The following is a 57671-nucleotide window of genomic DNA, read 5'->3' as shown; positions in this document are numbered from 1 at the left end:
TTTTTGATGACAAAATCAAAGCGATTACTGATAAGCACTCAAAAGTTTCGGTTGTAGATCCGAATAAGGTTTTCCAAATGGAGATGGATATTTACTCTCCATGCGCCATGGGAGCAACGCTCAACGATGATACCATTGCCGAATTAAAATGTGCGGTGGTGGCAGGAGCGGCAAACAACCAACTGGCGGATGAGCAAAAGCACAGTGCGATGCTGAGTGATCACGGCATAGTTTATTGTCCTGATTTTCTGATTAACTCAGGAGGTATCGCCAATGTGTATCACGAATACCTGGGCAACTATAATAAAGATCGAGTGATCGCTTCGACTGAACATATTTACAATGTTTGTCTAGAAGTGCTACATCACTCTGAAGACAACAATATAGGGTCTCACGAGGCTGCTTTAGAGCTTGCTTTAAAGCGAATCGATGCGATTGGAAAAGTAAAACTTGGAGAATAAGGAATAATCTCACATCTTCAGTAGCCGAAAGCGGACGACTGGTAACATTTGAAATAGGGATAAGTAGGGCGTAAATGCCGAATTAACATGCTAAACAGAAGAATACTTAGAGTAAAAGCCATGCAGGCATTATATGGATATTTCACGGCGGTGGAGTCCATGAAAGAGGTGAAAAGAAACGAGTTGGAGGAGATGCACGCACTGGATCCTGCAAAGCATGATTTTGCTGATAAAGCCCTTTTTGAGGCTCGAAAAAAGCAGGCTGTCAAGCTCTTTAATGCAAATTTACTGGCTGGTAGAATTGAAAATCCGGGTGATGCAGAAGCTGAGGTAGTGGCAAATGTGAATAACGCCCTGTCAGAATTTGAAAATCAAATACATAAAGAAGCCAGGGTACGAAAAAACGATATGATGAAAGAGGCCGAAAGGCTTCAGGACACTTATCTGAAATTACTACTCCTCCCGATCGAAATAGAGCAGAGAGAAAAGTTGGATAGTGAGAAGGAGGATAAAGCCTACATCGCCAAAGAGAAAAAACAATATCCCTTCATTGGTAATTCCATTGTAAAAACGCTGAAAGAATCCGAGCTGCTTCAGAAAGAGGTTGCAAGAGCTAGCATAAGTTGGGATAATGAGCAGGATGATATAAAAAGCTGGTATCGAGAACAAATCAGAACTGCTGAGCCACTACAGCATTTTTTTGGAGGTAAGAAGACGGAAGAATTGCCCGACAATGATATTGTTCTTGAGCTATTCAAACGTGTTGTTTTCAAAAATGAAGCGATCACTTCTTATTTAGAGATCAATCATTTGCATTGGGTAGAAAACCAGCCAATCGTCAAAAGTATGGTTGTAAAAACCATCAAAGGGTTGCAGGATGGGGAAGAACTGGAGCTTGCAGAGCTAACCAAAAACGGTGAAGAGGATTTTAAGTTTTTGGAGCGATTATTCATGGATGTGATTAACCAAAATGAATTTCTTGAAGAGATTATTCAAAGCAAGACCATGAATTGGGATGTAGACCGGATAGCGCTGACGGATAGAGTGATTTTGAAGCTTGCTTTAGTGGAAATGATGAATTCGCCAAGCATTCCTGTCAAGGTCACCATCAATGAAGCTATTGAGATCTCAAAAATGTACAGCACACCAAAAAGCAAACAATTTGTAAACGGCGTTTTGGATGTACTCTCAAACGAACTAACTTCGAGTGGTAAAATTCGTAAGAGCGGTAGAGGCCTTATCGATAACAAATAATGGAAAGTATTGTAATTCAGGCGGATTCTAAAGAGACTAAAGCCCTTTTTGAAAAGTTGGCTAGCAAAATGGGGTTGAATTTTAGAAATTTGGATGCGAAATTTCTTGAGGAAATAGAGGAGGTGGCGATGGGAGTAGCGATAAAGGAGGGAGAGACAACTGATTTTGTTTCTGAGGAAGAAGTGAGAAAAGCACTTGGTTAATGAAGGTCGATTTTCGCTCGAGTTTCCTTAAGGATATTAATAGGTTAAAAGATCGAAAAGTAAGACGTAAAATAGACCAGCTTTTAGATCAGGTTAAATCATGTAAAAGCATAGAGGAGGTTTCTAACCTGAAAAAGCTGAAAGGGTATCAGAATTTTTATAGAGTTAGAATTGGTAATTATAGAATTGGAATAGTGGTAAATAATGATACATTGGTTTTTACCAGGGTATTACATCGAAAGGAGATTTATCGTTATTTTCCATAAATAAACAAATACAACAATGAGTAGAGCAGGTGGTTCTTTTTTTGCATTTCTATTAGGAGTAGTTACAGGAGGTGTCCTAGGTATCCTATATGCACCGGATAAAGGCACCAACACACGTGATAAGCTCACTTTTCAGCTGGATAAGCTAAAAAATCAGCTGGAAGGTTTTGTCAAAGAAGTCTCTGACGGGAAGGAAGTATTTGGCAATGATGCCAAGAATCAGGGAGAGAAAATCGTAAAGGACGCAAAAGACAAAGCAGAGCGTTTATTGGATGATGTAAACGGACTCATAAGCCAAATCCAGAAGGATTAACATATCCTTTAACATTTCATTAAGAATTTTGAAACCATATCTTAAGTAGATTTGTATTTTGATATGAAAAGAAACCCTCTGTGCAGGAGGTTACTTTTCGACTCAATCAGGTATGAGATTTAAACAACTAGAAAAATGAAAATAGCAAAAATCGTTTTAGGAGTGATCGTAGCAGTTGGCTTGGCTAGCTGTGGCAACAGCGATATGGAATCCAGAATTACAAAGCTGGAAGGTAGAGTAGCAGCACTAGAAGGTAAAGGTGGAGTAGCACGCGCAAATCCAACAGCGCAACCAGTTGCAGTGAATAACACCACGCCTGCAGCAGCACCTGCAGAAAAGCCTGAAGGTCCACTTCCGGCTATCAAGTTTGAAAAAGAACTTCATGATTTCGGTACAATCAAAGATGGAGATGTAGTTGAGCACGTATTTTCTTTCGTAAATGAAGGAGAAGCTCCATTGATCATCTCAGATGCAAAAGCAACATGCGGATGTACAGTGCCTGAGTGGCCAAGAGAGCCAATCCCAGTAGGAGAGACAGGTGAAATCAAGGTTAGGTTCAATAGTAAGAACAAGCCTGGAGTTCAAAACAAAACAGTTACTCTTACTGCTAACACCTGGCCTACAACTCAGCGAGTAAGAATTAAAGCCAATGTGGTGAAGGAAGGAGAATAAGTCCTCGATACCACATCAAATTTTATTAACATTGCCCCCTGACGTTTACAGTCAGGGGTTTTTTATTTCAATAAACAGATAAGATGCATACAGTATTATTACAAGCAGGAGGTAGTGATTTCACTTCTTTTTTGCCGATCATTGGAATGATCGCGATATTCTATTTCTTTTTTATTCGTCCTCAGCAGCGTAAGCAAAAAGAGACCAAGAGATACCTTGAAGAAATCAAAAAAGGAGACATGGTAGTTACCGTTGGTGGTATACATGGCAAAATCATGGAAGTTTCCGATACTACCGTTCTAATTGACGTGGACAGAGGAACGAAATTGCTTGTAGAGAAAGCCTCTATTTCGCTGGAGGCGAGCAAGCGTTTAAATGATAAGCCTGAGAAAAAAGATAAAAAGTGATTTAGGTTATGATTCCTAAAATATTAAGTAACTGGAAGGTAGTGCTTCTCTCATTTTTGGGAGCCACTACCTTTTGGTTTTTTAGTGCTTTGGGTAAAGACTATAACTACCGTATCCAGCACCCGATAGAGTTTGTCTATAACTCAGACAGCCTTATTGCGGTTAAACCACTTCCTGAATTTATAGAGATTGATGTGTCAGGAGGAGGCTGGGACCTCTTTAGAGAGACATTTTGGTTTGGTGAGCCTATTATATTCGAGTTGGATAATCCGGCCGCCATTCGCTACTTAACCCGCCCTACAATTCTTCCCATTGTTTCTGATCAGCTGGATGAGTATCGGGTAAACTTTCTTTTCACTGACACACTCTATATCGACATTGATAGGAAAATATCAAAGAAGGTCGATTTAAAGATAGATTCAGCAGCTATTAGCATGGATGAAGACTATCGAATCATCTCGCCCATTGTATTAATCCCTGATACAGCAATCATACATGGGCCATCCAGCTTTATCGATACACTCGATCAGAAACTGGTAATCAAACTCGAAGCTGAAAGCATTGATAAGAATTTTGATCGCTTTGTCAAAATGGGACTTCCGGAGGAGTATGAGATACACTCCAATCCCCCTACGGTGAGTGTTCGTTTTGAGGTAGATCGGTTTGATCAATTGGAAATCGCTACCACGGTAGAACTGCAAAATTTCCCTCAAGATTCATCTGTTTATGTTGCAGACCCAAATGTTCAGGTTCGCTTTGTAGTTCAGCAGGAGCTAAGGGAGGACTATTTTACTGATGATTTCAAAGTGGTGGTTGATTATAACCTGATCAATAAATCTGACTCTACAGCACCTGCCATTGTAGTATACCATCCGGAGCATGTTATCGAGGTAGAAACAGTACCTGATTCATTAGCTATCACTTATGCCAAATAAGCAGCTTTTCATCGGAATTACCGGAGGAATAGGCTCGGGCAAAACCACAGTTTGTAGAGTTTTCGAAGTTCTAGGTGCTAAAACTTATTATGCCGATGATCGTGCCAAAATGCTCATGCATTCGGATGAGAAGTTAGTTTCACAAATCAAGGAACTCTTCGGAGAAGAAGCTTATGTAGATGGAAAGCTTGACAGGAAATATATTGCTGAAAAAGTGTTCAAAGATGATGCCCTGCTTGAGAAGCTAAACGGTCTTGTACACCCGGCTGTAGGTATGGATGTCGAGCAATGGCGTAATGAAAACCCTGATGCTGACTTATTGCTTAAAGAAGCAGCTCTGCTTTTTGAAACCGGCTCTTATAAAGCGCTTGATAAAAATATTCTGGTGACTGCACCGGAAGAAGTGAGAATAGAGCGAGTTGTTTCTAGAGATAAGCATAGAAATCGGAGTGATGTTAAGGCCATCATCGACAAGCAAATGAGCGATGAGGAAAAAAGACCATTAGCTGACTATGTGGTCAATAATGATGGCAGTGAGTCAATCATCAAGCAAGTGATGAAAATTTATCAGGAACTAGTCGTCACATAGGACTTTCTCAAACTCATCAATGGTATACGCTTTTGATAGGATCAAATTTCCCTTTTGGTCTATGTAGCTGACCACATGAAAGCCTGCCTTGCTCAAATGCTGATCCGCAAAGAGGACCGGATGATCTGCATTTCCAACATTGAATATATCTGTGAATTCTGGAGTCAACAATTCACCATAACGATTGCTGAGCAACCCGTACTTTCCATCCTTAATGAAGCGATATATGTTGTGTTCAGACGCTTCTACAAGTAATTTTACACTCTCGAATGGTTCGAAAACAGGATCTTCATTACCATCGATAATGGAATACGCTTGATTTTTTTTAACAAGGTAGGTAGAGTCATTCCACATATTTATTTCGTCATAATTAAACGATATCACTTCCTGACTGGCAAAGTCAATTACCCCATACTTACCTTCTTTTTTTGCTAAATAGTGCTCTTTTATCCGAGTAAGACGAGATTCATAACCAGTCTCTATTAGCTCGTTTATTATAGGGTCATAGCAGCCTATTTTACCATCGATAAGCGTTAAAATGAGACCGTTTTTTTCATCCAGATTATTAAATACCGGATTTAGAATCCAGTCTCCATTGGTGTGGATCAGGCCTTGCTTTCCTCTGATTTGAACCTTAAGCAGTGTGTCGTTTAAGAATGATATGCTTTCGAAATTATTCGACAAAACTTCATTTCCATCCTTGTCAAATAAGCGTATTGCATTATCACTTTTGATTCGTAGATATTCGGATCTTTCCGGAAAAGCCAGCACATTCTCATCCGAAAGCGTTAGCTCTTTGCCGGATGAAAAAAGAACTGTTCGTTCATCGCCCTCAAGAAGAATGACTGAATAATCAGTCACCAACTTGATGGAATCATACCCCCGTGATGGTAATACCTCTTTTATCCTGGGCAGTAACATCCAGTCTTGATCTGTTTTAATTGCTAGCCATCCATTATTGGACTCTAAATATTTATAATGCTGATCCATGATATCAGCCTCAGCAGGGTTATATAATCGATATCCCTGCTCAGATTTTAAATACCACCCAGACTCTTCCGGATATATTTCATACTCTCCCCAGGGTATAAGAAAGTTTAAAGTGGAATCAAGCAGGCATTCTCTTTCTCCTCTAAACCCAATCAACGCATTGTTATTAACCAATTCAATGTCATCGAATTTAAATTCCAAAGACAGGCCTTTGTCTTCAATTTCATCTAAAATATCAGCTTTCGTATATGCAGCAAGGCGCTGGTCTTTTTCAAAAACATAAAAAGTACCAAGTTTATAAATTTCATCGTATCGACTCTCGGCAATTTGAAAACCTAGAATGGTCACAAGACCCCATTTGCCATTCTGACGCACACTGATCCAGTCGTTATCCAGTGGCTTTGCATCTTCTATTGATTCATCAAGAATCTGGAATCCACTTTTATGATAGAGCCATTTATCCTTATTTCTCTGAATGATGCCAACCTCTTCGCGTATTGATTGATAATTCTCAATGTCGTCCAGCACTACCTGACCAATTTTTGTAATGACTTTACCGCTTTCATTCGCTTTTACATAGATCCAGTCATCTTCGATTAGCTCACATTTATATGGATCAGGGATCTCATCAAATACTGGCTCAATTCGCTTAACTCCCTCTGTATCATAAAATCCTAGTCTGCTGTTATTAACAATTGGGAAAAGCTGAATTTTAGCAAGGTCAGCGATCAAGTCTATCGAATCTTTCAGTGGGTGAAGCATCAAGGACTCACTCGGAGATTTGTAATACAATACATCAGCAGCTCGCTTGCTCAGATGGTCCACTTTGGACAAGGCAAGAAATTCTTTCAGGCTTTGTGTGCTTCCTGATGCCGTAGAAACTTTTAAGATATAAGCCTCAACATCGCTTCGAAATCGAGTTAGTGGATAGGTATCAAGAAAGGAGTAGTAATCGTTAAGTGTTCCGGATTTTCTCAGCCTATTCACCCGCAAGTGATCAAGGATCGAATCTGCCTTAGGTTTAAAAACGGATGTTGGGTTCTTTTCAATAAATGAGATAAATGCCTCCTGTGACCCAATTTGCCGGGCTCTTTTGAATTGCATACTATCCACTTTGAATGTAAGTATATCGTCGTATACAGATTCGGGATAAATGGCTTGAAAGCTTGTGGCTGTTTCAATTGAGAGATTCTGAAGGGTACGTTGAAATATTTTATCCCTTATTTGATCAAATAACTCCCTGATTTTTTCTTTAGTGATGCCGTCTTCTTTCAAGTCCTCAAGTTGAGAGGCATCAGCTTTATTTAGTTTTTCCCATGCAATATATATGATAAGTCGTGCTGAGTCTACGCTGTAATTCTTGTAGGCCGGATCGAAAAGCAATTTTGCTTGATAATAGCTTACCCCTGCGTTTTGGGGCTCTTTTTCAAGTCCTTTAATAATTAGTTCCTCGGCTTTTTCATACTCTTTTTTTTCCAATGCTTTCTGTATTCTGTCTACAGTACCAAACAGAATCAACTGCATCAACACGATAAATCCGAATGAATAATGAAGCATATTTCAAGGGCAAGATAACGCAACTATTGGTTTCAATGTTCTCAAAAGGTTTCAATCATTTAGTGATAAGAAAATCGAAATTCATAGGGAAAAAACTGAATTATCTGATTATATTTACTATCTACATTTACAGGCGAGTAAATTAGGCGGTGATTAGATTCGGATTTTCCGGATCGAAAGTTCGATCCAACCAGCATATTGGGATCGGCTATGGGAGTACGAAGGTGCTCCCTTTTTTTGTGCCTAATCCAGTTTGAACTCAAGCTTTAATTCTTCGGCCGAAGGTGTACGCTCTGTCCCTTCCAAGTCGAATGCATAATGCGGCGTATTGCCACACACGTCTTCCAGGCGTGGGTCGATGAGCATTTCTAATGTTTCAGAATCATCGAGTTGCCACAGAATTCGGAATTTTTCCGGACTATCAAACTCTACCCTGGAAGGTAAAATTTGACCACTTTCGCCCCGTACAAATAACATACGCTTCGCTAATGGCTGATCCAGTGGGTGATCAGTTACCACATGTAAAACACCAATGTTTTTGCGCTCTGCTCTCAAGGCCCAGCTATTGATATTCATGGCGCGTTCCAAGGGATTGGTAGCGTTGATGGTTTGTGTAAAGGCCGATTTCAGAGGCTCTCCGCTGGCTCCCTTCCATTCCTTATTGATTTTCAATGTGTAGCTATTTCCAGCCTTTAGCACATCTCCAAGTGTCATGTTTGGTCCAACGCCTTGTTTCACTCTACCCGGATGCAATAATAGTGTTAGACGGGTGTGATTGATATTCCAAAGTCCTTCCGGAATGATAACGAATGGATCTACCAACTCTTTACCGCTATTATCTACAATCGAAATAAATTCATAGGGGTTTTGTAAGCTCATTGGAGCGGAGAAATAGACATAGAATCGCAGCAAATTAGAAGGGACTTCTTCTAGTCTCGGGATAAATGAAATGACTTCCGGCTGTGTGGTTGCCGGTGGATCAAATGAGGCAATATCTGTATACTCGGCTTCCTCTGCTATGTTTTCGTCCAATAGTGCGTTTAGTTTAGGATACGAGAAGGTGATGTAATATTGAACCTTAGGATCAGGAAGAAATTTAGGTTTAAAAGAAAGGTGGTTTTCAGCAATGCTGTATGTTCCTAATACCGCAGGAGCTCCGGGAGAGGTTTGAACAAAGAAGAAGGAAGACCACTCACTGAAACTAAAGTTTTCTTTTTCAATGAGTCTTACAATCTCCTCCGGTACTAACCGAGTAGTTATCGTACCATAATCTTTTGTTTGAGGTAAGGTTTTGGCGGTGAAAAAGCTCTGACCAGTTGCAGTAGTTGCAATAAGGAAAAAATAAAGGAGGCACAAGTGGCCTCCCTTTTTGAATGTTGATTTCATATAATTACGGATATAGCCACGATTTTGGTAGTGAAGTTAATGCAAGCTTTCCGTTTGGCAGTCGCTGAGTGGATAGAATGTATTTTGAATTGAAGTCTGCGAGCTGCTGCACACCATTACCGGAGCGAGGAGTATACTTCACTCCAGCCAGATACCCTTCTACTTCTTCTGTAATCTCACCTTCATATGCTGCTACATCCTGCGGATCAAAAAGCAATAATGGGAGCGCACTATTGGACATTAGAATATAATCCTTGCCATTATTTTGATAAAGCACCATATCTATTGGATAATTACCGGCACCAAATTCCGCAACTGTTTTTCCTTTCACATGCTGTCCTTCCTTGAGTTTACTCGCATCAATTGTTACTAGTGGTGTGCATAGGTATGCCGCCAGGAGCTGTTTCTGATTATTAATTTCGTATGGAAGAAAAGCCCTAACCGGTGAGGCGGTTTCCCACTTCCCATGTGCACCATGGAAAATCTCCAGGGTATTGGCTTTCACATCTTTTGTGAAAGGGTATGAGGCGGTCCACATTGCAGACCTGAATTCTTCATTTGATAATCCTGCTACATAAATCTTTCCGTCATCAAAGGCTATATCTGTAATCGCATCACTTCGAAGTGTGGCTCCTTTTTTCCATCGGTGTTCAATATCCGGTGAAACCGGGTTGGGTATTTCTACTTTTGAGTAGTCTATGTCTTGCAAGCTGGCTTCAGACATATCACCTGAAGGTGTAATCTTTATCAAGATACTTGCGTCTTCCAGGTCATTGGGTGTTTCCCATCGGGAAGTCCACTTTGCACGACCTCTGGAAACACTCAAATACACATTTTGCGAAATGGGATTGACTGCCATATCATGCACCATGATGTTGTCTGCAGTTGTTCCAAGCAATCCGGCGAGTTTGTCTTCCAGATCCGGAATGTTCAATTGCTCCTCGTTCGTGCTTTTTTGATTGTCTTCTAAGTCTACGGCGTAGATAGCGCCTCCTTTGGAGTCACCGATAAATAAAATACCGTCTTCGTTAAACGATAGCACCGATAGTGAAACAATGTCAGGTGTCCCTTTTTTCATCCCGGGATCTTTAGCAAAGATTGAGAGGGTTAAAAAGGCAATAGCGAAGGTTAAGATTTGTCGTCGCATGGATTAATTGTTTTAGTGAGATGTTTTTCAACGAAATATCGCTTAAACAAGTTTTAAGCGAAAAAAGAAAACCCATCCGACTGGACAGGTTTTCCGGTTATGTTGGCGATGAATTAGTTGATGTCTTCTCCGTTTTTGAGTTTCTCTATGTTTTGATCGATGATTGGAGGATTTACTGTGTCACCAGCAGGGACATTTGCTTTGGCAAGCTCCATGTATTTCAAAGCTTGCTTGTAGTTGCCAACTGCAGAGTAGCCTCTGGCCAATCCATAGTTTGTTGGCCATGCTCCATCATTCTTTTTGTGATTGTATTTGAATACTTCTAGAGCCCTGTCCGGCTTTCCAGCACCGATAAGTTGTCTTCCATATCCGTGAATAGCAAAAGTGGTAGCTCCCGGGAGTTCAATAGCTTCATCCATTACTGCTTGTGCTTCTTCTGTTTTTCCGGCTGCTGTTAGAACGGCACCTTTGGTAGACATGGTGGCCCAGTTTTTTTGACCGAAGAATGGGGCATTGATTGCTTGATCTGCCCATGCAATGGCCTTTTCATGCTCGCCTGCACCAGAAGCATATCTTGCTGCTGCACTGTAGTTTGCTGCTGTAAAACCCGCTTGATTATTGAGCTCAGCAGCTAGAACTTCCATGTGCGCTTTTACGGGATCTTTTAGCTCTATTTTAAAGGAAGCTTTTTATCACCCCATATAAGTGCCACGGTAGTAGAAGTCGGTTGTCGATCAATGAAATCATACGTCAGCCATTCACGAGGTTCTGTGTCTTCTGCTTCAACTTCTACCCGGAGCGCATCATTTTCAGGCTTGTAAAAGAAGCTGCCCCAGTGATTGTTATCCTTAGAAAATATCACAGTCCAGGGGCCTTCTTCTGCTGGTGCTACGAAAAACCCATATTTACCAGCCTTTAGCTCCTTTCCTTCAATCAACACATCATGTGAAAAGTGGAAAGTGGTGTTTTGATCAGCACCTGCCCTCCAGGGTGAGGGATTGTCATTGGTGCTAAGACCGAATCCTAAATTGTTGAATCCGTAAGGGACCACTCCGCCAAAGATGGTTCTTCCCCTTGCGCCCGGACTACTGTATTCAATTGCGACTTTACCTACGCCTCCAATATGTTGTTTTACATAGGATCGTTGACTACCTCCTCCAGGAGGTGTGCTTAGCTGTGCCAGACCCATAAAACTGATTAATGATAAGGCCAGCATTCCAAAAAATTTTCTGTTGTAGTTCATAAGTAGTTGAGAGTTGGTTTCCAAGTAATTGAAAACGCTCAATGTTTGTATCGCCTTTTAATTTTCTATCAGGGGATTATTTTGTAGATGAATGGTTATCATTGGGCATTCAATTTGATGCCATATGAGGAATTTAAAGGATCAGTTGGTGGGTCTTGACCCTAATTTTCAATACCGAGGGTTAAACCAAACACGTATTGAAACCTTTAGCGACGCAGTTTTTGCAGTTGCATTTACGTTGGTGGTGCTGTCCACCACGGTCCCAGAAACATTTGCAGAGCTCAGAAAATCAATTCAAGACATCCTTCCTTCCTTTATTTGCATCGTGCTGATAGTGGTGATTTGGTATCAGCATTATGTGTTTTTCCTCAGATATGGACTTCAAAACACGAAAACAGTAACTGTAAATACACTGCTACTCTTTCTGTTGCTTATCTATGTTTATCCCTTAAAATTCCTTGCTCGGTTTTTAGTTGAACTTTACTCAGGGCTGATTTTTGGAAGGCCTGATAATTTCATGGATGATTTTGGTGGTCAGATGAACAGCGATAATATGACCCTTTTGATGACGGCATATGGTGCTGGTGCAACACTAATCTTCATGTCAATGACCTGGCTGTACAGAGAAGCATACAATAAGAGAGATGATTTAGACCTTAATGAATATGAGGTGTTTGCCACTAAGGTGAGTCTTTGGCAGAATTTATTAATGAGCTCAATTCCATTTTTTTCTACCATCATTGCATTCTTTCATCCGTTTGGTCATGGAGCATTAAACTTTGGAATAGCAGGGTTTATTTATATGCTATATCCACCAGTTATGATCACTTTCGGCTACCGGGTTAAGAAGAAATCTAAGCAACTTTTTGGGTAGGCAACTTACCTCCTTTTTGGTATTGAGATTGGGCAAGAATATGAAGACCTTTATCATTCATCATTCTGTACAGTTATGAAAAAGTATGCTGACCTGCACTGTCACCCTCATTCAAGGGCATTTCACTGGATGAGACACACAAAAAGAGAGGGTAAGCCTGTTACCTACAGCCCATGGAATATCATTCTAAGCAACTTTAAAAAGCAAGAAAAGGGGAAAAGAGCATTTAGCTATTCACAATGTGACCCTGTGAAACTATGGAATGGAGAAACGAAACTAGTCTTTGCCTCTTTGTATCCTTTTGAGAAAGGATTTTATAAAGGAGGTGAAATTGATCAAAATAAGCTGATTCGAATTCTTGATATTTTGTCTACAACATGGTTCGGATTTCTCAATCCGCTCAGATGGTTGCAAGTAGCATTTGCTATGGTGACAGGTGCCCCTACTGTATTGAAGGTCGCACGTGCATTTCTTCAATCGCTTTTGATGCGCATGCCTCTAAGACGTATTAAGTACTTCATCTCTTCAGAGTACGATTATTATGAAGAGCTTCTAAAAGAGAGGGATTTTCTGATAAGCAGAAGTGGGGTGGAGACAAAAAATCAAATACACATTCCGGGGATTCGAAGGTTGTATAAACGTGTTAAAAAACTGCGTAAGAAATATCCGGAATCCCTTGATGCTACGGGCACATATATAGTTTGCGAGAACTATCAGGAGGTAAGTAAGACGCTGGCTGATAACCAAATCGCAATGGTTCTTACAATCGAAGGATTGCATGCCTTAGGCACTGACAACAATCTTGAGTTGATTGAAGAACGCATCATGTCACTAAAAGCGTGGAGTAAACCGGTCTTCTTCATCACGATCGCACATCATTTCAATAATTATTTATGTGGGCATGCCCATAGCATTCCTAACGCTCTAAAAATCCTTTCTGATCAAACAGATGGAATGAATGAGTCTGTGAATACTAAAGGTGCCAAAGCGATAAGACTACTGCTCAGCCTCAATGATCAATTAGATAGAGATGTTTCATTGGGACGAAGGGTGTTAGTGGATCTTAAGCATACGGCCGCTAAATCGAGAAAGTGGTATTATGACCACATTGTCTCACCTTGCTTACAAAAAGGTGATCGCGTACCTGTTGTTTTAAGCCATGTAGGATACAGTGGCTGGCAAAGTCTTGACGAAACGATTAATTATTCAAGTCAGGAAAATGACCATGATCTCAAAGACGGATTTTATCCATGGAATATCAATGTCTGTTCAGAAGACATTATCTGGGTAGTAAAAACCGGTGGTTTGATTGGGGTGTGCTTTGATCAACGAATACTAGGTGATAAGAAAGACAAAGTGAACAGCATCGATTTGATCTGGAAGAATATGAAGGCTATGGTGGATGCAATACTGCAAAGCAATGAACTTAACGATGATCAAAAATCCACTTGTTGGGAATACTTCACGCTAGGTACAGATTTTGAAGGTTACATCGATCCGACTCAGGATTATAGCAACTCTTTATTGTTCGATGATTTTGAGAATGATTTGATAGACAAGCTAAAGTCAATTCAAGGGTCAGACTATTTTCTTCATTCAGATCAAAAAGTGCAGGATGCTGCACGAGGGATTTGTTTTGAAAATGCTCACCGTTTTTTAAAGGAACATTTTTAGTTTCGACAGACACCTGTATTGGATCGGTGAAATCGAGGGCAAATTGAAAGAATACCCCTTTTAGGGGATTGATTATCAGCTACATAACCTCCGATCTTTACATTGTATTTAAAAACACCACGGTTATGAAAAAGATCACACGGCTTCTATTTATTGCTATTGCATTGTTCCTCGCATTTCTTGGTTTCAAGAAAGTGAAGGTGGATCGAGGTTAAGATTTTGAAACCAACCTTTTAACTAAGGTTGTCACACTTTCTTCGACAATGGCTTGATCATGGAGAGATTTATATAAGAACCCTTCTTTTTCCATATGATCAAAAAAGTTAATGAAATGATCGTAATACCCAAGCGTATTAAGAAATGCACAGGGTTTGCTATGATAGCCAATCTGAGCCCAGGTCATTACTTCGGTCATTTCTTCCAACGTACCTACTCCACCGGGTAGCGCAATAAAACCATCAGAAAGATCTGCCATAAGCGCTTTGCGTTCATGCATGTCTTTTACACGGTAAAGCTTTGTGATACCTGTATGAGCAACCTCCATTTCGTACAGCTTATCCGGGATTACACCTGTAATTGTTCCTCCTAGACCCAGCGTAGTTTCAGCTACAATACCCATCAAACCCACATCACCTCCTCCATATACGATCTCAATATCTCGCTTTACCAGGGCCGTGATTAGCTCTTTGGTTTCCAATCCATAATCTGGCTTATTGCCGTGTTTAGATCCGCAAAAAATGGCGACTCGATTCATAACATAAAATTATGTAATGGGGAATGAACAATTACTTGGTTTTCTGATTAACTATTCTGTATCAGCCTGCGCTTTAATGGAACAATATTGGGTATTCGCCGAAAAAAACCGCTTGAGTATTATCAAATGATAATGTCTACTATCAATTTTCATTACATTTAAAATTCATTAACCACCAATTCATGAAAGGTTTACACGTTCTAAGACTATTCTTTGCCTTTACCCTTCTTTTAGTTGCAATAGCTTGCCAGGAAGACTCTTATTTAGAAGAAGAGATCCTGGATACAGACGAGGATATGATTGCAGCTATCCAACTGGCTGATGATTACCTTAATTCCATAAGAGGCAGGGATGCAAATGCGGAAAAGTCTATTACAGTTTTAAAATATCATAAAGGCAAATTATTTTTTGCTACAAATACAGACGAGATTAAGGGATATCAGGAATTGACGGAAACGTCAGTTACTGCAATTGTTGAGCCCGGAGAATACTTGTTTTGGTATTCCGGAGGAGGGGTGACTGATCTCGATGGAATTGAGTTTGATCCTAACTCTCAAGAGGACTTTGATGAGTTTCCTGAAGAAATAAATGAAGATAAGATGTGGAAGATTCAGGTTCCTGATGATGGAAATCTTTCCATGTACAAATACGACATTTTATATCAATATAAAGGCACAGAATCTCCCATCAGGTTAGACCCAAAAATCAGAGTAAAAAATGATGAGGAGTAACAGATCGTCCATAAACCTATATGTAGGCTAAAAACCGTGTAGAATTATCATTTGATAATTACTTTAAATATTAAACACCGACTAATTAACCACCAATGAAATACTCTTTACGGAATCTCTTGTTCCAGCTTATATCATTTTCAATGATATTCTTTGCATGTCAAAAAGATGATGAGATTATTGATCATGACAATCAGCTTGATGAAGATATGCTTCAAGCAATTGAGCTGGTAGATGAGTACTTGAAAACGACGAAAGGACGATCAGACAGTGAAAAGGTTTCAATAACCGTACTTCGGTACTACAAGAACAAACTGTGGTATCAAACCTATGTAGATGGTGTCACCAAATATGAGGAAGTGACTGAATCAACAATAACTGCAGTAGCTTCACCGGGCGAGTCTGTGTTTTGGTATGGCGGATGGGGATTAGAAGATCTTGATGAAATCGATTTTGATGAGACTTCCGAACAACATTTACAAAAGGAAGCTGATGAAATCTTTTACAATAGACTCTGGTCAATTCAGATACCTTCTGATCTTCATGAGAAAACCGAATATTTAAAGTACGACATTGTTTACCAGTACAACGGCAACTCAGGCCCTGTAATAAGACTGGATCCTAAAATAAGAGTAAAAGGAGGAGATGGTGATGAGGATGGTGAACCTTCAAATTAAACACCCATGTTCACGCTGAAAAAAATAGGGTTTCTTATTTCTTTTTTTGTTCTGGTTTTGACATCATACACACAAAACCAGTCTAAAGCAGATAGCCTTAAACTTTTAGTGGAATCAGGGGATTTAGAAGGGGAAAGTGAGATGTATGCTTATTACTGGTTATCATCTTACTCAAGTTCACCAGAAGACGTCATCGAATATGCCAATGAATTGTTGGAACTCGCTCAATCTGAAGGTCATCTGGCTTACGAACTAAAAGCTTACACGAATATTGGCATTGCCCATAGGCTAATGGGGGATCTTGATGAAGCACTTGAGTATCAATTTAGATGTGCGGATGCAGCTGAAGGTAAAGAGGAATTTATTCCATTCTTGGCAGAAGTTTATGCTGAGATATCTACTTGCTATACCCAAAATGGAGACTCGGAAAATGCCTTACGCTATGGGGCTAAAACCATTAAGCTATTAAGGGGAACCGGAAGGAAACAAGAGCTGGCACTTACCCTTTTGAATTTTGGGTATGACTATTACCTCATTGATAAATACGATTCTGCAATGGCTTATTACAATGAGGCGGAACCCCTTCTGGAGGAGATCGGTATGGACGTTGGTATTGCATACATTGTAGGTAATCGTGCGCTTGTTCACTGGAAAAAGGGCAATGTAGAAAAAGCAAAACAAGACCTGTTTACTGCGATTGAAATGCTGGAACCTATCGGAGATAACTATGGAATGTCAGATTACTACAATCAGCTTAGTAATATTTACCTAGAGCAGAATTCATATGAAAAGGCTATTGAGTACGCATTGCAAGGCTATTCGTTGGCTATAAATGAAGAATTGAAAGAGCAAGCCAGGGATGCAAGCAACAACTTGTATTTAAGTTATATGGCACTTGGTAACTATCAGGATGCCTTAGAGTATCAAACAAAATATCATGCTTTTAAAGACAGCATTCAAAACCTGGAGACTACTCAAAGGTTGGCGAATTTAAGAACTGAATTCGAAGTAGGAAGGAAACAAGCGGAAGTGGATCTTTTGCTTGAACAAAGAAGGAGTAACCGAATCATTATGATCATTGGAGGGATATTGATGGCAGTGTTCATATGCCTCCTGATTATCATCTATTCCTTTTTGAAAACGAAGAATAGGCTTAATAAGCAACTTGAAGAACAAAAGGACTCCTTGATTTTGCTTAACTCTACAAAAGACAAGTTCTTTTCCATCATTTCTCATGACCTGCGGGGACCGGTCAATACGCTTTCCGGATTGGTGACTGTTTCAAAAATTTACATGAAAGAGGGTACTAAGGAGCAAACGATGGACATGATTGATAAAATGGAGCATGCCACCGGGAGGCTTACCAAGCTCCTGGATAATCTTCTTACCTGGGCTCTTCAGCAGAGGGGGCATTTTCCGCATATGCCTGAGGCATTGAGTGTCAAATTCCTGTTGGACGATATGACAGATATGTTTGAGGAGATGGCCAATTCCAAAAGCATAAAGCTTGACTATGACCTTAAAGATGATTTTCAATTATATGTAGATCGAAATACTTCATCTACCATCTTGAGAAACCTGATTAACAATGCAATCAAGTTCACCCCGGGTGATGGTCATGTTCAAATTATTGCAGAGGAGGACAAGGCCAATAAAGTAGGGGTAATCAAAGTGATTGACAATGGGGTAGGGATGTCCAAAGAAAAGCTCGAGCACTTGTTTAAGCTAAATGAAAACGTTTCTACGAAAGGCACCTCCGGTGAGAAAGGACTCGGATTAGGTCTCCAGCTAGTGTATGATTTCGTAAAACTTAATGGAGGCAAAGTAGAGGTAGAGAGTGAGGAAGATAAGGGAACAAGCTTCAAAGTTTCACTTCCTCTTTACACCGCTTAGGAACAAACCATTACTGATATTGGTTGATTGAAAAACTTACAACCATGTCTCAGTTTCCCGTTAAAAATATCTATCCGCTTGGATTTCCCTGGCAAACGCAAGATCCATTTTTGTTTTGTGTCTACCATAGAGACCTTTTTCCAGCAGGAAATGATCAGTTAGGGCCTGATTCTGAAGAATTGAAAGGTCGAATGATTGGACAGGACTTTACCATTAAAGATGGCTGGCGCATGTACCATGGTCAGCGTGTACCTGGATTCCCCCAACATCCCCACAGAGGTTTCGAGACGATAACTGTAGTACCCGAAGGACTTGTCGACCACTCTGATTCAATGGGCGCCACGGGTAGGTTCGGACATGGTGATGTACAGTGGATGACAGCAGGAAAAGGAGTGCTCCATTCTGAAATGTTCCCCCTCGTAAATGCAGAAAAAGATAATCCGCTGTTACTGTTTCAAATCTGGCTGAATCTTCCTCGAAAGAGTAAGTTCGTGGAGCCTCACTATAAAATGCTTTGGGCAGAAGATATCCCTGTTCACAAGACAGAAGATGCTGAAATAACTCTAATAGCAGGAGATTTTTTTGAAACCAAATCATTAGATACCACACCTGATTCATGGGCTGCTGATCCGGAAAACGGAGTGGCTGTTTGGCTTATTAAAATCCAGGAAAACGGTGAATTGACACTACCTACAGCCGATAAGGAAGTCAACCGATCCATCTATTTCTACAAGGGAGGCACTATTCGAATAGGGAATGAGGAAATAAGTGACCAGCAAGGAGCTGACCTAGCTCCGGATCATTCGATTGTGTTGAAAAATGGAGGCAAGGAAGCCCATCTTCTACTGCTTCAGGGAAAGCCAATCGGAGAACCCGTGGTTCAGCAGGGTCCATTCGTAATGAATACTCAGGAAGAAATTCACGAAACCATCCGAGAATATCAGCGAACTCAATTTGGTGGCTGGCCATGGCCGAAGGATGAGTTTGTTCACCCAAGAGACAAGGGAAGGTTTGCATTACATGCAGACGGAAAAGAGGAGGTTAAAGGTTAGATTCAATTATTTTCCAATTAATGGAATATTACTAACTTCATTTCCAAACTCACCAACATGGCAAATGAAGATCCTAACATTACCGTTGCGAGGTTTAATTTTAAACAGGCGATCATTGTTGCAGCAATAACAGGAATTACAACGCTTGGCGGAACATTGTTAACACTCAAGTCAGGGAATAACAACACTGATTCAACTCCACCGGATCGTGAACAAGAATTAGTAAAATGCAAGGAAGAAAATGATCAGCTAAGGACTACACTGAGTCAATCAATTTCATTTACCTCTCTATCAGACATTTCCAACAATCATTTTAATCAATCCCTTGATAAAGAGGAGGTTAAGTCGGTTATTCGAAAGCTAGTAGCAGCTTCTGATCGATATGAAAATGACAGCAAACATTATATGCACAAGCTCTTTCGGCTGAAAAAGCTGATGCTTTCCAACGGAGGAAATATTAATGTACGTGTGAGCAGTGCAAATCAAGAAGCATGCAAATTGATACAGGACTTGCTAAAGGGAATTGAATATTACCGGGGAACAGTCGATGGAAACGTAGAAAGCACCCGTGAGGCAGTCGAGCGATTTCAAAACACGCTGAATAACTACACTCCCGGATATTTCGAAGAGAAAAACATTGGCATTGTTGGCAAGAAAACCTTCAATGCCATATTAGAACATTACGAGCGTAGTTAACTGATCGGATGAATTTCTGATTTTACGGAATGTCGATATTTCCTACATCATTCCATTCGATGTTCTCCCATGAGAATGCAACATTCTCGCCTTCTTCAATCAGCTTGTCCATGTCTATATTTAAAGTAAATACGTCTCCTACACTCATAGCCAGTTGAGGGTCAATACTTGAAGATACATTCATGTTGAAGCCGGACGAGTTGTCATAAAAGTACAATTGGATATTTTTCAAGTCCCTTGGAAGGAAATAGTAAGATGATTGATTCCAATAGGAATCTCTCCAGAAATACAAGTAGTCATAGTAATCATTGCCCCTACTCATCAAACTTTCATTTTCAAATGAATAATACATGCCGTTAGTTGTTTCGAGGTGTATCTCAAGGCTCCATTCAGAAGATAGTGTAGAGGTAATGTTAAGATCGATTCTTGCAGAAACATTCGCCATATCCATTACCACTAAAGCGTCGGTATCCTCCGTTACCTCTGCAGTGGCCTTACCGACGAAAATAGGACCATCTGAAACCTGATAGGATTCAATGTAAGGGTAGTTCCCGATACTGTCTCCATAATAATCATAGCTATATGCATAAGTCGTAGAAGCCAAAACGGTATATGTCCCATCTGCTAAAGGCGGAATATATAGGGTATCAGGAATCGTATTTTCAAACATATAATCATCTCCACCATGCGCAGCACTATCATAATAATAGTGGTTGTATGCATTGTTGTTATAGTGGTATTGTTCATAAACCACATCATCATTACTGTCAAGTACCAATATTTGGATCATGTTGACATCTTCAGGTACGCTGCTTTCTGACCGGCCACTATTGCTGGTATAGGTATAAGAAATAGACTCTCTGATACCCGTAATGATCATGCTATTTTCAGTGTTTTGAAGTAAATCGGGTATGCTTTCCTCGGATCCGCAGCTTGACAAAAGGATTACAGCACATGTAATTTGAAGTAATTTTTTCATGATGGTGAATAATTTAACCCGGTAAAAATACTTTATTTCTTCATTTAGACCATCATGTGAAAAGAATTTAACCGTTTAGTTTATGTTCTAAATAGCAATATCAAAATTTTGACCAGCTCAAAACACAATGATTATCTTTCCCTTATGAAACGTCGTAAGTTCTTAGCCAAATCAGCAATGGCTGCTGCAGGTGCTACTACATTAGCTTCCTGTGTAAAAACCGAAGAAAGGAATCAAGGACCCTATATCAATTTCAATAATACGTATCGGTGGAAGATGACCACCACCTGGCCTCCCAATTTTCCGGTAGTGGGAGAGGGCTGTAAGCTATTGGCCGACTGGGTTAGGCAAATGTCTGGTGGCAGGATGGAGATTACGGTTTATGGAGGAGGAGAATTGATACCCGCGCTGGAGGGATTTGATGCAGTGAGTAATGGAGCTGTTGAAATGAATCATGGAGCCGCCTACTATTGGGCAGGCAAAGTGCCAGCGGCTCAGTTTTTTGCTGCTGTTCCTTTTGGGATGAATGCGCAACAGATGGGAAGCTGGATCATCTCTGGGGGAGGTGCAGAGTTGTGGGAAGAACTGTACAAACCATTTAACATACAGCCGATACTTTGTGGGAATACAGGTGTGCAGATGGCAGGCTGGTTTAAAAAAGAAATTAAAACAATCGAGGATCTCAAGGGACTTAAAATGCGTATCCCGGGGCTAGGTGCCAAAGTATTGGAAAAGGCCGGGGGAACACCAGTTTTGGTTTCTGGAGGTGAAATTTACACGAATTTGGAGCGGGGAGTAATTGATGCCACAGAATGGATAGGTCCGTTTCATGATTACCTGATGGGCTTTTACAATGTAGCCAAGTATTACTATTATCCGGGATGGCACGAGCCGGGACCGGCTTTAGAAATGCTAATTAACAAGCCAAAGTTTGATGCCTTACCATCTGACTTGCAGGAGATCATTCGTACAGCCTGTTACCGGACCAATCGTTGGATGGGTGCTGAGTTCGACGCACGAAATGGTCAGTATCTACAGAAGATTATAAATGAAACGGATGTCACAGTTGCACCATTTCCGGTAGAGGTATTAGAGGCATTGAAGGGCTACACTAAGGAAGCATTGAACGAATTAGTCGAGAAGGATGCTCCGAGCAAAAAGGTGTATGAGGCGTTTGAAAAATTCAGGAAAGATGTGAGTGTGTGGATGAACGTGAGCGAACGTGTATTCTATGAACGAATTATGTGATATGAAACATTTTATTTTAGCTACCATTATTGGTTTTATGGCTACCTCCTTGTTTGCACAAACGCCGAAAGAGCTGGCAAATGAGCAACTTGAAGCATACAACGCACGAGATATTGAGGCTTTTTTAGTTCCCTATTCTGACTCTGTGAAAGTATACAACGAGAAAAGAGAGCTGCTCTATCAGGGAAAGGAAACAATGAGAGTGCAGTATGGAAACATGTTTGCACGGACACCAGATTTAAACTGCAACTTACTCAACCGGATTGCAGTGAATAACACCGTGATTGAGCATGAAGAAGTGTCATTCGGTGAAGGAAGGAAAATTTATGCGATTGTAATGTATAAAGTGACTGAGGGCAGGATTCAGGAGGTGCATTTTCTGGATAGGAAAGATGCAAAATAAAAAAGGGCCGACTCCTGGAGCCGACCCATCGCAATAGCTAGCCATAGCTAATGCTGCCTTAGTTTACCTTTAATACTCTTTTGGTTTGGGTAGATTCACCATCATTGATTCTTAAAATGTATGTTCCTGAACCCAGGGTTCTCATATCTAATCGTATGCTCTGTCCAATGCCAGACTGAACAGATTTTCCATTTAGATCATGCACCATCACCCGAACCTCTTTTGATGATTCAATATTCAAAAAGTTCATTACCGGATTAGGATAAACATTAACATCAACTTCATTTACAAAACCTAGCCCTGGCTCTACTGTGAAAGTAAATGTGTCAGATACAACTCCACCATTACCGTCATCAGCGGTCAGCTTTATGATAGCGGTTCCCAGGCCAACCTCATTAATTTGAATCTGATTATTCTCAACTATTTCGACAGTTACTACGCTTTCGTCACTGCTGCTTGCAGAAATCGTAAGCTCATCTCCGTCAGGATCTTCAAACACTCGAGTATAGCTTATGATAACAGATCGAAACCCTTCAGTTTCTACTGGCTGATCTCCAATTGGATTAACCACGACTGGCGTATTATTTGGTGCTTCACTTACGGTCACAATGAATTCATCAGAAACAGAACCTCCATTTCCATCGTCAGCAGTTAATGTAATCGAAGCAGTTCCAATTCCAACTTCATTGATCTGAATTTGATTATTAGCGATTACTTCCACAGTGACTACAGTTTCATCACTACTAGTAACTGATATGGTAAGTGCATCTCCATCCGGATCTTCAAAGACATCAGAGTAGTTGATTTGAGCAGCACTAAATCCTTCAACCAGATCTGTTTGGTCATCTAAAGGATTAACCACTATTGGTGCATTATTAGGTGCTTCGCTAACCGTTACAATGAACTCATCTGAAACAGAAGCTCCATTGCCATCGTCAGCAGTCAATGTAATCGTGGCAGTTCCAATTCCAACTTCATTAATCTGAATTTGATTATTAGCGATTACTTCCACAGTGACTACAGTTTCATCACTACTGGTAACTGATATGGTAAGTGCATCCCCATCCGGATCTTCAAAGACATCAGAGTAGTTGATTTGATCTGAACCAAACCCTTCAACAAGGTCTGTTTGATCATTTAACGGATTTATTACGACTGGAGCATCATTCACATTATTTACAGTGATGACAAATTCATCCGAAACAGATCCTCCATTTCCATCATTTGCGGTGACCGTAATTGTTGTAGATCCGTTACCTGCTTCAGTTAGGGTCAGGATTGTTCCGCTGAGACTTGCAGTAGCGACACCCTCATCGCTTGAGGAAACACTTAAAGTCAAGTTATCCCCATCTTCATCAGAGAACGTGTTAGAAAGATCTAGTTCGATGCTTCCAAATCCTTCGTCTTCACTTTGATCGGCAACTGCATTTGCAACAATCGGCGCATCATTTACATTATTGACAGTAAGTGTGAATTCATTGGCTACCGTTCCTCCATTTCCATCATTTGCTGTGACAGTAATTACTGTAGATCCATTACCAACTTCAGTTAGGGTCAGGATTGTACCGCTTAGATTTGCAGTAGATACTGTCTCATCACTTGAAGAAGCACTTAAAGTCAAGTTATCTCCATCCTCATCAGAGAAAGTAGCTGAAAGATCAAGTTCGATACTTCCGAATCCTTCGTTTTCATTTTGATCTTCAATTGCATTGGCTACAACCGGAGCATCATTGACATTACTGACAGTTACAACAAACACATCGGATGTAGTCACTCCAGAACCATCATCAGCAGTAACTGTTACGGTAGAGGAGCCAAAGTTTCCAGCTTCTGATATTGTTAAAACTGCTCCTGAATTACCTACTGTTACGATAGTTTCATCATCACTTGACACTTCATAAGTCAAATCATCCCCATCCTGATCTGTGAAAACTCCGATTAAGTCGACTTCCAATGAAGTAAATCCTTCATCCAAATCCTGATCTGCAATTGGGTTTGCTACGAGTATGCTTTCATTTTGATTGACCACTGCTATGGTGAATGACTTACTGAAAGCACCACCATTTCCATCGTTCGTTTCGATTCGAATTGAGTAGCTGTTTTGAGTTTCAAAGTCGAATACTTCTGCAGCTTGCAATTCATTGCCTACAATGCTAAAAGAAGCGTTATCTGTATCGCCAGCTCCACTCACCAGACTGTAAGTAAAGCTTTCCCCGGCATCTTCATCCGTTGTTGACATTGCTCCAATGACATCACCAATCTGGTTATTCTCAGCAATAGAGTTGGCGCTAAGGGTTAAATCGGTAGGTGCCTCTGAGACATCATTTACGGTAATAGTAAAGGCTTTTTCGAATGTAAGACTACCATCGTCAACCATCACCCGAATTGAGTAGCTATCTTGAGTTTCGAAATCTAAGCTTGAATTAACCAATAGTTGATCTGATGAGATATCAAATGATGCATTGTCGTCACTGCCACTACCGGCTACCAAATCATATGTAAAGCTTCCGCTCAAGTCCTCTCCAAAGGTTGCAAAAGAACCTATGGCATTACCAATGGCAACATTTTCATCAACTGAAGAATTGCTAAGCTCCAGCGAGGTAATTTGAGCAGGTAGGTTGTTTACTGATATTGCAAACTCTTGCTCAAAGGTCAAGCCTTCCTGATCAGTGACTATGATTTCAAGGTTATAAACAGATTGTGTTTCAAAGTCTAACTCTGTATTGGTAATCAAATCCCCGTTACTAATATCGAATGATGCATTATCAACATTGCCTTCTTTAAGCGAATACGTATGGCTATCACCATTGTCTTCATCGACAGGACTCAATGTTCCTACGAAGGTTCCGGAAGGATTACTTTCATCAACCGAAGTGTTCGAAAGTAAAATATCAGTTGGTGCTTCATTGACGTCATTAAGAGTTATAGTTACCATCTCTGAATATGGTTGATTTTCTGAATCCCTTACTTCAAGCTCAAATGTGAACGAGCTCTTGTTTTCAAAATCCAGTGTAATGAAGTCAGTGGTTATTAAATTGTCTCCATCGATATCAAATGATTGCCAATCATCATTTCCAAGTTCAGCTACCACATAGAAGGTAAATGTTTCTTCAAAGTTTGCGTCTACGGCTGATAATGTACCTACAATAGTTCCTGCAGAACTATTTTCATCTACAGAAGTGACCGATAGCACAATGTCAGTAGGAGCGACGGTTTCTTCCGTAATAGTTACATTCCAATCCTGAGAGCTTCCATCTTCTGCAGTAACAGCATATGTGACTGGAGATGAAAAGTCTTGTTCAACTCCGGTATCTGGTGAAATGCTTGCATTGGTTGATATGGTAATTGAAGGTGTGATGGTAGAAATATCCGTTCCTGCTACAGCTTCAGCAGTTACGGTATGGGCCCCCTCATCTATAACTGCACTACCCTCGATCTCAGCAAATGTGAATGCCTCAATATCATTTTCAGTGTAAGGCGAGAAATCGATCCCAAACCCTGCATCATGGTTCAAAGCATTGCTTACTTCGTTGGCATCATAATTTGCAAAAGCTGAATTTGCAAAGTTGAACTGCAGACTTGGGATATCGTCAGCATTCCCATGATTAGAAGTGCTTCCAGTTAAGGTAAGAGTTGCTAAGTATCCATCGGCATCAACTGTTAGAGTTGAGGAAATTCCTGAAGGCAAGTTGTTGATTGTATAATCTGCTCCATGAACAAGTGTTCCTCCGGCATTGGCGAAAGTGTCATCAACCAAATAGATTCTTGCAGTTCCTTCTAATGAGCCATCATTTGCAAGGGTCTCTGTAAAGTCACCTAAATCGACATTGTATTGAAGAATTTCATAATTATCTCCATCAGCGATAAAAACTCTGGATCCATCAGGGCTAACACCCAACCCGCTTGGCCATACACTGATTGCATCCAGGTCAAACGTTTCCTCAATGATTCCGCCCTGCGTAACATCATACGGCTCATTTAGTCGATATCGGATGGTTTGATAATCATTGTCATTAGTGATTATTATGTACCTCCCGTCAGAGGAAAACTTCATGCCAGTCGGGCTTGCATCAACCAAGTCAAATTGATCGTCAAAGCTGAAAGTAGAAAGATCATATGGGGAACTTAAAGTGAATTGCATGATTGCATTTTCATTTCCCCCTCCGAGGTATAGTTTACTTCCATCTGGATTGAATGTGAATCCATAAACTGAGCTGTCATAGTCTTCATAGCTAAATGAAATGCCACTATAACTTACTCCGGTGCTAATGTCAAATGAACTAGTTAGGTTGTATTGATATATTGTATAGTTGTCCGAACCAAGTACAAACATTTTCATTCCATCAGTAGAGAAGGCCAGGTCTTCTGCATACATATCTTCTGCGGAATGGTCGTACGAAGCAACTTGAGATGCTCCAGTAAGGTCATATGGGCTGCTTAGTGCATATTCATAAACAGTTCCCAACCCATAAACTGAAATAAACATTTTCATTCCATCATTGCTGAATATAATTCCGGAGGTGTAATCGGAATAGGATGAAACATCCAATGGGGTCCCGGTGGCTGAGGCAAAATCCATATCCAATGTATTACCATAGCTCAGTGCCGGATTGTTATCTCTATAATCAATCATTCTTGTGCTATTTGCACCAACGGCATTTTGTACATCTGCTGCATCGCTATTGACAAAAGCAGAATTGTTGAAGGTAAATGTTAGCTCAGTATCATCAACATCCTGATGATTTGTTGCAGCTCCACTCAATGAGACAGTCGCTGAATAGCCATCAGCAGCTACAGTCATCGATGCACTTAATCCGGATGGCAAGTTATCTATGGAATAATCCGACCCATATGTCATGGTTGATCCTGCATTAGCGAATGTATCGTCATCGATCTCAATATGAAGTGATCCTTCAACTTCACCATTGTTTTGAGAAATTTCCTCAAAACCATCAATGTCTAAATCAAACTGATAAATCAAGTTGAACTGCGCTCCGATTACAATCAGACGTTTCCTGTCTGGGCTAACGACAAAATCTGTAGGCCCATAGTCAATGTCATGAAAGTAGAAACCACCAACTGCAGAGATCCCATCTTCAATATCAAATGGTGTATTCAATTCATATTGTCTGATGTTAGATGAACTTGGGAAGGCACTGTTTGAGAGAAATATATTCTTCCCATCTTCAGAAATCTGAATATCCGTATAGTTTAGATTGCTCACTGAAGCTTCTACACCATCGTAGGAAATACCCGATGTGATGTCGAAAGGTGAGGTAAGTGTATATTGAAATATTTTATCATTAGAGGAACCAATCATATACATTTTCTTACCATTTGGACTGAATGTCATGGCAGATGGCTGTATATCTTGAGAACTAACTTCAAATGTTCCTTGATGTGAAACGGTTGATGAAAGATCAAAAGCAGCAGAGAGGTTAAATTGCTCTATTTCATCACCGCTTGCATCCATGATGAACATTGTTGTACCAGTTGGATCAAAGACGAGATCACTTGGAGAGTTTACACCAGGACTATATGAATTACCACTGTAAGTAACATTCGAAACATCAAAAGCAGAGGTCAGGTTGTATTCGAACACCTCATCATTTGTGTAGCCAATTATGAACATTTTCATCCCATCATTGCTGAATGCCATCCCACCGGGGCTATCCTCTTGAGCTGTAAAGTCATAAGTCACTGACACTCGATACTCGGGATAATCTGATAAGTCAAATTGATTTCCGTAAGTAATGCGTGGGTTGTTATCCTCGAAATCAATGGATGATCCACTGCTGGCCCCAACGGCATTAAATATATACTGAGCTTCAGAATTAGTAAACGCAGAATTTTCGAACGTAAAAATCAAGTCTGCAAGATCATTTGCATCCTGATGATTATCAGCTGCTCCTGAAAAAGTGAGTATAGCAGATAGCCCATTAGCAGCAACTGCAATTTCAGGAACCAGACCAGAAGGAATGTTAGCTATCGAGTAGTCCTCACCTTCAGTTAAATTAGATCCTGCGTTTGTGAATGTTTCACCTATTAGTTGAATGAGCATTGAGCCTTCTATTTCTCCTTCATTCTGATAGGTTTCATAAAATGAGGTTGGAGTATAACTAAGCGATCCATTGTCGTTGAAGTCAAAGCTTACAGGTTGTACAATATTGCTGTTGCGAATGGCAGAGGCGTCTGCACCAGCGAAAGCTGCATCTAGAAAAGTAATGGTCAGATCTAAATCCTCATCATTGGTATTCTGATGTTCTGTGGCATTACCAGTAAAGGACAATGTGGCGGTAGAACCTCCAGCAGAAACAGATAAAAGTGGACTAAGGCCTGCAGGTATCCCTGTAATGGTATAATGTGTGTTTTCAGTAAGATTACTTCCTATATTCACAAAAGAATCTCCCCTAAGTGTGAAGCCTGCAGATCCATCTACCGCTCCGCTATTGGCAGTCACCTCAGTAAAGATTTTAGAAGTGACTTTATATTGATTTAGCTCGTCATCCGAAGATCCTGCTACGATAAATGTTGTACCGTCTGGGCTGATAGCCAACCCAAGGGGTGTCGCATCTTCTGAACCAACATTAAAAGAATTGCCTGAAGCTTCCGCTGTAGAGATATCGAATGGTTCAGACAATGTGATTTCATCGATGGAATTGCTTGAGTTATTTGTAACGAACATGGAACGACCATCAGGAGAAAAAACGGGATCCCTGTAAGTGCTCTTTGATACTATGCTAGTGCTGTAACCCTGAGTTATATCAAACGCTTCATTTAGTAGCCAAGTGGTCACCTGACTACTACCGTTAAAAGTGGTGTACATGCGAGACCCATCGCTGCTAAATGTCACACTTAAACCATTGCTTACACTGACATCTCCTTCATGTGTTACAGTAGACAAAACATCAAAAGGAGTTGAGAGGCTATATTGATTCACCTTGTCACTGGAAAAACCAATTACGAAAAGTTTTGTGCCATCATTGCTAAAGGCCATATCAATAGGTAGCGTTTCTTCCGTTATGGTATAAGTACCATCGAGTGTTACACCCCCATTGATATCATACGGAACAGTCAGTGAATACTGTGCTATCAAGCCGTTATCGCTTCCAATCATGTAGAGCTTTGTACCATCAGCATTAAAATCCAGCCCACCGGGACTAATATCCTCTGATGAAATATCGAGCGGACTTCCATCTACCTCAAGGGAGGTTACATCATAACCACTTGAACTGTACATTATAGGCTCCAACTCCTTATATTCAATTCGATAGTAACTATCCGCTGAACTGGCATTTAATACTATCGATGCATCTCCTCCTATAAAGGCACTGTTGGTAAAGTTGAAAATCAGGTTGTTCAGATTGTTTATCTGTGCATGATTATTTGCATTTCCAGATAAAGTCAGCTCTGCCGAGAGTCCATCATTTGCAACAGTTAATACAGGAGTAATACCTGAAGGTATATTGCTGACTGTAAAGTCTACCCCATGTGTAAGTGTGCTCCCAGCATTGGTAAATTGATCATCGACTACAGTCACATTCATACTTCCATTTATTGAGCCATTATCATCAAAAGACTCCTCAAAGAATGTTGTGTTCAAATCGTATTGATTGACTACATCAGCCGCACTGCTTAGTACAAATAATTTGCTGCGATCCGGGCTAATAAGGCTACTCTGTACTGAGGTACCCTCTGAGGATACTGAATAAGTACCTTCTAAAGTACCTCCATAACCTAGATAGAATGGAGTTTCAATGCTATAAGCATAGATGGCTGAGGAATAGGTGAAGTAAACCATTTTTCCGTCTTGACTGAACGTGATGTCCTCTCCATAATGAAGGGTCGTCGTATAAACTAAACTAACACCAGAGGTTATGTCATAAGCATTGGTGAGTGAATAAACGTAAGTATCATTAATGCCAGGTCCTACCACATATAAAGTAAGTCCATCCTTGGAGAAGGAAAATCCGCCTGGGTTGACAGTTTCATTTACTACTGAGTATGTCCCTTGCTTAGTAACCGTGCTTGTAATATCAAAAGGAACAGAAAGGCTGTATTGAATAACGGCATCATTTTCTGATCCTAATATGAACATCTTGCTACCATCGGCACTGAATTCGATTGCTTTTGAAAAGGTGTCATCGTTGGAAATATCGTAGGTGTTCCCGGTAGCTGATGCTCCGGCAGAGAGGTCGTATGGTGTAGATAAGGAATACTCTACAACTGCATCGCCACTTGTGCCTACAATAAAAAGTTTAGTACCATCATCGTTGAAAGTCATACCAGTAGGGGCTACTTCATCACCGGATACATCTAATGAGCTTCCTGAAAAACTTAGACTGGAAATATCAGCTGCATCATATGCAATAAGCGGTGTGCTATTGTCCCTAAAGTCAATGCCAATGCCAGAGCTAGCCAGCGTTGACCCTGCAACGGAAGAGGCATCTCCCGACACAAATGCTGAGTTTGTAAAGGTAAATGTCAGACTTGCCACATCGTTGGCATCCTGATGGTTAGTTGCTTGGCCGGTTAAGGTCAATCGGGCACGAGCACCATCCTCACTTACTTCCAAAATAGGATTAAGTCCTGTGGGTAGGTTGGTAATCTGATAATCAGTATTATAAGTAAGAGTACCTCCTGGATTATTAAAAAGGTCTCCGTCAAGTGTAAAAGCAAGTACCGGATTTTGAATGGAACCATCGTTCTCGATTGCCTCGCTGAATATGCCAGGGTTGAGGTCGAACTGATTTATAGCGTCAGTGGTTTGGCCAAGAATGTAAATACTGGACCCATCCCCAGATAAGGTCATAGCACGAGCAATGGTTTCACTGCCGCCGATTAATGATCCAGAAAAGGACTTGGTGATATTTGAAGAAACGTCAAATCCAGTCTCTAAGTAATATGTTTCTACTTGATTATTATAGTTAAGCAAGACTAATGTTTTTCCATCAGGACTAAACCTTATATCGTAAAACGAATTAAGCTCTGAAGAGGTAGCTATTGAAGTAACCGTTGAGGTAACATCATACGGGGTACTAAGGGAGTACTGTTCAATCGTATTTGTTCTTGCGATAAATAGATTAGTGCCGTCCGGCGAAAAAACGATTGTAGTTGGATTCGACCCTGCATAATAAAAACCATCCGAGGTAACTGTAGATGTAATATCATAATTTACTGAAAGGCTATATTGATTTACCCTATCTCTATTGCTACCTGTTATGTATAGTTTGGAGCCATCGTTATTAAAGCTTAGCGAAGTAGGAAAACTTTCATCTCCAACAAAGCTTCCATCATGTGAAATACCATCGGTAATATCAAACGGTGTTGACAATGAATATTGGTTGATGCCATCTGTTGTGTATCCAATGGTATACACTTTAGTGCCATCATCGTTGAAGATGAGGCCATATGGCTGTGTTTCCTCCATGGCCACACTGGCATTTCCTATAAACGTTGCTCCACCTGATAAATCAAAGACTGAATTATAAGAAATAGATTGCGCACTCGCCATTGCCATCATCGATAGCATAAAGGCAAGGAAGAAGATTTTTTTAACTAAGACATTTGTCATGACTATTGTGATTTGGTTTGTACTCTTAGTCATGTCATTCTTAGAATGTGAACATCATTCATGAGAATTTTTACTTTTATTTGGAGAAGTGTTCACATAATCATGTTTTGACGACTAATCAGTGAAAATCAGTTTTAGAAAAAGTGAAAGAGAAATCATTATCAGCATTCGCGAAGGCGATCAGCAGATAATGGAAGATGTGTATTTTAAATACAGAAAGGATTTTGTGAACTGGAGCATGGGGAAGTTTGGAATCTCAAAGGATGACGCACTGGATCACTACCAGGATACATTGACAATCTTTTTTGAAAAGGTGATGAATGGATCGCTTTCAGACATTGAGAGCTCGTTGAAAACATACCTTTTTGGAATTGGTAAGAATAAGGTGAGGCAGCAATTTGAGGGTGAGGCAAGAAAGGAGAAGCATGGAGAAGGTCTAAAAGAACATTACCGATTTCTGGCTGAGGATGGGGATGCCTCTATCATATTTGAGGAGGCCAAACGACAGACAGCTGAATTATTTAATTCAATAGGAGAGGGCTGTAAGGAAATTTTGAGGCTGTTTTATTATGAAAAAAGATCGATGAGCGAGATAGCGAGTATTATGGGTCATAAGAACGAGGGGGTTTCTCGCACTACCAAGAAAAGATGCCTGGAAAAAATCCGGTCAGAGGTAAAAAAACCATTAACTAATGGATGAGCTAAGAGAAAAATATTTGCAGGGAAAGATGACGGAGGCTGATCAAAAAGCTTTCGAGGAAGGGTTGTCATCCGATGATAGAGAAGAGCTGGCTTCTGAATTAGGAATCCGGGTAGGTCTTGAGCGTGGTTTCAGAAATGAGTTGAAAGAAAAAGTGGCAGGCTTTGAAAAGCGTAAAAATAAAATCCGAAGAATCAACCCAGCGTATATCAGTATTGTAGCCTCATTGTTTCTGGTGGCTTCACTTGTACTCTATTTTACCAATGATCAAACGACACTTTTTGATCAGTACTACGAGACCTATCCAAACTATGAAGTAACTACGGTAAGAGGAGAGGAAGACCCTTCCAATCGTGAAAGAGCCTATTTAGCTTATGATCAAGGTGATTTCAGCGGCGCGATTCAAGCTTTTAATACCCTTGACTCCATGTCATCGGCAGATTATTTCTTTAGAGGAATCTCGCATATTCAAGTGACCAATTACAAAGAAGCACTTACGGATCTTAATGAGGTCCTAAGATTGGAAGACACGGATTATAGAACCGCCTCTCTCTGGTACAAGGCGCTCATTCATCTGAAACTGGAAAACGAAGCAGCTGCTATCCCACCGCTTGAAGAATTGAGTAAAGGAGAATCTGAGTTCGCTACAGTTTCTACTGAGCTTTTAGCCAAACTTTAACTAGCTCTTTTCTTCCTACGATAAACAGTAAGTATCATTACAACAACCAGCACGGAAGGGATGATATACACCAGTAAATTTGTGTCTTCCTCAATCGGATTATTATCTCCAATTAGTACAAATCCGCCCCAATAAAACGGGTGTCTGGCTTTTCCTTTAGCAGTCGCTAGATACTCCTTCCTTGCATTGTTTAACGCAACATCTTTTGTTTGACCATCCTTCAGATTTTGATAGAAATATTTCATCAACTCAGGCGTGGACTTGTCTGATGCCGGCCATAGACTAACCACAGTAGCCGGTACACCAGCGTAAGCAAAGGCACGTGACAGACTCATTACACCTTCCCCTTTCTTGATTTTACCAAAGCCTGTATTGCAGGCACTAAGAGTAACTAAATCTGCCTTAAGATCAAGATTGTATATTTCAAATGCGCGCAAGTAGCCGTCCTCCAGAGAGTCATTTTTTAGGCTAAAGATCAACCGAGTGTTGTTAGGATCTTCATCATCCACAATTGCATGGGTTGCCATGTGAAGTACACCGTAACTTTTAGCAAGATTTTTAAATATGCTTTCTGTTGCCTCAGGTCCAATAATTGTTTTTGCATCCATGATTTTGGACAATTCCTGAACTTCTTTAGCTGCACCTGGCAAAGAAGCTAATTCTGATCTCACAACATCCTCTTTTTGAATATCTGATTCAAATTGTGGTGACATTGCGAGCATGTTAGATCCATAGCTTGGGCTGCTTTTAAGATAAGTTTCAGCTGAGTATTCGTATCTGATTTGGTACTTTTCGAGCAGGAAAGATCCTTTACTGTCTATAATTAATAGCTCGAATGGAATGTAATTAAGTATATCGTTTGCCAGAATGATTAAATTCTTTTTAGACATTGAAGCTAATGTCGGTTTCAGCAGCGAGTTTGAAATACGCTCTGAAAGTTCTTTATAGTTCTCTGATATTGGGTTGCTAAGAGAATTCTTAAATTCGATAATATCAGATTTTAGATCTTCATTCCAAGGGATCTTTTCGATCGTGCGTTCATTGCCGTCAAACCCAAATGCAAACAAAATTTCATCAGTTACATAAAAAGAAATCATCATTGAATTTGTAGCAATCAACTTTGATTCTAACTCTTTTAATGAGACATTATTTACTTGATAATTATACTGATAATAACGGGGAGCTTCCATCTCTAAGCGAGCGATCAAATCGTTGTAGTCTGACTTTGCCTGTGCATACTTTTCTCTTAAGTCTAACTCTTCTTTTGGGCTTAAATCGTTACTGCTGTTGATCTCATATTTGAGAGAAATCAAATCGTTGAGTGATTTTTTCCTTTCATTTTCTAGTATTTCAGGAATGTCAGCACTATTCAACATATCAGCTTTTCGAACATATCTTTTCAAGTCGAATGAACGATCATTTTCTGTTAGCTGGAAAGCCAGATTAAAGAATCGGGGATCAGAAGTGGTGTTATAAAGCGAAACACAGGCAACTACACCGTTATTGTAAAAAAAATTGGGCTCGTAAACCTGTCCCAAATCACTTTCCAAATCTGATTTAACTCCATTTACATACGCTTGTCCATCCTTGATGCTTTTAATGGCTGTAGCAACATCAAGTGATTCTTGATTTGAAATTCTTTCAAGTAATGACATTTCAAGCGCATGTATATCAATGGTGATTTGTGCATAAATCTGTGTAGAATCTTCTCGTGTATTGGCAACCCTTGCACTATCCAAATACTTGTAGGCAGAATCAAAATCACCATCTTTCATATGGAGAGTTGCCAAAGCATGATAATTCTGACTTAATTCAAAGCTCCGACCTGGAAATATTCCTTTACCAATATTTAAGGCCTTTTTAGAAAGTTGAATGGCATCTTTTATGTCTCCCATTTCGCTGAGCGCGCTTACAAGTGTTATAGCTGTGGCATTGAGGAAGTATCCATCAGTTTCTCTACTAAAGGCTTCCTTAGCAAGTTTCAAATACTTTCTAGCTTCCGGAATATTCCCGATGATTGCATTAATGTTAGATTTTACGGCGTATGATTTGTAAAGCTCAAGCTTGAGGTGGTCAAATTGCTGATAAACTTTCATCGCTTTCTCGTTGTGATAAAGTGCTTTATCCCATTCTTCCAATTCTGAATAAATCAGCCTTAGCTTATCATGAATCATCGTGTATCTATAAGAGGTGGAATCTTTATAGGCATTGGCAATGAACAATGCTTTGTCATAGTAATCCAAAGCCTCGGTGTGATTTGAATTAATAAAAGCCAGGTTACCAAGGCCTAATAGCGGTTGCATTAAAAGTCGATGACCCTTTCCAAATTCACTTACCAGAAAATCATATTGCATGATATTATATTTTTCGAAATTAGGAAAGTGGCCTATTCTGCCATAATAGTTGGCAACTCCACTGTAGGCGCTGCTAATGGCATCTACTATATCGTAACTTCGAGCAGTATCATTTCTTAAAATTTGAGCAGTTGCCAACACCTTATCGGAATAATAAACTGCTGAGTCAAAGGTGCCAGTCTGCGTATAATTCCAAATGAGTATTCCATAGGTCCAGGTAGCTTTAATTAGTCCGCTTTGGGAAGCCTTTTCGCTAACATCTAAGAGTTCTTTTAAAGCTTTGTTTGATGCTTGATATCTTTTACTGATCATATGGGCATAACCCACCTCCTGTAGCCCTTTCATCAATAGCTCGTAATCCTTCTTTTTTTCCGCTATATCATAACCTATCTGTACAACCTCGTTAAATTTTTTAAGAGCTTCTGAATACCCATATTTATTTCTGTCTAGAAGCCCGATTTTGTAAAGGCTATATCCATATCCTTCAAGACTAACTTCTTCAAAAAGATCTCTGGATTTCTCAAAATAGTAGTAGCAAGAGTCAATATTCCCAATAGCATAGTGTTTTTCTCCTATAGCATAGAACTGTGCTGCCTTGGTACTATCTGATTGAGCAAGTGATATCATTGGAATGAAAAAAATTCCAATTAGAAAGGTAGAGTAGGTGAGCTTCATCCAACCAAGATAATAACCCTAACGAAGGAATACTACTGCAAAATGCGCTTTATGCTGTGCCTCTTTGTTTCCTTCGATAAATGGTAAGTATCATTACAATGATAAGTATTGAAGGGATGAGATATACCAGCAGGTTAGTATCTTCTTCAATCGGGCTGTTATCTCCAATTAGCACAAACCCTCCCCAATAGAATGGGTGTCTGGCTTTACCTTGAGCTGTTGCTAAATATTGTTTGCGGGCATTATTGAGAGCGACATCTTTTGCTTGTCCATCCTTCAGGTTTTTATAGAAATACTTCATCAATTCAGGTGTGGATTTATCAGAGGCAGGCCATAGACTAACCACTGTCGCTGGTACCCCAGCATAAGCGAATGCTCTGGAAAGCGACATTACACCTTCACCTCTTTGTACTTTTCCAAAACCCGTATTACAGGCACTAAGAGTTACTAGCTGTGCGCTAAGATTCAGGTTGTAGATTTCAAAAAAATATAAGCGGCCGTCCTCTGAGTTGTTGCCCGGACTAAACTGTAAATACGAAGATTCCGGATTCTGATCATCTACAATTGCATGAGTAGCAAGATGAATGAAATCACTTTTTTCACCCCTTTCTTTAAAAGTTGCTTCATCAGCTTCATCTTCCATATAGATTGAACCACCAAATACAGCAGATGCATTACTAACTTCCTCCCTTGCTCCGGGTAGCGAAAGCATGCTTAGAGAATCAAATGATGGAGCAAAGCCTACAAACGAATTCCCAAAAGATTTTTGGTTGTTACCGGAAGCAAATAAGGTCCCGGAAAAGTGATAGGATATATCGAATCGTTCAAATAAATATGAACCATCTAATCGCATTAACTCCATGGGGATAAGTTGTAAGGCAGGATCGAGAATGAATGTTATTTGTTTGATTTCGATTCCTAAAATTGATTTGATAGGATCAATTAAAAGTTGATTTAATGTATCGCTCTCCAACCTCTCTGTTTCAGGATTGGTTAAGGCTTTTCTGAAGTTTTGTGCTAATTCATTGAATTGTAGGTCATGACGAATAACCTTCACCACTAGCGTATCGCTAGTGAGTATGCTAATTCTTAACTTTTCACCAAAGTTATAATAGGTCACAATAGCTCTGTTATGATATCGGTTGTTTAAAAATTGACTAATATTTTTTGCTGATTTTACTTTTAAATTAAATCGGGAGGCATGATAGGAAGGGTAGCCTCGCTTTATCTCATTTATAAATGCTTCATACCTTTCTTGAGCTTTGAATAGCTGTTGTCTTAAAATGAATGTCGAATCTGAGTTGGCCGCTTGATACTTTCTTAGTTTGGTTTTCAATGATGCAATCTGATCAAGCAATGCTTGATCCTGTTTGAGCAGATCTGCTGGCAAAAGATTACTGGACTTTGCTGAAGCTTCCAAAAATTTAAGATGGACACTTGTGATCTTTCTTTTTTCCATGAAATAATGTGCAAGCTCTAGAAAACGATACTCCGAATTTTCTTCATACACTGCTACCATAGCGTCAATTGCATTTGAATAGAGTTCCGTTGAGTAATAAGAAATTGTAGATTGGTCTTCTGCTTTAGGGATTGACCTACGAATATTATCTATTTGTTCGTCTGCTTGAATATAGCTGTCGATCAATCCATTTAAATCCCTATTATTACCTGACTTTAAGTACTTACTTAAAAATGCTTGACCCTTTAGCTTTAAGATCATGAAATGCTGAAAATCATCATTCAAATCAACCAAAGGAGGGTTTTGATAGTAATCACTTTGCTGATATTCAAAGACATTTGCATTCAATGCTTTTTGAAGCCATACTAATGCCGTTTCGTATTTTTTCAGTTCAATCAGAGCCCTTCCAACATCGCCATAAACCCAAACAAGATGAGAGCTTACCTCAGGGTATTTTTTTTGAAGTAGCTCACTTGCTTTAACAAATGTTATATAAGCCTTTTTAAAGTCTTCCTGATCCATATATATGTAACCCATAGCGTGTAACACATGACCTACTCTTAAACTATCTACAGGGTCTTGATTTAGGAAAACGTCTAGGCTTTTATTGTAGCTAGCTGCAGCATTATCATATTTTTTCATTCCCCAGTATGCATTTCCAATACTTCGTAGGTTAAGAGCAATTTTCTCTTCGTTTCCGAGATCCTCAAGGATTGATTGTGACATTTCTAAAAAATGAATTGACTTTTTGTATTCTGCCATATAATAGTAAGTGCCTCCAATTCCTCTTAGAATAGAAGCTTCTAATTCAGGATCAGCATTTTTTGATTTTTCAGAATAACTACGTGCTTGATTAAAATAGGAAAGTGATTTCTCATTATTGGATTGTGTGAAATGATAGGCCTCACCAATGCTCAAATAGAATTCTGCGGAGGCATAATTATTAATATCAATTAATTCAGCATCTTGTTGTAGTAATCGATCCCCTATTTTTATTCCTTCGGTATAGGAGCCTAGCTTATTATATACACTTATTAGAGTCGAAGTTGTTCTTAAAAATAAAACAGGTTGCTCTTGAGGGCTGATCAGACCAAGCAGTGAATCAGCCGATTGTTTAGCTGACTCAAACTTTTGTTCAGTAATTAAGTCTTTAATTCGGGTGATTGCTTTATTGTCAGAATGAAGCTGACTTTTAATTGTAGTTGATAAAAAAACAAGGAAAGTAATAATGATAGTTTTTCGCACAAGCTTTCAGATAGGTGGATATTTAAACCAAATTAACCAACCTTGAGAACACTATCAACGATATATCTAAGAACTCCTATTCAGCTCAATCACCTCGCAATAAAAACAAAATCACTCCCATTTTCATCGTTACCAAATGCTCCAAATCGTGGAGTAGACTTGAGGCGTTCCATGTAGCTATTAATTTCACTAAGTATGAGAATACGATCATCTCCTCCATTCGATTTTAGTGCCTCGATAAAATTTCTGGCAAAAGGAGAATGGCTTCCTGCCACTCCATCAGAAACATATTCTTTACTACCTGAAGTCAGATATTTCCTGGTTTTTTTAGACAGCTTTCTTACTAGGTATTCTCTGTCATTCGTTTCCTCGTAAGCAGCAGATCTTGAAGAGGCAAGTAACGGGTCAAATGTTCCACCAAAACAGACATCCATAGTTAAGAAGATGTGCTCACACGGTATATTATTAATATTACTCCTGATCCTGTTATGAGAGATGTATGAGTTTTTACTGACATCATTCCTCAGGGAGTTGGTTGCTACTAAAAACCCTTCCCCAAACACGTCATCATACTGACCATGACCTGCAAAGAAGATTAGTAGTTGATCTTGAGGCTTATAATTGATCTGGGCGTATTCTCTCAGTTTGGTCATGACCATATCCTGATTGGCATCAGTTACGATCTCTACTTTAAAACCATATCGTTCCTCCAGTTCTTTGCCAATGGCTTCCACATCATAAACCGGATTTACCAAATCAGACCAATAATCATACTTATTAATACCAAATAGTAGTGCATAATCTTGTCTGTCTGCCATTACAGCATCACCAATAGCGTCCATTCCCACTTTAATGTTTCTGTATTCTCTGGTAATACTTCCAGTAGTTGTTTTTGCTACAATTTCAATCCAGTTATCGCCATCAAGCATACGCAGGGTTAGGTCGAAATTGGTTTTATGCTCATCTTCAATGTAGGCCGTTCTGGAAGCAACAGGTTCACCTTCCTTTTTACGTTTAAAATGAAGGGTCACACTTTCTAGCGGATTGTTAGAGGTTATGTTGGCTTTTATTTCGAGTTTCTTTTCCTCCGAGTTGGTGTATTCCAGGCGTGGGGATATCCACTCTATTTGGGCAAAAGAGGCGTTCAGATCACTACTTAGGTCTACTTGCACCTCATTGGATCTTGAAGAAACAATTTGTGCGCTGGTTAATGTTGCCAGCACAAAAAGAATGGAAAAAATTAATGCTTTCATGGGATAAGGTTTTTGCTATCTCTTAATGATAATTTTCTTCTGTTTTGGAGTATAGTCCATGTTTTTGAATGTAACTCCATAGAAATACATACCATCCCTAAGCCCAATGTCTTTTGCATTGAGCTCAAAAATGTGAATACCCGGAGCATAATCTCCGGTAGCTATGGTCTTCACAAGCTGACCATTCATATTATACAGATTGAGCTGCAAATCATAGCGCTCATTTTGTTTCGGTAATAGTAATGGTATATGAGAGCTTTTACTTACTGGATTTGGATAAATATCACCCAATGCCAGCCTGGTAGGAATGACTACATAATTGGGATCTTCTGAGTAATGAATCGAAAACTGATGCGACTGATTCATTGCAAACCCGTATGAATTCACACTAGTCATTTCTGTGATTTTACCATTGGTTTCATCTACCAGCCACAGTTTGCCAGAACCAAGCATATCCGGATTCCAGGTTAGCTCAGTCAAACCAGAGATGTGGTTGGACTCCAGGTCATAGACCCAAACATGTTCCTTTGATTTTGGCTTAATATCGTGGCTAAATTTTGGATAGAAGAAGTCATCTACCTTCGTATACATCTCAAGATAATTTTCAAATCGAGGTATGACCGGCTTATCAAATCGGTCTTTGCTTGAACTTGCTTCGTTGTGCATTCCCACTGCAGCGATTTCTCTCGACTTACCCCCCCAGTTCAGGCTTAGCTTTTTGATCCAATTGTCCCCTGAAAATGCCTCTAACTCTTGATATTGTTCAGTTCTTGCGTTCGTTGATCCTGCTAAGGGACTCACAGAAAGCGTAATCGCCTGGTCCGCAAAAACAAAAGCCCCTGAAAATGGATCCAATGTTCTGCTTTCACTAAATTCTTTCGTTGTTGGATCGTACGTTATGATCCTTCCAACATTGATTGTTAGCGTGTTTTCATCTAAAATCTCGTCCCAATTGATGGTTGTGTTGTATGGGTTTCCAATTTGATTCCACCCCTGATTCAGCGCCATTTCAAATGGAATGGTGCTGTTGGTTTGACCTGCACCTACACTGATAGTCACATCGTTGAGTGCATTGAACCAATAACCTCTGCCAAGATCGATTCTTGTGAAGCCTACGCCCTGATCCTGATATTCACCATCCAGGTAAGTCATTAGTCTCCATCGTTTCTTATAAGCCAGATCGCTTAGCTCATTAAATATTGATTGTACTAAATTATCTTCCAGTACATATGGAATACTGATCATACTCCATTGTCCTAGTTCTATTGCAGGTAATGGCTCACTACTTGATTCTGTGAAAGTACGTTTAATAGTATTATTTCTTTGCTGGATTAAAGTGACACCATCATCTGCTTCAATCTCAAACACCATCCCCACCTCATCAAGCATATTTGAAAGAACAGTAAACTCAAATTCTGTAGGTGATATTTCAGTCATAGGGATGTCATCAGACCATGTTGGACTTAGAATTTCTTTGTGACGAATAATGACTGCCGGATCTCCAACCCCTCCGGAGAACTGAACAGAAATAACCGCAGAAGACGTATTTTCCCCAAATTCATCTTCGTATTCCAGCGAAGCAATACTGAGTGATTGGGCAGTGTTTTGAGCAATCACTTCGATGGATGAAGAGTATGGCGATTCTCCTGAAGCATTTCCGGCCTTCACTCGATATTCATAAGTCTCTCCTGCAATTAAATTTTCAATTTTTACCGGAGAAGCAGAACTCAATTGCTCATTGTAATGGAATGTTTGGAAGCCATCCAGTGACACCTCTAATACATAATAATCTGCACCATTCGCTGCATCCCAGTTGGCTGTAAACACCCTTGAAGAAGAATTAGAAGCATCCCTTGCTGTAGGTGTCCCCGGCAGTGTCAGTAGGTCTACTATTTGCGCATTTGGAGATTCACCTGCTTCGTTTACTGCCCTTACCCGTACCTGGTACTCTTCACCTGGGTCCAGACCATCTATTACGATTTCTGAATCGGTAATACTTTTTGCTTCGAAATCTGATAGGAATGAAAGAAAGAAGTTATCCGAAGCATCTACCTCGTAGGAAGCAGCTCCAGTCACTTCCGGCCAGGTGATGGTTACTTGATTTTGGCCATATTCAATATTGTTTAGGTTTGGCGTTCCAGGAATTGTAATAAAGTTAGCTTGTCCGTAATCTGCAGGATCCATTTCTCCACTGCTTCCGCTTGCGTTGCTTGATTGAACCCTGACATAGTACCGAATACCTGGAGACAATTCTTCAAGCACATAAAAGGGAACAGCCAGTGGAAAATCTGTAAATAGAGCTGACTCCTCTTCAAAGCCCTCAGATGTATTGATATCCATCAAGTAAACATCAGTTCCAGGGGTGGATTGCCAATTGATCGTGGCTTCTGTCTGAGAAATATTATTTACCTGACCCAAGGTGGGCGCTTTTGGTACAGTAGTAAAACTGAGAACATTTGAATTTGGTGATACTCCTGCAGCATTGAATGCCTTAATTCTGGTATGATATGTGATTCCGGGAATAAGTCCACTCACTGTTGTGCTAAGATCGTCCTGACTTAGTGTAAATGGAATTCCTCCTTTGCCATAACCTGCTAGCATGAGGTTTGTATTTACAAAGCTTGGATCCGTGCTTACTTCCAAATAGTATCCCTCGAAGAAGCCTTCGGGGGCTTCCCACGCAATTGTGATTTCGTCTTGTGAAATAGATAAAATAGACGTTTCTAAATCAAAAACTGGAGAGGCTGGGGTAGTAATGATGGATATTTTTTCAGATATTTCTGAGTCACCGGACGAATTGGCAGCTACCAGGTATGCGTAATAGTTAGTTCCTGGCGAGAGTCCATTCAATCTGATCGAAGTTTTTGTTTTAGCGATGTTTAAGCTTGAATAGTTTGCCAAAAAAGCGGTGGAATCCTGATGTCCGTCATCTAATGTAGAAACCGAAATTCGATACCCATTCAATATTTCAGGCACTTCACTCCAGGTTATAAGAGCTGACGATTGAGTAATCTCTGACACCACTACTTCAGAGTCAAATGTTGGTGTTTCAGGTTTCGTCAAAAAGGGTACAGTTTGAGAAAACGGCGACACCCCTGAAGCATTGAATGATTGAATGCGAGCGTAGTATTGTGTACCCTGTTTGAGCGCTAAAATTTGCTGCTGCTGAGATATATCAATGGATTTGCCGGAATAGTCTTCATGAACCAATGCTTCGTCACTAAATGTAGGATCCTGAGATACGTCCAGGTAATAGCCATCCAAAATACCATCTGTTACTTCCCAGTTTAATGTTGCTTCTACAGACGTCAGTCCGGAGACTGCTGTCTCTAATGATGCAAAAGTTGGGGTGGTGGGTAGAGTTAAGAGACTACTTCCGGAAGTGAAGCCTGATTCACCTATCTCATTTTGTGCGTTTACTCGATAGTAATAATATGTTCCGGAGGTTAGTCCTTGAAAGGTTGATGCGTCATTCGCTGTAACAATGTCAAATAAAGGATCACTAAAATCATCAGTAAGGGAAACCTGTATTTGATACTCCCTGGTCCATGGTTCATCATATCTGAAAGAGAAGGAGTTTTGTTTAACCTCATGAGGCACTTCTAGTCGAGGTAAAGCAGGATTGAATTTAATTTCCCAGAAATCATTAAAGCTGATAGATCCACCTCTTCTACCACCGAAAAACCAAAGACTTTTATCATAAACCCCAAAATTTTGGACACGTGCTCGCCCAAACATTTTATTATCATTGCTGAAAAAGCCTTGATTAGTATAAACCCCAGTAGGTACAAATTCAGAATCACCGTCTATCCACGTCCACTCTTCTGTTTTCACATCAAACTTCCAAAGGTCATTTAGTTGACCAACTACCTGGCTTTCCACATCCCCCAGAAGACCATAACCACCAAATATCCAGATATTACCTGAATCATCAATCCACATCGTGTGACCATATCGAGGAGGGGGTAAATTATCGGGATCGGGTACACCTTTAGTTCCAAAAACTCCGGGTGTATTTCTCACCTTACTTCCCGCCATCCATGTCCATGTATTCGTGGAAGCATCATATTTCCATAAGTCATTTAGCCAGCCTCTTTGCCCTTGACTATCATATGCCTCACCTCCAAAAATCCAAACGTCACCTTTTTGGTCTATTCTTCCGTCTGTATACCTTCTGGCTCCTATTACATTTGATTCTGAGGGAGACCCCTTTTCACCATACACTCCAGGAGCATTTTGAAAATTGTTTCCTGAAACCCAAGTCCATTCCAGCGTATTTGGGTTGAATTTCCATAGGTCATTGTTATACTCAAAGCTCTCGTATCCACCAAACAACCAGAAATACCCGTCACTATCCTGCCAATAGGCGGAAGAGCTTCTGGCGCCAGGAATGTGACCCGTGCTTGATTGACCTTTTATTCCATAAACAGCAGACCCATTTACTTTACTACTACCACCTGCCCAGGTATAAACTCCAGATTCCGAATCGAAATACCAAAGGTCATTCAACCAAGCGATATCGTTAATTTCTTCATTGTGATGTATTCCACCGAAAAACCACAATTTTCCATCAGTCCCAGTCCAAGAGGCTCCATGCCATCTGCTTTTTGGTATGTTTGATGAACTCCCAATACCTTTTGACCCATACACCCCTTCATTAATCTCGAGTTCGGTTGATCCAAGGATGTATGTCCATTTATTTTTGCTTGGTTCGTATTTCCATAAATCATTGTAGAAACCATATACGCTAGATCCTAATTCAGCTCCTCCAAGCATCCAGAAAGTACCTTTACTATCATTCCAGGTTAATCCTCCGTGTCTTGATCCCGGAAATGGTAAAGAACCGCCATTAAATTCTCCGTAAACCCCAAGCTCGTTGATATTGGTGGTAGAACTATACCCGTTTAGCCAGGTCCACTCTTTTGTAGATGGTTCATAGTTCCAGAAATCATTATAAATACCCGTAGTAAGCTGGTTGAACTTATATCCTCCGAATAACCAAAGCTTATCATTTTCGTCAATCCAATTTACACCATGCCATCTAGCACCGGGGACATAATCTGTTGAACTCAAGCCCGGTTCATTGTAACTTCCTGTACTCCCTGCGAAATCCGAACCTGAATGCCAGGCCCACTGACCGGTAGATGGATTTAAACTCCAGAGATCATTGAGATACCCTGATTGGATTCCAAACTTATCAATACCCTGCCCGCCAAAAAGCCAAATGAGTCCATTGGAGTCTTCCCAAAGAAGGCTAGCGGATCTTGAGCCGGGATAATTATTATCGTTATACTCATCAATAGAACCGAATTCACCGCCCTGATCAATGAGATTACCCCCGTCCATCCATGTCCACTCCAAAGTCTGCGTATCGAATTTCCATAGATCATTCAAATACCCCTCTGCTCCCTCTGAGTCTAGTCCGTACCCACCAAATACCCAAATGTTATCATTTTCATCTGTCCAGATTTTGTGGTTAGACCTTGGGCCCGGTATATTATCAGGGTGAGCTGAGCCATCTCCATATACCGGAAGCTCATTGATTGTGGAAGGTCCGCTTATCCAAGTCCATTCATTAGATATTGGATTGTATTTCCATAAATCGCTGTAAAATTCATTGGCGGCATCATTTGACGCTCCACCAAATATCCAAACATCTCCATTGCTGTCAACAGTGGCGTCTATAGCCCATCGTATAGGGGGTTCATTCGAAGCATCTGAAACTCCCTTTTCACCATATGTTCCTGTAGCACTACCACTATCTATCCCTTTGACAGTAATCCATTCGTCTGCTTCTTTATCGTATTGTTTTATGGAGTTATAAATCCCGTTTTCTCCTTTTCCTCCAAAAGTGAAAAAGTTATCATTTGCATCGGTCCAATAGGCGTTGTAGGCCCTGCCGTGAACAGGACCTGGAAAGTTGACACCTTCGGTCCAGTTGGAGTTTTCTGCTTGGCCGGTTGTTCCTAAGACACTTCTGAAATCACCAGAGGTGTATCCAAGTTTGGAGGTATTATTGGTATTGCTAAAATCAATGTCTCCATCAAAATTAAGATTGTACTCATTAATCGCTGGAGTACCATCAATGTAGAGCGTGACAATTTCATTGCCGGCTGGGTTGATGTCTATAGCCAGCGCAAGGTGGTGCCAGTTATTATCTGTTATGACATTCTCTCCATCGGCTACAATTTCAACACCTCCATGGACAAGGAAGGTCAATTGTTTATCCTTGATTGCTAGGGAAAAGTGTCCGGAATTGAATTCAGAGATTAGATTGTCGCTAGAGAATGAAAATAATGGGCCATTGTCCTCAGTTTTTACCCATGCTTCCCAGGTAAAGCTTCCATCATATGGTCTTAAATCCGGTATTTCTATAAAATCATCATCACCATCAAAATCGAGAACATTGACTGGATCGCTTCTCATGTATTCATTCCCCTCAAGAAGCATTACACTCACCCTGTTGGCTTCTTCAGGTATTACCAGGTCATCTATACCATCTTTATCAAAGTCAACCAGATGAATGTTTCCCGGGCTTGAGTTTGTATTAAATTGTTTCAGTTCTGTGAACTGAGCATCTGGCGTTACTTCATAAAGATAAAAATTAGTTTGCCAGAGGCTGGAAGTAATGTATCTAAAGTTTTCTCCTTCAAAACCTAAAGGTAAAATATCTCCGAAGGCCCTATCCAGATTGGTTTCCGCTCCCCAGGTAAATGTACCGTCACCGCTTCCAGTCAGTATTCCGCTAAAGTTTCCATTTCGAAACAAGAAGTCTATATTTCCATCCTGATTGATATCAATGGGATATAAATTTTCTATGTATGGGCTGGATGGTGGTGTTCCCTGATCGATAAAATTACCTGTACCATCATTAAGAAAAATATTTAATCTACCTCTGTTATTGCTGCCATAAATACTACCAGTAGCAATATCTTCATGCCCGTCATTATTGACATCTGCTAGTGCGATGTTTGTTGCATAAAGCCAATCCACTTCAAAAACTTGCGGCGTTCCAAATCCCCCCAGTCCGTCGGCTAAATAAACATTTACTTGATGACTTTCTCGATTTCCTATAACCAGGTCATCGAAACCATCGTCATTGAAATCATCGGAGGAAATGCTTTCAGGATGGGTATTGTCACCTGGATCCAGATCAATAAAGGATGGAAAATCTCCATTTCCATCTCCGAAAAATATTCGTATGCGATCGTCAGTGCCATTATCCCAACCAACCACTGCGACATCAAGAAATTGATCATCATTGTAATAACCAGATTCAATATCTCTCGCGAAGGTCCCTAGGTCAAACTTAACGAATGCCTCGAACCCCCCTGATTGATCATTCAGCAATAAACTAAAGGAGTGATCATTGTTGATAGTAACAATATCCACGAATGTGTCATCATCAAAATCACCAATTTTGGATCTTCTCCCACCCCACTCATTAGGATAGGGTTGTGGCAGGATTTCCAGATTGTCTTCGGTAAAATTTGAAGCGTTACTCGTTAACGAAAAGTTTTCGATTGAGCCATCGAATGAATTAGATGTCAAATCTGAGATGAGTGATACACCAGTATTATCACCTTCAGGAGTGCCATCCGAGAAATCATAGGCGCTGGTAAGGTCGGCTTCTAACCCCGACACAATATTATTGGCTTGTGAAGAAATAAAATATAAATCCTTATATCCACTCCACACCCTTACTTCAGCCATCTGACCAATAAATACACCATCCCGATAAAACCCGTTGTTGAAATAGCCATTTGTCCCTCCCGTTTCATTTATGAGCTCAGTTTCAGAGTTTCCATTGCTGTTGGCAACCCCCTGATTAAATTTGTAATATGCTGCAAGCCCATTTTCGGTTCCGGTCAGCTCTACGTCTTTATTAGAGATAATTTCACCACTTGATCTGGTAATGTTCCAAAAACGCAATTCATCCAGTTCACCAGTAAAGTAAATATCGTCTGAGCTATCATGATAACCTCCAACATATACTACATGGTTGTCATAGCTTGGTTCCTCCAAAAGTCGATCACCATTTTCAAACATTAGTTCCCCATCCAGATAAACCTTTTGTTTGTTTCCTTGAAAAAGGCCATCTCCTTCTTCGTAAGAGTAAGCAATGTGGTGCCACTCACCGAATAGATTAGCATTTGTAGAAAAGGATGCTATTAAAAACTGTTCGCGAAGTACCCATATTTCATTTCCACTATTTACGATTTCAAAGCGCCAGCCCTTAAACGCGTCAGATTCCTCCTCTTCCACAGAGTAGGAAAGCATCACTCCATCCTGAGTAGGCTTGAACCAAAACTCTATCGTCAGGTTTTGTGAAAAATCCATCGGTGGATTTGTGATCTCAATGCGATCATTAATCCCATCAAAGGATAACGAGTTATTATCAACTGGAATAGGTTGATCTACAGTCATTCTTCCGCTTACCCATTCCCAGATTCCGGAAGATCGATCATATTTCCACATGTCATCGTAATATCCCTGATATCCTGTAAAGTCGTTTCCATTTCCTCCAAAAAGCCAGAAATCTCCGTTGGAGTCTTTAAACGCAGATGCCCCCATACGTGCACCTGGCTCTGTCAATGTAAGATTAGTATTACCTCTTGACTCATTTGAGCCTCCGACCCACTTATAGGTAGGAGTTTGCGCAATAGATGTAATTGCTACTCCAAAGGCGATGATTGATAATATTCTTCTCATATTCATGCTTCTCAAAATTCTTATTGTTCAGGGAAAGGTGGTGAACTAATATCCGGCTCATTTACCGGTATGAGGCTTTTAATAAGGTAATACCCGAATACGCCAATGGTGATGCCTGATCCCACTTTTATCAGTAGAGGAAATTTTCTCTTCACCTCAAAAGATGGTGAGTATACTACCTCATCTCTGTTTCGTTCATCACTGATTTTGTATCTATATCCTTTGCCTGGAGGTACATTGCTAGGAATTTTTAAATTGGCATTTCCGGTGTTAGGCAATTCTCCAAGGCCTCTAACTAATTTTTCTCCCTGGTAGAGGTCCACATTTAGAATATTATCTCCTCTACCACCTGTCCATCGGATGTCGGTCATTTTTCCTCGTTTGAGGATCATTCCCCTCTCAACCCCATCCAGCTCAATGAATGGCACATATATTTGGCCTTTTATTTCTAGCTTAATGCCATCGTTGAATTCACCTAACTCCTCTTTGGCATTCCATACGATCGTTTTATTGGCTCCAACCGGAATATCTACTCCTACATCACCAGAGACTTTTTCTACAGGCTGTATAAAGTTATCGAGTGAGGTATACAGATGCATGGAGTAGCTACGATCGATTCGTTCATCGATAAGATTGTAGGTAATTACCATATCCGGCCCCTTCATCTGAATGTTCGTTATTTGAACTTCCTGACTAAAGCTCCAAAATGGAGAGAGGACCAGAAGACTGATTAATAACTTAGAAAATTTCATAAGAACTTGATTTAAAGATCACTATGTAGAATAGTGTGTAGAGGTTGACTAAGGTTTTTGACGGATTTACAACTGATTTTATAGTCTTACAATTTACTGAAATATTATTTTATCTCAATTCTCATTTAGCTAATAATCGATGGAAACAGGATGAGTAGGGTTAAAAAAATCAACTGAATAATCACGAATGGAATTATGCCTTGATAGATATGGCTGGTTTTCACTTCCGGAGGAGCCACTCCCTTTAAATAAAACAGCGCAAAACCAAAAGGAGGTGTTAAAAATGATGTTTGAAGGTTAATAGCCAGTAAAATGCCAATCCATATCAAATCAACTCCTAAGGTCACGAAGATCGGAGCAACTACCGGAACTAATATGAATACAATCTCAATGAAGTCAATAAAAAATCCGGAGATGAAAACAATGACCATTACTAAAATCAAGAACGCCGTGGCATCCAGATTGGCACTTTCAATCAGATGAAGCAGGAATTTATCGCCCTCTAACCCTCTGAACACTAAAGAAAAAGCCGTGGCGCCCACAAGGATCATGAATACCATTGAAGTGAGCATTGTGGTTTCTTGCATCACTCCTTTGAGCATCTTTAGGTTGAATTTTTTGTTGACCACAGCGAGTACCATCGCACCAAAAGCACCAACACCTGCTGCTTCAGTAGGGGAGGCAACTCCCGCAAATATGGAACCAAGGACAATTAATATTAGGATAAATGGAAATAGAAAGGACTTCAGCACCTCCAGGGTGTACCCTTCTGATTTGAACGCTTGCAACTGCTCTTTGGAAACCTTAGGCACTCTTTCGGGATAGATCTGCCCATAAATGATGATGTAAAGCAGGTAAATCCCAACAAGGCAAACGCCTGGCACCACCGCTGCTAGAAACAAATCACCCACTGAGACATTGAGTACACTTCCTAAAAGAACAAGCACAACAGAAGGCGGGATGATTTGGCCCAAAGTGCCTGAAGAGGCAATAACTCCTGTACTTATTCTCGGCCCATACCCATTTTTCAGCATGGTTGGCAGACTGATCAACCCCATTGTGACCACTGTAGCACCAACTATTCCAGTAGATGCTGCCAACATTGCACCTACTACAACCACCGCTATAGCGAGCCCTCCCCGGACCTGGCCAAACATCATACTCATGGTGTAAAGCAACTTTTCAGCTATGCCTGACTTCTCCAGCATCATTCCCATAAAAATGAATAAGGGAACGGCCAGCAGCACAAAGTTTTGCATCGTGCCATAAACTCGAAGCGAAAGGAGATAGAAAAAATCTATATCAAAAACGATAAGTCCTACCAACACCGACAAACCTCCAAGTGTAAATGCTACAGGGTAGCCGATCAGGATTAAAAGAAAGATTACTCCGAACAGTATGAGAGGGAGGTATTCCATCATGGCTTATCGTAGAAAAAGTAGATGTTGCTGATTGTTGTCAAAGAGTAATTCTCGTTTTCCACTATTTTCTTTGCTGCATCCTTCATATTGGTGGTGTCTATACCAATTTTTAAGAAATGGGTTCCTCGCTCAAAAGAAGCTAAGTCGATGAAGGAGGTGAATCCGAATGCATAAGTGGATGGATGTTGGTTCTTAAACCATTTAATGCTATCAATTTGGTGATCGTCTATTGATACCGATAATCGTTTATTTAAAAAGTTTGAAATGGAATCTGAAGAAAGTGATTCCCATTTGGGCACATCTAATGTTTTACCCTCAAAAACATAAATACCACCAAAAGAACCAAGATCTCTAAGAAAGACTTTTAATGCGCTTCCATTAATTATATCAGATTGAACGGTGGCTACCAGATAATCATTGTCATCTCTTAGGTTCTCATAGTTAGCCGATAAATAATCACCATTTGCATTGGATTGGTAGTAATTGTCACGTCTGTTATCACCGATTTCATCTTTTAGGTACAAAAATCCACCTGTAACTCCTAAGACAACAAAAGGTACTAAATAGGACCTCCATCCTTTGATGTTAGAAATTAGCACCAATAAAGACCTTCTGTACAAAAAGGATAAAGTGACTATCCTAAAGAAAAATGCTACGTAATAAAACCAGTCGGCTGACCAGTTTTTTCTTCGAAAATATCCATTGGTTAAAAAATCAATGAAAACGATGATACAGAGTAAAAAATAGAAAAGTATGAAAAAGAAAGCGGGTACAGCAAAGTACGGATTCTGATTCATCAAAGGCACAATAAACTCTACGAAGAATAAGAATGTAAAGAGTAATGATCCAAAGCCTACCAGCGTCCCAAAAAAGATGAATGATACACCATAGATAATGGATGATAGCTCTTCCAAGCGAAGCACCATTTTCACCAATGAACCATTTTTGGTAAGCTCCTTTTTAAAGTTTCCTTTAAAATTTAGCGATTCATGATTTACACCCTTTGGAAATACATAACTCAATCCGACAGACGCGACCCAAATTCCTCTGACCAGAATATGTAAAATGTAGCCAATACTTAATAACTGGATTGCTTTTTCGAGCAACCTGAATAACCCATGCATTCTGCTAGCTCTATCAAAAGTCTGAAGAGACGTTTTTTCTAAAAACTCAGGCACTTGAAAGAGTGCGTACAGGACCAACGCGGACACTAAAAGCTCTGCCTCCCAGCTATTTAACTGAATGGTCTTTAGCCAGCTGGGCGTTTTTTCCTCTAGAGACTTAGTTACTTTTTGCTTTTCCATGGGTGATTATTACTAAAGATTTTAAGGTTAGCGAAACTCCTTGCAATGCTAATAAGAAGAATCCCGCTGGGATGGTTGATTTAATAATCCATCTTGCAGGAAGTCCTCCTGGTTGTGGGCTAGTTTCATTGAGCAAAAATGAACTTCTAACAAAAGATAATGACTCCCAAAAGGCAACCCCGCAGAAAGGCAATAGAAGAAGTAAAGTACCCACAAGATTTACCCATGCTTTCGTTTTTTCAGAAAAGCGATGATAAAAGACGTCTACCCGAACATGTTTGTCTTGCTGTAAGGTGTAGGCGGCTCCCAGAAGAAAAATTGCAGCAAACAAATGCCACTCTAATTCAAAAGAGGCAGCTGATGTAATACTCAGGGTATATCGTAGAATAACATCAACAACAATCACAAGTACAAGTACCAATGTAAGCCAGGAAGATGCTTTTCCAATGGTTTTATTTATGTTGTCAATGAGGGTCACTCGACGAAAATAGTAAAAGAACCGAAACCATCTTCATACCTTTGCAGAATGAAGGACATTAGGAAAGAGTCGTTGGAGGGTTTGATTACCTGGTTTGAGTCAAAAGGAGAAAAGAAATTCCGTGCAAAACAGGTATGGGAGTGGTTGTGGGCTAAATCTGCTACATCATTCGATGAAATGTCCAATCTTTCAAAAGAATTGAGGGATCAGTTAAAGAAAGAGTTTGTGATTAATCACATAACAATAGACAACTCTCAGCTTTCTAATGATGGCACGATTAAGTCTGCATTTAGACTTCACGATAAGCACTTGATTGAGGGGGTTCTTATTCCTGCTGATGACCGAATGACGGCATGCGTATCTTCACAGGTTGGCTGCTCGCTTAGCTGTAAATTTTGTGCTACCGGCTACATGAAGCGTGAGCGTAATCTCGATGGTGGTGAAATTTATGATCAGGTGGTGGCTATCCGGGACCAGGCAGAAGAACACTATCAAAAACCATTGTCCAATATCGTATTTATGGGAATGGGTGAGCCTCTGTTGAATTACAAAGGGATGATGGAGGGAATCGATCGTATCACTGCAGCGGATGGCCTGAATATGTCTCCGAAACGCATAACCGTTTCGACTGCAGGTATTGCCAAGATGATACAGAAGCTGGCGGATGATGAGGTGAAATTCAATTTGGCCCTTTCTCTTCATGCGGCGGATGATAAAAAGCGTGATTCCATCATGCCCATTAATGAGACGAATACATTGGAAGCGTTACTAAAAGCACTGAATTATTTCTACGATAAAACAGGCAATCGGATCACATTTGAATACATCCTATTCTATGACTTTAACGATTCAATTGAGGATGCTGACAAATTATTGAAGTACGCTCGCAAAGTGCCAGGCGTGCGAGTGAACATTATCGAGTACAACCCTATTTCAGAAGCTTCATTTACCAAAGCAGACCCTGAGACTATCGATCGATTTGCGAATCACTTAATTAAAGGGGGCATTCACACAAGCGTGAGAAGGAGTAGAGGAAAAGACATTGATGCCGCCTGTGGTCAGCTGGCCAATAAATCGAAAGTCGCCTGATTTTTATCGAAGGATCTGACACATGATTCAATAATCCATTATTATTGCAGGCTTCAATTTAAAACGTATGCGGAAGGGATATCTACTACCAATCCTAATTGCACCTTTGCTTCTTTTCGGAAATTCAATTATTCGTTTTTTTTCCACTCAAAAAGTCATTGCCACTATCACAGATGATCGATTGGTGGAGGTCTCAGGCTTAGAAGAGTCATATAAAAATCCCGGTTATTTCTGGACACACAATGACAGTGGCAGTGATCCCGTATTGTACTTGATCAATCGCTATGGTGACATAAAACTGGAGGTAGTCCTTAGTGGTGTGGAAAATCGTGATTGGGAAGAAATAATCACAATAAAGAAGGGAGATCGGTCATTCATTTATGTTGCAGAAATTGGGGACAACCGTGCGGTTCATGATTATGTAAGTCTGATATGTTTAGAGGAGCCGGCATTCAGCGGGAATCCTATCATTGAAATCGACCAGTTGAAGGTCATGAATTTCAAGTATGCAGAAGGAGCACGTGACGCTGAAGCTATGCTGTATGACTACTACAGCGATGAGTTTGTGTTGGTTACGAAAAGAGAAGAAAAACCACTTGTCTACTCGTTTAAGTTTGAAGAGAGCGATTCTCCTAAAACAATTAAATCTCTTGGGACTGTTCCGGGAAAACTTTACACAGCTGCTGATATGAATGATGAGGGGGAGATTTTATTAAAGCATTATGGTGCTATTTACTATTGGAGCTCATCGGAAGGAAAAGCAGCAGATCGTATTCTGGAGTGGAATCCTGTTTCCATTGATTATGTCCCCGAACCTCAGGGAGAAGCCATTTGCTGGGTCAATAGAAACTTTTATACCATCAGTGAAAAAAACAGGGGGAAGCCGCAAGAAATGCTATTTTTCAAGCGGCTTTAAAACTAACTAGTAACTTCCTGGCATTCACCTGTAACACACTCAATTTCAGGTGCTGTTTCAATCGAGCAATCAGATCCCAGGTTATTGACCTCATTGTACCTTGCATTTAGGCCATTATATTGATCAACCAGACTATCCAATTCATTTTGATCGGTGGTATTTGAGTGAACAATGAATCTTGTTGGCCCTCCGCATGGCTTCACACCGATTGGGGTTGCAATGCATTGGCTTGTAGAGCTACATGATACTTCTATGACTGATTGAATCTCTTCATATACAGCATTCATCTGTTCTAATAAATCATCCGATGAGGTTTGTTTTTCATCTTCACATGAAAAGAGAAAAGGAAGGATAAGTAGAATAGCAATTTTTTTCATGACTTATATTTTTAAGTCATGATAGAAGCAAATTTCGTGCTATTTCTTACTTGCATTGAATAGCTTTTGCTTCTCGTCTTTAGTGAGGCTTTCGTATCCTTTCTCTGAAATTTTATCCAATATCGCATCGATCTCAGCTTGTGGGGTTTTGCTGGCACTGCTCGCTGACATGCTGGACTTCTTCGAAGAGCCTCTGTTGCCGGAGCGATGAGTGACTTTAATTTTTGGTTGAGGCTTAAACATGCTCTTTACAAATTGGATAAAAGAAATCACCCAGCCCCCAATGTCCGATCCTTTATTTAGCTGAGAAATATAAAGCCATCCTACTACGGCTCCACCTAAGTGTGCGATTTCCCCACCAGCATTTGCTCCTGTAGTACCTATGAAAGACATAAATACGTAAAAGATGGCGATGTATTTGATTTTAACCGGCCCTATAAACAGAAGGAAAAAGGTATAATTTGGCATGAAGACTGCAGCTCCCACTACAATGGCAAAAACACCAGCGGATGCTCCCAGCATCATAGAATCAGCTACTCTATCAGCGTAAAATGGGAAGAAATTGTAAATAAAAATGTAGAGTAACCCTCCGGCAAGTCCACCCAAGACATAAAGTGAGATCACTCGCTTGCTGTTCAGAAACTCCTGTATGATCCTTCCGAACCAGAACAGGAAGAGCATGTTGAAAAGGATATGGAAGAAGTCGTAATGGGTGAAAAAGTATGTAACCAAGCTCCATGGTTGTAGTAACAATGTTCCAATATCTGCAGGAAGCTGAAGTTTTCTGAAGATCCAGAAAAATGTATCAGTCGCTCCACTTAAATCAAAGAATACCTTAAAAATCCGAGCCGATGCAAAGATGATCAGGTTGATCAGTATAATCTGAACAACTGCGTTGTTGGGCTTGCTCCAGGCGTTACTAAATTCTTCTTTTATTCCCCCGTTCATTCTTAATAAAATCTACGTGTATCGTTTTTCCAGATTTTCAACAAAATAAAAGCAATTAGCATTCCACTCAAGTGAGCCAGGTGAGCGACATTGTCTCCCGGCATTCGATTGAATTCGGCATAGAGCTCATACATCGCATAAAAGAAGACAAGGTATTTTGCCTTGATCGGTATTGGAGGGAATAGCAAAAACAGCTCAGTATTTGGAAAGAGAAAAGCAAAAGCAAACAGTATCCCAAACACAGCACCTGATGCTCCTACCATAGTGCCATTAGTGACTACTCCATCGTAGATGCTTCTAACCGCAGCTACCGTTTGCACTTCGTAGGCCGGATTTTCGTAGTAAGAGTCGATCAGCTCACTTGCCCTGGCAACATTTATGTAAGATTTATTGCTAATAACAAATTTTTCAAATGCTTCCGGACTTGGGTCAGCCAGATAGGCCTCAGCGGCATTTTTCAGCGGCATTTTTTCAAATGCATCAGCCGCTCCATAAAGGATGCCGGCTCCTATCCCGCATACAAGATAGAAAGTTAAAAACCGCTTGGATCCCCAAACAGTCTCCAGCATTGGAGCAAATACAAGTACAGCGATCATATTGCCTATCAAGTGCCACATGCCACCATGCAGCCACATGTAGGTCAAAAATTGATACGGAGCAAACTCGTCTGAGTAGATCACTTTCAATCCAAACCACTCATTTAATGGCAATTTTAAAAGTGATGCAAGCAGCAAGATTGCCACATTGATGATCAAAATATTTTTAGCTACGGGAGTGAGTCTTCTAAACACGTTTTAAATCTTCTAAACTTCTAACTTTTGCTAAACCATTCATTTATTTGCTCTAAACTAACCAAAACATACGTGGGGTTACCATCAGGCGTATAATTTGGTTGCTCACAAGCAAAAAGCCGATCCATCAGCTGATCCATCTCTTCTTCCTTCAGTTTACTACACCTACTTCCTGCAGTCCGCTTGGCTAATGCCCGCGCAAGGCTTTCATTTTTTGGAAGGTTCAGTTTTTTCGCATTAAACTTAAACTGCTCTATTAGACCTTCAAATACTTCCTTTTCGTTGCAGGGCGCAAGTTCAGCAGGTATCCCCTGGATCACAATCATACTTTCGCCCATTTGTTCAAACTCAAAACCTAGCTGATTGATTTCACTTTTTAATTCCATGGCCAATGCGAAATCTGAAGGATTTAAGTTGACCTGTTGGGGAAACATGCATGATTGTGAAGTACCGGCCCCACTATTGATGGACTTTTGGTATTGCTCAAAAAGTATCCGCTCTAAGGCTGAGACTTTGTCCAACACTACCATTCCGCTCTTC

Annotated in this window: 42 protein-coding genes (2 of these 42 running past the window's edge); 22 read left to right on the top strand and 20 right to left on the bottom strand. The window is 40.2% G+C overall.

Annotated elements, in window-relative coordinates:
* The 9 genes from ACQK2H_RS19670 to coaE form a co-directional block, all read left to right on the top strand.
* Positions 1 to 461: the 3' portion of a Glu/Leu/Phe/Val family dehydrogenase gene (locus ACQK2H_RS19670; protein WP_425393096.1), read on the top strand. The gene continues 640 nt to the left of window position 1, outside the view; the window shows 461 of its 1101 coding nt (coding positions 641–1101); its start codon lies beyond the left edge, outside the window; it ends in the stop codon at positions 459 to 461.
* Between the two features lie 87 nt (positions 462 to 548).
* On the top strand, positions 549 to 1715 hold the full coding sequence (gene nusB / locus ACQK2H_RS19665) for a transcription antitermination factor NusB (RefSeq protein ID WP_425393095.1): 1167 nt from the start codon (positions 549 to 551) through the stop codon (positions 1713 to 1715).
* Positions 1715 to 1918: a hypothetical protein gene (locus tag ACQK2H_RS19660; protein WP_425393094.1), complete on the top strand. Its 204-nt coding sequence runs from the start codon at positions 1715 to 1717 to the stop codon at positions 1916 to 1918. The genes nusB and ACQK2H_RS19660 overlap by 1 nt, the downstream gene beginning before the upstream one ends.
* Positions 1918 to 2184: a type II toxin-antitoxin system RelE family toxin gene (locus ACQK2H_RS19655; RefSeq protein ID WP_425393093.1), complete on the top strand. Its 267-nt coding sequence runs from the start codon at positions 1918 to 1920 to the stop codon at positions 2182 to 2184. Before ACQK2H_RS19660 ends, ACQK2H_RS19655 begins: the two co-directional genes overlap by 1 nt.
* A 16-nt stretch (positions 2185 to 2200) precedes the next feature.
* Positions 2201 to 2497: a YtxH domain-containing protein gene (locus tag ACQK2H_RS19650; protein WP_425393092.1), complete on the top strand. Its 297-nt coding sequence runs from the start codon at positions 2201 to 2203 to the stop codon at positions 2495 to 2497.
* A gap of 135 nt (positions 2498 to 2632) precedes the next feature.
* A complete protein-coding gene (locus ACQK2H_RS19645; protein WP_425393091.1) occupies positions 2633 to 3169 on the top strand; it encodes a DUF1573 domain-containing protein in 537 nt (178 codons plus the stop codon).
* Positions 3170 to 3252: 83 nt separating this feature from the next.
* Positions 3253 to 3576, top strand: a complete 324-nt coding sequence (gene yajC, locus ACQK2H_RS19640) for a preprotein translocase subunit YajC (protein ID WP_425393090.1) — start codon at positions 3253 to 3255, stop codon at positions 3574 to 3576.
* Positions 3577 to 3584: 8 nt separating this feature from the next.
* Entirely contained in the window at positions 3585 to 4511 is a 927-nt protein-coding gene (locus ACQK2H_RS19635; protein WP_425393089.1) for a hypothetical protein, read from the top strand.
* A complete protein-coding gene (coaE, locus tag ACQK2H_RS19630) occupies positions 4501 to 5100 on the top strand; it encodes a dephospho-CoA kinase (protein WP_425393088.1) in 600 nt (199 codons plus the stop codon). Before ACQK2H_RS19635 ends, coaE begins: the two co-directional genes overlap by 11 nt.
* On the opposite strand, the gene ACQK2H_RS19625 is transcribed toward coaE, so the two are convergent.
* From ACQK2H_RS19625 to ACQK2H_RS19605, 5 genes are all read right to left on the bottom strand, one after another.
* Entirely contained in the window at positions 5086 to 7647 is a 2562-nt protein-coding gene (locus ACQK2H_RS19625; protein WP_425393087.1) for a WG repeat-containing protein, read from the bottom strand. The two genes, coaE and ACQK2H_RS19625, sit on opposite strands and share 15 nt — an antisense overlap.
* A gap of 243 nt (positions 7648 to 7890) precedes the next feature.
* A complete protein-coding gene (locus tag ACQK2H_RS19620) occupies positions 7891 to 9033 on the bottom strand; it encodes a hypothetical protein (protein WP_425393086.1) in 1143 nt (380 codons plus the stop codon).
* A gap of 4 nt (positions 9034 to 9037) precedes the next feature.
* Positions 9038 to 10180: a hypothetical protein gene (locus ACQK2H_RS19615; protein ID WP_425393085.1), complete on the bottom strand. Its 1143-nt coding sequence runs from the start codon at positions 10178 to 10180 to the stop codon at positions 9038 to 9040.
* 113 nt (positions 10181 to 10293) lie between these two features.
* The gene (locus tag ACQK2H_RS19610) at positions 10294 to 10824 is read right to left on the bottom strand and encodes a hypothetical protein (RefSeq protein ID WP_425393084.1); all 531 of its coding nucleotides are present in this window, start codon (positions 10822 to 10824) and stop codon (positions 10294 to 10296) included.
* Between the two features lie 26 nt (positions 10825 to 10850).
* Complete coding sequence (locus tag ACQK2H_RS19605) at positions 10851 to 11423, bottom strand: DUF2911 domain-containing protein (protein WP_425393083.1); 573 nt, start codon at positions 11421 to 11423, stop codon at positions 10851 to 10853.
* A gap of 124 nt (positions 11424 to 11547) precedes the next feature.
* Between ACQK2H_RS19605 and ACQK2H_RS19600 the strand changes: the two genes are divergently transcribed.
* Together ACQK2H_RS19600 and ACQK2H_RS19595 are read left to right on the top strand one after the other, a co-directional pair.
* A complete protein-coding gene (locus ACQK2H_RS19600) occupies positions 11548 to 12297 on the top strand; it encodes a TMEM175 family protein (protein ID WP_425393082.1) in 750 nt (249 codons plus the stop codon).
* A gap of 75 nt (positions 12298 to 12372) precedes the next feature.
* Positions 12373 to 13971, top strand: coding sequence for a hypothetical protein (locus ACQK2H_RS19595; protein WP_425393081.1), 1599 nt, complete (start codon positions 12373 to 12375; stop codon positions 13969 to 13971).
* Positions 13972 to 14182: 211 nt separating this feature from the next.
* On the opposite strand, the gene ACQK2H_RS19590 is transcribed toward ACQK2H_RS19595, so the two are convergent.
* Positions 14183 to 14725 (bottom strand): TIGR00730 family Rossman fold protein, encoded by a 543-nt coding sequence (locus tag ACQK2H_RS19590; protein ID WP_425393080.1) that lies wholly within the window; start codon positions 14723 to 14725, stop codon positions 14183 to 14185.
* A 182-nt stretch (positions 14726 to 14907) separates the two neighbouring features.
* Here ACQK2H_RS19590 and ACQK2H_RS19585 point away from each other — a divergent pair, with 182 nt between their 5' ends.
* The 5 genes from ACQK2H_RS19585 to ACQK2H_RS19565 all read left to right on the top strand — a co-directional run bounded on the left by ACQK2H_RS19585 (position 14908) and on the right by ACQK2H_RS19565 (position 19774).
* Positions 14908 to 15456 (top strand): hypothetical protein, encoded by a 549-nt coding sequence (locus ACQK2H_RS19585; RefSeq protein WP_425393079.1) that lies wholly within the window; start codon positions 14908 to 14910, stop codon positions 15454 to 15456.
* Between the two features lie 95 nt (positions 15457 to 15551).
* On the top strand, positions 15552 to 16133 hold the full coding sequence (locus ACQK2H_RS19580; protein ID WP_425393078.1) for a hypothetical protein: 582 nt from the start codon (positions 15552 to 15554) through the stop codon (positions 16131 to 16133).
* A 6-nt stretch (positions 16134 to 16139) separates the two neighbouring features.
* Positions 16140 to 18026: an ATP-binding protein gene (locus ACQK2H_RS19575; RefSeq protein WP_425393077.1), complete on the top strand. Its 1887-nt coding sequence runs from the start codon at positions 16140 to 16142 to the stop codon at positions 18024 to 18026.
* A 44-nt stretch (positions 18027 to 18070) separates the two neighbouring features.
* A complete protein-coding gene (locus ACQK2H_RS19570) occupies positions 18071 to 19078 on the top strand; it encodes a pirin family protein (protein ID WP_425393076.1) in 1008 nt (335 codons plus the stop codon).
* Between the two features lie 57 nt (positions 19079 to 19135).
* A complete protein-coding gene (locus ACQK2H_RS19565; RefSeq protein ID WP_425393075.1) occupies positions 19136 to 19774 on the top strand; it encodes a peptidoglycan-binding domain-containing protein in 639 nt (212 codons plus the stop codon).
* 22 nt (positions 19775 to 19796) lie between these two features.
* On the opposite strand, the gene ACQK2H_RS19560 is transcribed toward ACQK2H_RS19565, so the two are convergent.
* Positions 19797 to 20753 carry a hypothetical protein gene (locus ACQK2H_RS19560; RefSeq protein ID WP_425393074.1) on the bottom strand — a complete coding sequence of 319 codons (957 nt, stop codon included), beginning with the start codon at positions 20751 to 20753 and terminating at the stop codon, positions 19797 to 19799.
* Positions 20754 to 20897: 144 nt separating this feature from the next.
* Between ACQK2H_RS19560 and ACQK2H_RS19555 the strand changes: the two genes are divergently transcribed.
* Together ACQK2H_RS19555 and ACQK2H_RS19550 are read left to right on the top strand one after the other, a co-directional pair.
* Positions 20898 to 22001, top strand: coding sequence for a TRAP transporter substrate-binding protein (locus ACQK2H_RS19555; RefSeq protein WP_425393073.1), 1104 nt, complete (start codon positions 20898 to 20900; stop codon positions 21999 to 22001).
* Between the two features lies 1 nt (position 22002).
* Positions 22003 to 22404, top strand: coding sequence for a nuclear transport factor 2 family protein (locus tag ACQK2H_RS19550; protein WP_425393072.1), 402 nt, complete (start codon positions 22003 to 22005; stop codon positions 22402 to 22404).
* A gap of 58 nt (positions 22405 to 22462) precedes the next feature.
* Here ACQK2H_RS19550 and ACQK2H_RS19545 read toward each other — a convergent pair whose 3' ends face one another.
* Complete coding sequence (locus ACQK2H_RS19545) at positions 22463 to 31978, bottom strand: cadherin domain-containing protein (RefSeq protein WP_425393071.1); 9516 nt, start codon at positions 31976 to 31978, stop codon at positions 22463 to 22465.
* 121 nt (positions 31979 to 32099) lie between these two features.
* Here ACQK2H_RS19545 and ACQK2H_RS19540 point away from each other — a divergent pair, with 121 nt between their 5' ends.
* Complete coding sequence (locus ACQK2H_RS19540) at positions 32100 to 32678, top strand: RNA polymerase sigma factor (RefSeq protein ID WP_425393070.1); 579 nt, start codon at positions 32100 to 32102, stop codon at positions 32676 to 32678.
* A complete protein-coding gene (locus ACQK2H_RS19535) occupies positions 32671 to 33357 on the top strand; it encodes a hypothetical protein (protein WP_425393069.1) in 687 nt (228 codons plus the stop codon). The genes ACQK2H_RS19540 and ACQK2H_RS19535 overlap by 8 nt, the downstream gene beginning before the upstream one ends.
* Here the strand turns inward: ACQK2H_RS19535 and ACQK2H_RS19530 are convergent.
* The 8 genes from ACQK2H_RS19530 to ACQK2H_RS19495 all read right to left on the bottom strand — a co-directional run bounded on the left by ACQK2H_RS19530 (position 33354) and on the right by ACQK2H_RS19495 (position 53010).
* Entirely contained in the window at positions 33354 to 36386 is a 3033-nt protein-coding gene (locus ACQK2H_RS19530; RefSeq protein ID WP_425393068.1) for a CHAT domain-containing protein, read from the bottom strand. The genes ACQK2H_RS19535 and ACQK2H_RS19530 overlap by 4 nt on opposite strands.
* Before the next feature lie 49 nt (positions 36387 to 36435).
* Positions 36436 to 39090, bottom strand: coding sequence for a CHAT domain-containing protein (locus ACQK2H_RS19525; RefSeq protein WP_425393067.1), 2655 nt, complete (start codon positions 39088 to 39090; stop codon positions 36436 to 36438).
* A gap of 89 nt (positions 39091 to 39179) precedes the next feature.
* Complete coding sequence (locus tag ACQK2H_RS19520; protein ID WP_425393066.1) at positions 39180 to 40343, bottom strand: caspase family protein; 1164 nt, start codon at positions 40341 to 40343, stop codon at positions 39180 to 39182.
* Positions 40344 to 40358: 15 nt separating this feature from the next.
* Positions 40359 to 49055, bottom strand: coding sequence for a Kelch repeat-containing protein (locus ACQK2H_RS19515; RefSeq protein WP_425393065.1), 8697 nt, complete (start codon positions 49053 to 49055; stop codon positions 40359 to 40361).
* Between the two features lie 20 nt (positions 49056 to 49075).
* Complete coding sequence (locus tag ACQK2H_RS19510) at positions 49076 to 49807, bottom strand: hypothetical protein (protein ID WP_425393064.1); 732 nt, start codon at positions 49805 to 49807, stop codon at positions 49076 to 49078.
* A 125-nt stretch (positions 49808 to 49932) separates the two neighbouring features.
* Positions 49933 to 51228: a TRAP transporter large permease gene (locus ACQK2H_RS19505; protein WP_425393063.1), complete on the bottom strand. Its 1296-nt coding sequence runs from the start codon at positions 51226 to 51228 to the stop codon at positions 49933 to 49935.
* Positions 51225 to 52532 (bottom strand): hypothetical protein, encoded by a 1308-nt coding sequence (locus ACQK2H_RS19500; RefSeq protein WP_425393062.1) that lies wholly within the window; start codon positions 52530 to 52532, stop codon positions 51225 to 51227. Before ACQK2H_RS19500 ends, ACQK2H_RS19505 begins: the two co-directional genes overlap by 4 nt.
* Positions 52510 to 53010: a TRAP transporter small permease subunit gene (locus ACQK2H_RS19495; RefSeq protein WP_425393061.1), complete on the bottom strand. Its 501-nt coding sequence runs from the start codon at positions 53008 to 53010 to the stop codon at positions 52510 to 52512. Before ACQK2H_RS19495 ends, ACQK2H_RS19500 begins: the two co-directional genes overlap by 23 nt.
* A 48-nt stretch (positions 53011 to 53058) precedes the next feature.
* Here ACQK2H_RS19495 and rlmN point away from each other — a divergent pair, with 48 nt between their 5' ends.
* Positions 53059 to 54099 (top strand): 23S rRNA (adenine(2503)-C(2))-methyltransferase RlmN, encoded by a 1041-nt coding sequence (rlmN, locus tag ACQK2H_RS19490; protein WP_425393060.1) that lies wholly within the window; start codon positions 53059 to 53061, stop codon positions 54097 to 54099.
* Between the two features lie 67 nt (positions 54100 to 54166).
* Complete coding sequence (locus tag ACQK2H_RS19485; protein WP_425393059.1) at positions 54167 to 55015, top strand: hypothetical protein; 849 nt, start codon at positions 54167 to 54169, stop codon at positions 55013 to 55015.
* 2 nt (positions 55016 to 55017) lie between these two features.
* Here ACQK2H_RS19485 and ACQK2H_RS19480 read toward each other — a convergent pair whose 3' ends face one another.
* The 4 genes in view from ACQK2H_RS19480 to mutL are tightly spaced (at most 39 nt apart) and all read right to left on the bottom strand, a layout consistent with a single transcriptional unit that may run on beyond the window.
* On the bottom strand, positions 55018 to 55392 hold the full coding sequence (locus ACQK2H_RS19480; RefSeq protein ID WP_425393058.1) for a hypothetical protein: 375 nt from the start codon (positions 55390 to 55392) through the stop codon (positions 55018 to 55020).
* Between the two features lie 39 nt (positions 55393 to 55431).
* Positions 55432 to 56340 carry a rhomboid family intramembrane serine protease gene (locus tag ACQK2H_RS19475; RefSeq protein WP_425393057.1) on the bottom strand — a complete coding sequence of 303 codons (909 nt, stop codon included), beginning with the start codon at positions 56338 to 56340 and terminating at the stop codon, positions 55432 to 55434.
* A 2-nt stretch (positions 56341 to 56342) separates the two neighbouring features.
* On the bottom strand, positions 56343 to 57131 hold the full coding sequence (locus ACQK2H_RS19470; protein WP_425393056.1) for a rhomboid family intramembrane serine protease: 789 nt from the start codon (positions 57129 to 57131) through the stop codon (positions 56343 to 56345).
* Positions 57132 to 57151: 20 nt separating this feature from the next.
* Positions 57152 to 57671: the 3' end of a DNA mismatch repair endonuclease MutL gene (gene mutL, locus ACQK2H_RS19465; RefSeq protein WP_425393055.1), read on the bottom strand. It continues 1304 nt past the right edge of the window; 520 of the gene's 1824 nt are visible here — the last part of the coding sequence; its start codon lies beyond the right edge, outside the window; the stop codon is at positions 57152 to 57154.

Source organism: Ekhidna sp., from assembly GCF_965228795.1.
Taxonomy (GTDB): domain Bacteria; phylum Bacteroidota; class Bacteroidia; order Cytophagales; family Cyclobacteriaceae; genus Ekhidna.
Note: the sequence above shows the minus strand (reverse complement) of the source record. Positions and strands in the feature narration are given on the sequence as shown.

Bases quoted from the DNA above. Each gene is read 5' to 3' on its own strand.
- nusB (WP_425393095.1), top strand. From the start codon at position 549: ATGCTAAACAGAAGAATACTTAGAGTAAAAGCCATGCAGGCATTATAT.
- ACQK2H_RS19660 (WP_425393094.1), top strand. From the start codon at position 1,715: ATGGAAAGTATTGTAATTCAGGCGGATTCTAAAGAGACTAAAGCCCTT.
- ACQK2H_RS19655 (WP_425393093.1), top strand. From the start codon at position 1,918: ATGAAGGTCGATTTTCGCTCGAGTTTCCTTAAGGATATTAATAGGTTA.
- ACQK2H_RS19650 (WP_425393092.1), top strand. From the start codon at position 2,201: ATGAGTAGAGCAGGTGGTTCTTTTTTTGCATTTCTATTAGGAGTAGTT.
- ACQK2H_RS19645 (WP_425393091.1), top strand. From the start codon at position 2,633: ATGAAAATAGCAAAAATCGTTTTAGGAGTGATCGTAGCAGTTGGCTTG.
- yajC (WP_425393090.1), top strand. From the start codon at position 3,253: ATGCATACAGTATTATTACAAGCAGGAGGTAGTGATTTCACTTCTTTT.
- ACQK2H_RS19635 (WP_425393089.1), top strand. From the start codon at position 3,585: ATGATTCCTAAAATATTAAGTAACTGGAAGGTAGTGCTTCTCTCATTT.
- coaE (WP_425393088.1), top strand. From the start codon at position 4,501: ATGCCAAATAAGCAGCTTTTCATCGGAATTACCGGAGGAATAGGCTCG.
- ACQK2H_RS19625 (WP_425393087.1), bottom strand. From the start codon at position 7,647: ATGCTTCATTATTCATTCGGATTTATCGTGTTGATGCAGTTGATTCTG.
- ACQK2H_RS19620 (WP_425393086.1), bottom strand. From the start codon at position 9,033: ATGAAATCAACATTCAAAAAGGGAGGCCACTTGTGCCTCCTTTATTTT.
- ACQK2H_RS19615 (WP_425393085.1), bottom strand. From the start codon at position 10,180: ATGCGACGACAAATCTTAACCTTCGCTATTGCCTTTTTAACCCTCTCA.
- ACQK2H_RS19610 (WP_425393084.1), bottom strand. From the start codon at position 10,824: ATGGAAGTTCTAGCTGCTGAGCTCAATAATCAAGCGGGTTTTACAGCA.
- ACQK2H_RS19605 (WP_425393083.1), bottom strand. From the start codon at position 11,423: ATGAACTACAACAGAAAATTTTTTGGAATGCTGGCCTTATCATTAATC.
- ACQK2H_RS19600 (WP_425393082.1), top strand. From the start codon at position 11,548: ATGAGGAATTTAAAGGATCAGTTGGTGGGTCTTGACCCTAATTTTCAA.
- ACQK2H_RS19595 (WP_425393081.1), top strand. From the start codon at position 12,373: ATGAAAAAGTATGCTGACCTGCACTGTCACCCTCATTCAAGGGCATTT.
- ACQK2H_RS19590 (WP_425393080.1), bottom strand. From the start codon at position 14,725: ATGAATCGAGTCGCCATTTTTTGCGGATCTAAACACGGCAATAAGCCA.
- ACQK2H_RS19585 (WP_425393079.1), top strand. From the start codon at position 14,908: ATGAAAGGTTTACACGTTCTAAGACTATTCTTTGCCTTTACCCTTCTT.
- ACQK2H_RS19580 (WP_425393078.1), top strand. From the start codon at position 15,552: ATGAAATACTCTTTACGGAATCTCTTGTTCCAGCTTATATCATTTTCA.
- ACQK2H_RS19575 (WP_425393077.1), top strand. From the start codon at position 16,140: ATGTTCACGCTGAAAAAAATAGGGTTTCTTATTTCTTTTTTTGTTCTG.
- ACQK2H_RS19570 (WP_425393076.1), top strand. From the start codon at position 18,071: ATGTCTCAGTTTCCCGTTAAAAATATCTATCCGCTTGGATTTCCCTGG.
- ACQK2H_RS19565 (WP_425393075.1), top strand. From the start codon at position 19,136: ATGGCAAATGAAGATCCTAACATTACCGTTGCGAGGTTTAATTTTAAA.
- ACQK2H_RS19560 (WP_425393074.1), bottom strand. From the start codon at position 20,753: ATGAAAAAATTACTTCAAATTACATGTGCTGTAATCCTTTTGTCAAGC.
- ACQK2H_RS19555 (WP_425393073.1), top strand. From the start codon at position 20,898: ATGAAACGTCGTAAGTTCTTAGCCAAATCAGCAATGGCTGCTGCAGGT.
- ACQK2H_RS19550 (WP_425393072.1), top strand. From the start codon at position 22,003: ATGAAACATTTTATTTTAGCTACCATTATTGGTTTTATGGCTACCTCC.
- ACQK2H_RS19545 (WP_425393071.1), bottom strand. From the start codon at position 31,978: ATGACAAATGTCTTAGTTAAAAAAATCTTCTTCCTTGCCTTTATGCTA.
- ACQK2H_RS19535 (WP_425393069.1), top strand. From the start codon at position 32,671: ATGGATGAGCTAAGAGAAAAATATTTGCAGGGAAAGATGACGGAGGCT.
- ACQK2H_RS19530 (WP_425393068.1), bottom strand. From the start codon at position 36,386: ATGAAGCTCACCTACTCTACCTTTCTAATTGGAATTTTTTTCATTCCA.
- ACQK2H_RS19520 (WP_425393066.1), bottom strand. From the start codon at position 40,343: ATGAAAGCATTAATTTTTTCCATTCTTTTTGTGCTGGCAACATTAACC.
- ACQK2H_RS19515 (WP_425393065.1), bottom strand. From the start codon at position 49,055: ATGAGAAGAATATTATCAATCATCGCCTTTGGAGTAGCAATTACATCT.
- ACQK2H_RS19510 (WP_425393064.1), bottom strand. From the start codon at position 49,807: ATGAAATTTTCTAAGTTATTAATCAGTCTTCTGGTCCTCTCTCCATTT.
- ACQK2H_RS19505 (WP_425393063.1), bottom strand. From the start codon at position 51,228: ATGATGGAATACCTCCCTCTCATACTGTTCGGAGTAATCTTTCTTTTA.
- ACQK2H_RS19500 (WP_425393062.1), bottom strand. From the start codon at position 52,532: ATGGAAAAGCAAAAAGTAACTAAGTCTCTAGAGGAAAAAACGCCCAGC.
- rlmN (WP_425393060.1), top strand. From the start codon at position 53,059: ATGAAGGACATTAGGAAAGAGTCGTTGGAGGGTTTGATTACCTGGTTT.
- ACQK2H_RS19485 (WP_425393059.1), top strand. From the start codon at position 54,167: ATGCGGAAGGGATATCTACTACCAATCCTAATTGCACCTTTGCTTCTT.
- ACQK2H_RS19480 (WP_425393058.1), bottom strand. From the start codon at position 55,392: ATGAAAAAAATTGCTATTCTACTTATCCTTCCTTTTCTCTTTTCATGT.
- ACQK2H_RS19475 (WP_425393057.1), bottom strand. From the start codon at position 56,340: ATGAACGGGGGAATAAAAGAAGAATTTAGTAACGCCTGGAGCAAGCCC.